Origin of the sequence: Erythrobacter sp. (assembly GCF_030066995.1) — a bacterium.
Classification (GTDB): Bacteria; Pseudomonadota; Alphaproteobacteria; order Sphingomonadales; family Sphingomonadaceae; genus Erythrobacter.
Genome location: NZ_JASJAP010000001.1, coordinates 1 through 55,713, shown reverse-complemented (window position 1 = coordinate 55,713; position 55,713 = coordinate 1). Strand labels below are relative to the sequence as shown.

The 55,713-nt window shown below is 63.9% G+C and carries 53 protein-coding genes, 2 tRNA genes and 1 pseudogene; 33 read left to right on the top strand and 23 right to left on the bottom strand.

What is annotated here, in order from left to right; translation table 11 throughout:
- Positions 1–103: 103 nt before the first annotated feature.
- Positions 104–1,162, bottom strand: coding sequence for an aminotransferase class V-fold PLP-dependent enzyme (locus tag QNI87_RS00275; RefSeq protein WP_300592381.1), 1,059 nt, complete (start codon positions 1,160–1,162; stop codon positions 104–106).
- A gap of 119 nt (positions 1,163–1,281) precedes the next feature.
- Between QNI87_RS00275 and QNI87_RS00270 the strand changes: the two genes are divergently transcribed.
- Positions 1,282–1,938, top strand: a complete 657-nt coding sequence (locus tag QNI87_RS00270; RefSeq protein ID WP_300592379.1) for an alpha/beta hydrolase — start codon at positions 1,282–1,284, stop codon at positions 1,936–1,938.
- A 507-nt stretch (positions 1,939–2,445) separates the two neighbouring features.
- Positions 2,446–3,138, top strand: a complete 693-nt coding sequence (locus tag QNI87_RS00265) for a TonB family protein (RefSeq protein WP_300592376.1) — start codon at positions 2,446–2,448, stop codon at positions 3,136–3,138.
- A gap of 40 nt (positions 3,139–3,178) precedes the next feature.
- Here the strand turns inward: QNI87_RS00265 and QNI87_RS00260 are convergent, their stop codons facing one another.
- Positions 3,179–3,469: a hypothetical protein gene (locus QNI87_RS00260; protein WP_366146154.1), complete on the bottom strand. Its 291-nt coding sequence runs from the start codon at positions 3,467–3,469 to the stop codon at positions 3,179–3,181.
- A gap of 145 nt (positions 3,470–3,614) precedes the next feature.
- On the opposite strand from QNI87_RS00260, the gene QNI87_RS00255 reads away from it, so the two are divergent.
- Positions 3,615–5,246, top strand: a complete 1,632-nt coding sequence (locus tag QNI87_RS00255; protein ID WP_300592373.1) for an FAD-dependent oxidoreductase — start codon at positions 3,615–3,617, stop codon at positions 5,244–5,246.
- A gap of 83 nt (positions 5,247–5,329) precedes the next feature.
- Positions 5,330–7,009: a hypothetical protein gene (locus QNI87_RS00250; RefSeq protein WP_300592370.1), complete on the top strand. Its 1,680-nt coding sequence runs from the start codon at positions 5,330–5,332 to the stop codon at positions 7,007–7,009.
- A 75-nt stretch (positions 7,010–7,084) separates the two neighbouring features.
- Here the strand turns inward: QNI87_RS00250 and QNI87_RS00245 are convergent, their stop codons facing one another.
- The 3 genes from QNI87_RS00245 to QNI87_RS00235 all read right to left on the bottom strand — a co-directional run bounded on the left by QNI87_RS00245 (position 7,085) and on the right by QNI87_RS00235 (position 9,629).
- The gene (locus QNI87_RS00245; protein WP_300592368.1) at positions 7,085–7,441 is read right to left on the bottom strand and encodes a hypothetical protein; all 357 of its coding nucleotides are present in this window, start codon (positions 7,439–7,441) and stop codon (positions 7,085–7,087) included.
- A gap of 122 nt (positions 7,442–7,563) precedes the next feature.
- A complete protein-coding gene (locus QNI87_RS00240) occupies positions 7,564–7,881 on the bottom strand; it encodes a hypothetical protein (RefSeq protein ID WP_300592365.1) in 318 nt (105 codons plus the stop codon).
- Positions 7,882–8,021: 140 nt separating this feature from the next.
- Positions 8,022–9,629, bottom strand: coding sequence for a phosphoenolpyruvate carboxykinase (locus QNI87_RS00235; RefSeq protein ID WP_300592362.1), 1,608 nt, complete (start codon positions 9,627–9,629; stop codon positions 8,022–8,024).
- A 250-nt stretch (positions 9,630–9,879) separates the two neighbouring features.
- Between QNI87_RS00235 and QNI87_RS00230 the strand changes: the two genes are divergently transcribed.
- From QNI87_RS00230 to QNI87_RS00200, 7 genes are all read left to right on the top strand, one after another.
- On the top strand, positions 9,880–10,746 hold the full coding sequence (locus QNI87_RS00230) for a response regulator transcription factor (RefSeq protein ID WP_300592359.1): 867 nt from the start codon (positions 9,880–9,882) through the stop codon (positions 10,744–10,746).
- 6 nt (positions 10,747–10,752) lie between these two features.
- Complete coding sequence (locus tag QNI87_RS00225) at positions 10,753–12,372, top strand: stimulus-sensing domain-containing protein (protein ID WP_300592356.1); 1,620 nt, start codon at positions 10,753–10,755, stop codon at positions 12,370–12,372.
- Positions 12,369–12,815 carry a serine kinase gene (locus tag QNI87_RS00220; protein ID WP_300592353.1) on the top strand — a complete coding sequence of 149 codons (447 nt, stop codon included), beginning with the start codon at positions 12,369–12,371 and terminating at the stop codon, positions 12,813–12,815. The genes QNI87_RS00225 and QNI87_RS00220 overlap by 4 nt, the downstream gene beginning before the upstream one ends.
- A 58-nt stretch (positions 12,816–12,873) precedes the next feature.
- Positions 12,874–13,800, top strand: coding sequence for an RNase adapter RapZ (gene rapZ / locus QNI87_RS00215; protein ID WP_300592350.1), 927 nt, complete (start codon positions 12,874–12,876; stop codon positions 13,798–13,800).
- A gap of 112 nt (positions 13,801–13,912) precedes the next feature.
- On the top strand, positions 13,913–14,344 hold the full coding sequence (locus QNI87_RS00210) for a PTS sugar transporter subunit IIA (protein WP_300592347.1): 432 nt from the start codon (positions 13,913–13,915) through the stop codon (positions 14,342–14,344).
- 23 nt (positions 14,345–14,367) lie between these two features.
- A complete protein-coding gene (locus QNI87_RS00205) occupies positions 14,368–14,646 on the top strand; it encodes an HPr family phosphocarrier protein (protein ID WP_300592344.1) in 279 nt (92 codons plus the stop codon).
- Between the two features lie 108 nt (positions 14,647–14,754).
- The gene (locus tag QNI87_RS00200; RefSeq protein WP_300592341.1) at positions 14,755–15,573 is read left to right on the top strand and encodes an RNA methyltransferase; all 819 of its coding nucleotides are present in this window, start codon (positions 14,755–14,757) and stop codon (positions 15,571–15,573) included.
- A 216-nt stretch (positions 15,574–15,789) separates the two neighbouring features.
- Here the strand turns inward: QNI87_RS00200 and rmuC are convergent, their stop codons facing one another.
- The 3 genes from rmuC to recR form a co-directional block, all read right to left on the bottom strand.
- A complete protein-coding gene (rmuC, locus tag QNI87_RS00195; RefSeq protein ID WP_300592338.1) occupies positions 15,790–17,301 on the bottom strand; it encodes a DNA recombination protein RmuC in 1,512 nt (503 codons plus the stop codon).
- 196 nt (positions 17,302–17,497) lie between these two features.
- Positions 17,498–18,061, bottom strand: a complete 564-nt coding sequence (def, locus tag QNI87_RS00190) for a peptide deformylase (protein WP_300592335.1) — start codon at positions 18,059–18,061, stop codon at positions 17,498–17,500.
- Between the two features lie 71 nt (positions 18,062–18,132).
- Positions 18,133–18,738, bottom strand: a complete 606-nt coding sequence (gene recR, locus QNI87_RS00185) for a recombination mediator RecR (RefSeq protein WP_300592332.1) — start codon at positions 18,736–18,738, stop codon at positions 18,133–18,135.
- 120 nt (positions 18,739–18,858) lie between these two features.
- Between recR and fmt the strand changes: the two genes are divergently transcribed.
- The 3 genes from fmt (at position 18,859) to QNI87_RS00170 (ending at position 21,761) form a co-directional block, all read left to right on the top strand.
- Positions 18,859–19,764: a methionyl-tRNA formyltransferase gene (fmt, locus tag QNI87_RS00180; RefSeq protein WP_300592329.1), complete on the top strand. Its 906-nt coding sequence runs from the start codon at positions 18,859–18,861 to the stop codon at positions 19,762–19,764.
- A complete protein-coding gene (truA, locus tag QNI87_RS00175; RefSeq protein WP_300592326.1) occupies positions 19,761–20,522 on the top strand; it encodes a tRNA pseudouridine(38-40) synthase TruA in 762 nt (253 codons plus the stop codon). The genes fmt and truA overlap by 4 nt, the downstream gene beginning before the upstream one ends.
- Before the next feature lie 126 nt (positions 20,523–20,648).
- Positions 20,649–21,761, top strand: a complete 1,113-nt coding sequence (locus QNI87_RS00170; RefSeq protein ID WP_300592323.1) for a zinc-binding dehydrogenase — start codon at positions 20,649–20,651, stop codon at positions 21,759–21,761.
- On the opposite strand, the gene QNI87_RS00165 is transcribed toward QNI87_RS00170, so the two are convergent.
- Positions 21,758–22,738, bottom strand: coding sequence for an asparaginase (locus QNI87_RS00165; protein WP_300592320.1), 981 nt, complete (start codon positions 22,736–22,738; stop codon positions 21,758–21,760). The genes QNI87_RS00170 and QNI87_RS00165 overlap by 4 nt on opposite strands.
- Positions 22,739–22,832: 94 nt before the next feature.
- On the opposite strand from QNI87_RS00165, the gene QNI87_RS00160 reads away from it, so the two are divergent.
- Positions 22,833–22,908, top strand: a tRNA-Val gene (locus QNI87_RS00160).
- A gap of 15 nt (positions 22,909–22,923) precedes the next feature.
- Here the strand turns inward: QNI87_RS00160 and QNI87_RS00155 are convergent.
- Together QNI87_RS00155 and QNI87_RS00150 are read right to left on the bottom strand one after the other, a co-directional pair.
- Positions 22,924–23,244, bottom strand: a complete 321-nt coding sequence (locus QNI87_RS00155; RefSeq protein ID WP_300592317.1) for a hypothetical protein — start codon at positions 23,242–23,244, stop codon at positions 22,924–22,926.
- Positions 23,245–23,298: 54 nt separating this feature from the next.
- The gene (locus tag QNI87_RS00150; protein WP_300592314.1) at positions 23,299–23,883 is read right to left on the bottom strand and encodes a TlpA disulfide reductase family protein; all 585 of its coding nucleotides are present in this window, start codon (positions 23,881–23,883) and stop codon (positions 23,299–23,301) included.
- 31 nt (positions 23,884–23,914) lie between these two features.
- Between QNI87_RS00150 and argH the strand changes: the two genes are divergently transcribed.
- The 4 genes from argH to QNI87_RS00130 are packed head-to-tail and all read left to right on the top strand — an operon-like array spanning position 23,915 to position 27,685.
- Positions 23,915–25,291: an argininosuccinate lyase gene (gene argH / locus QNI87_RS00145; RefSeq protein ID WP_300595261.1), complete on the top strand. Its 1,377-nt coding sequence runs from the start codon at positions 23,915–23,917 to the stop codon at positions 25,289–25,291.
- Positions 25,291–25,542: a hypothetical protein gene (locus QNI87_RS00140; protein ID WP_300592311.1), complete on the top strand. Its 252-nt coding sequence runs from the start codon at positions 25,291–25,293 to the stop codon at positions 25,540–25,542. The genes argH and QNI87_RS00140 overlap by 1 nt, the downstream gene beginning before the upstream one ends.
- 6 nt (positions 25,543–25,548) lie before the next feature.
- Positions 25,549–26,808 (top strand): diaminopimelate decarboxylase, encoded by a 1,260-nt coding sequence (gene lysA, locus QNI87_RS00135; RefSeq protein WP_300592308.1) that lies wholly within the window; start codon positions 25,549–25,551, stop codon positions 26,806–26,808.
- A 10-nt stretch (positions 26,809–26,818) separates the two neighbouring features.
- On the top strand, positions 26,819–27,685 hold the full coding sequence (locus tag QNI87_RS00130; RefSeq protein ID WP_300592306.1) for a bifunctional precorrin-2 dehydrogenase/sirohydrochlorin ferrochelatase: 867 nt from the start codon (positions 26,819–26,821) through the stop codon (positions 27,683–27,685).
- 7 nt (positions 27,686–27,692) lie between these two features.
- On the opposite strand, the gene QNI87_RS00125 is transcribed toward QNI87_RS00130, so the two are convergent.
- Complete coding sequence (locus tag QNI87_RS00125) at positions 27,693–28,670, bottom strand: MarR family transcriptional regulator (protein ID WP_300592304.1); 978 nt, start codon at positions 28,668–28,670, stop codon at positions 27,693–27,695.
- Between the two features lie 128 nt (positions 28,671–28,798).
- Here QNI87_RS00125 and QNI87_RS00120 point away from each other — a divergent pair, with 128 nt between their 5' ends.
- Together QNI87_RS00120 and QNI87_RS00115 are read left to right on the top strand one after the other, a co-directional pair.
- On the top strand, positions 28,799–29,374 hold the full coding sequence (locus tag QNI87_RS00120; RefSeq protein WP_300592301.1) for an RNA polymerase sigma factor: 576 nt from the start codon (positions 28,799–28,801) through the stop codon (positions 29,372–29,374).
- The gene (locus QNI87_RS00115) at positions 29,371–29,766 is read left to right on the top strand and encodes a DUF6768 family protein (RefSeq protein ID WP_300592298.1); all 396 of its coding nucleotides are present in this window, start codon (positions 29,371–29,373) and stop codon (positions 29,764–29,766) included. The genes QNI87_RS00120 and QNI87_RS00115 overlap by 4 nt, the downstream gene beginning before the upstream one ends.
- A gap of 16 nt (positions 29,767–29,782) precedes the next feature.
- On the opposite strand, the gene QNI87_RS00110 is transcribed toward QNI87_RS00115, so the two are convergent.
- Positions 29,783–30,352 (bottom strand): L,D-transpeptidase family protein, encoded by a 570-nt coding sequence (locus QNI87_RS00110; protein WP_300592296.1) that lies wholly within the window; start codon positions 30,350–30,352, stop codon positions 29,783–29,785.
- A gap of 62 nt (positions 30,353–30,414) precedes the next feature.
- Entirely contained in the window at positions 30,415–31,704 is a 1,290-nt protein-coding gene (locus QNI87_RS00105) for an adenylosuccinate synthase (RefSeq protein ID WP_300592294.1), read from the bottom strand.
- 413 nt (positions 31,705–32,117) lie between these two features.
- Here QNI87_RS00105 and QNI87_RS00100 point away from each other — a divergent pair, with 413 nt between their 5' ends.
- A complete protein-coding gene (locus QNI87_RS00100) occupies positions 32,118–33,176 on the top strand; it encodes an alpha/beta hydrolase (RefSeq protein WP_300592291.1) in 1,059 nt (352 codons plus the stop codon).
- Between the two features lie 71 nt (positions 33,177–33,247).
- On the opposite strand, the gene QNI87_RS00095 is transcribed toward QNI87_RS00100, so the two are convergent.
- Positions 33,248–34,234, bottom strand: coding sequence for a hypothetical protein (locus tag QNI87_RS00095; protein WP_300592288.1), 987 nt, complete (start codon positions 34,232–34,234; stop codon positions 33,248–33,250).
- Positions 34,235–34,258: 24 nt separating this feature from the next.
- Entirely contained in the window at positions 34,259–34,534 is a 276-nt protein-coding gene (locus QNI87_RS00090; protein ID WP_300592285.1) for a DUF6438 domain-containing protein, read from the bottom strand.
- Positions 34,535–34,720: 186 nt separating this feature from the next.
- On the opposite strand from QNI87_RS00090, the gene QNI87_RS00085 reads away from it, so the two are divergent.
- Positions 34,721–34,918, top strand: coding sequence for a hypothetical protein (locus QNI87_RS00085; RefSeq protein ID WP_300592282.1), 198 nt, complete (start codon positions 34,721–34,723; stop codon positions 34,916–34,918).
- 97 nt (positions 34,919–35,015) lie between these two features.
- Here QNI87_RS00085 and QNI87_RS00080 read toward each other — a convergent pair whose 3' ends face one another.
- The 3 genes from QNI87_RS00080 to QNI87_RS00070 form a co-directional block, all read right to left on the bottom strand.
- Complete coding sequence (locus tag QNI87_RS00080; protein WP_300592279.1) at positions 35,016–36,137, bottom strand: ATP phosphoribosyltransferase regulatory subunit; 1,122 nt, start codon at positions 36,135–36,137, stop codon at positions 35,016–35,018.
- A 98-nt stretch (positions 36,138–36,235) separates the two neighbouring features.
- Complete coding sequence (gene serA, locus QNI87_RS00075) at positions 36,236–37,831, bottom strand: phosphoglycerate dehydrogenase (protein WP_300592276.1); 1,596 nt, start codon at positions 37,829–37,831, stop codon at positions 36,236–36,238.
- A gap of 101 nt (positions 37,832–37,932) precedes the next feature.
- Complete coding sequence (locus QNI87_RS00070; RefSeq protein ID WP_300592274.1) at positions 37,933–39,111, bottom strand: phosphoserine transaminase; 1,179 nt, start codon at positions 39,109–39,111, stop codon at positions 37,933–37,935.
- 152 nt (positions 39,112–39,263) lie between these two features.
- Here QNI87_RS00070 and QNI87_RS00065 point away from each other — a divergent pair, with 152 nt between their 5' ends.
- The gene (locus QNI87_RS00065; protein ID WP_300592271.1) at positions 39,264–40,475 is read left to right on the top strand and encodes a glycosyltransferase family 1 protein; all 1,212 of its coding nucleotides are present in this window, start codon (positions 39,264–39,266) and stop codon (positions 40,473–40,475) included.
- Between the two features lie 12 nt (positions 40,476–40,487).
- On the opposite strand, the gene QNI87_RS00060 is transcribed toward QNI87_RS00065, so the two are convergent.
- Both QNI87_RS00060 and QNI87_RS00055 read right to left on the bottom strand, forming a co-directional pair.
- On the bottom strand, positions 40,488–40,952 hold the full coding sequence (locus QNI87_RS00060) for a hypothetical protein (protein ID WP_300592268.1): 465 nt from the start codon (positions 40,950–40,952) through the stop codon (positions 40,488–40,490).
- Between the two features lie 113 nt (positions 40,953–41,065).
- Positions 41,066–41,716 carry a PadR family transcriptional regulator gene (locus QNI87_RS00055; RefSeq protein WP_300592265.1) on the bottom strand — a complete coding sequence of 217 codons (651 nt, stop codon included), beginning with the start codon at positions 41,714–41,716 and terminating at the stop codon, positions 41,066–41,068.
- 131 nt (positions 41,717–41,847) lie between these two features.
- Between QNI87_RS00055 and QNI87_RS00050 the strand changes: the two genes are divergently transcribed.
- Both QNI87_RS00050 and QNI87_RS00045 read left to right on the top strand, forming a co-directional pair.
- Positions 41,848–43,188: a replication-associated recombination protein A gene (locus tag QNI87_RS00050; protein WP_300592262.1), complete on the top strand. Its 1,341-nt coding sequence runs from the start codon at positions 41,848–41,850 to the stop codon at positions 43,186–43,188.
- The gene (locus tag QNI87_RS00045) at positions 43,185–44,087 is read left to right on the top strand and encodes a hypothetical protein (RefSeq protein ID WP_300592259.1); all 903 of its coding nucleotides are present in this window, start codon (positions 43,185–43,187) and stop codon (positions 44,085–44,087) included. The genes QNI87_RS00050 and QNI87_RS00045 overlap by 4 nt, the downstream gene beginning before the upstream one ends.
- A gap of 14 nt (positions 44,088–44,101) precedes the next feature.
- Here QNI87_RS00045 and QNI87_RS00040 read toward each other — a convergent pair whose 3' ends face one another.
- Positions 44,102–44,512: a TM2 domain-containing protein gene (locus tag QNI87_RS00040; RefSeq protein WP_300592256.1), complete on the bottom strand. Its 411-nt coding sequence runs from the start codon at positions 44,510–44,512 to the stop codon at positions 44,102–44,104.
- Positions 44,513–44,718: 206 nt separating this feature from the next.
- Between QNI87_RS00040 and QNI87_RS00035 the strand changes: the two genes are divergently transcribed.
- The 6 genes and pseudogenes from QNI87_RS00035 (at position 44,719) to QNI87_RS00015 (ending at position 49,883) form a co-directional block, all read left to right on the top strand.
- Positions 44,719–44,794: transfer RNA gene (locus tag QNI87_RS00035), tRNA-Thr, on the top strand.
- A 165-nt stretch (positions 44,795–44,959) separates the two neighbouring features.
- A pseudogene (locus QNI87_RS15700) lies at positions 44,960–45,549 on the top strand (Arm DNA-binding domain-containing protein).
- A gap of 125 nt (positions 45,550–45,674) precedes the next feature.
- Positions 45,675–46,232, top strand: a complete 558-nt coding sequence (locus QNI87_RS00030; protein ID WP_300592253.1) for a TonB-dependent receptor — start codon at positions 45,675–45,677, stop codon at positions 46,230–46,232.
- 206 nt (positions 46,233–46,438) lie between these two features.
- Positions 46,439–47,770, top strand: coding sequence for a methyl-accepting chemotaxis protein (locus QNI87_RS00025; RefSeq protein WP_300592250.1), 1,332 nt, complete (start codon positions 46,439–46,441; stop codon positions 47,768–47,770).
- Positions 47,767–48,072, top strand: a complete 306-nt coding sequence (locus tag QNI87_RS00020) for a hypothetical protein (protein ID WP_300592248.1) — start codon at positions 47,767–47,769, stop codon at positions 48,070–48,072. Before QNI87_RS00025 ends, QNI87_RS00020 begins: the two co-directional genes overlap by 4 nt.
- Before the next feature lie 548 nt (positions 48,073–48,620).
- Positions 48,621–49,883, top strand: a complete 1,263-nt coding sequence (locus QNI87_RS00015) for a glutamate-5-semialdehyde dehydrogenase (protein WP_300592245.1) — start codon at positions 48,621–48,623, stop codon at positions 49,881–49,883.
- A gap of 54 nt (positions 49,884–49,937) precedes the next feature.
- On the opposite strand, the gene QNI87_RS00010 is transcribed toward QNI87_RS00015, so the two are convergent.
- Positions 49,938–53,246 carry a S41 family peptidase gene (locus QNI87_RS00010; protein ID WP_300592242.1) on the bottom strand — a complete coding sequence of 1,103 codons (3,309 nt, stop codon included), beginning with the start codon at positions 53,244–53,246 and terminating at the stop codon, positions 49,938–49,940.
- 246 nt (positions 53,247–53,492) lie between these two features.
- On the opposite strand from QNI87_RS00010, the gene QNI87_RS00005 reads away from it, so the two are divergent.
- Positions 53,493–55,496: a S9 family peptidase gene (locus QNI87_RS00005; RefSeq protein ID WP_300592239.1), complete on the top strand. Its 2,004-nt coding sequence runs from the start codon at positions 53,493–53,495 to the stop codon at positions 55,494–55,496.
- The last annotated feature ends 217 nt before the right edge of the window (positions 55,497–55,713 follow it).

Genomic DNA, 55,713 nt, shown 5'->3' with positions numbered 1-55,713 from the left:
CTAAAAAGCCCTCCCCCTCAAGGGGGAGGGTTGGGTGGGGGTGCTCGGCGCGAATGGCGGGCGCGGTGCACCCACCCCCAGCCCCTCCCTCTAGGGAGGGGAGTTAGACGAGCGACCCCCATGCCTCCGCAAAGCGCTCCAACTCCTCGGGCGTGGTCGACCAGCCCAGGCTCACCCGGATCGTGCGCGCGGCGACATCATCGGGCACGCCGAACGCATCGAGCACCCGGCTTTTCTTGAGCGTGCCAGAAGAGCACGCGCTGCCAGCGGAAACGGCAAAGCCCATGGCGTCGAGACGGATCAGTAGGGCTTGAGCGGATAGCGTGGGATGGACGAATGGAACAATGTAGCCGCATTCATAACCGGTTTCGAAATAGCTAGCGTATTCGATGCGCGCGCTCTCAAATTCGTGGCTCTTGGTCGATGGATTAGCGCCAGGCATCCAACACTCGAGCGCTGCGGCCATGCCCAAGGCGGCGGGCATATTCTCCGTACCCTGACGATAGCCGCGCTCATGCCCCCCGATGGGCTCAAGCATGGCGTAGTCACGCACTAGCAAGGCACCAATCCCAATCGGGCCGCCAAACTTGTGTGCGGATATCACGATCATGTCTGCGTTGGGTAGCTTGACCCTCCCAGCCGCCTGTGAGCAATCGGATACCAGCAGCCCACCTTTATTACGCACCAATTCATGTACGTCGCGGGTGTTCGTAAAGCCATGATCCTGAAAGAAGCAAAGGCCCGTCTCGGAGTTAACAGCCTGCAGCGCGACGACAGCGTTGCCATCGCGTTCTAGGCTGGTTTCAATATGGTCGAGGTCTGGACCGCACCTGATATCATCGAGCGGCACCACCTCCGCATCCGGCGCCGCCCTGAAAACCGCGTCGTGCTCCACCGCGCTCACGACGCGCCGCTTCGCCTTGGAGCGGTTGAGTGCGATCCACAGCGCTTCGCTCGCGCCGCTCGTAAAGATCAGCTCCCCGTCCCAGCCGAGCGCCGCCTTGATCCGCTCGCGCGCGTCCTCCAGCGCCGCCTTCGCCTTGCGGCCCTCGGCGTGCGGGCTCGACGGATTGGCCCAGATGCGAAACCCCTCCTCCATCGCCGCCTTGGCTTCGGGGCGCAGGGGGGAGGTGGCGGCGTGATCGAGATAAATGCGTTGCATGAGCGCTTATTGAGAACGATTCTTAAAAAATTGCGAAATGCGTAACCGCTCGTATATAGAGCGTGCGTTCGCGCGCACCAGCCGGTGTGTGGCGCCACTCATTCCAGCAAGGTTATTTCATGCCGTCAGTGATCTTTCCCGGCCCCGAAGGCCGTCTTGAAGGCCGTTTCTCTCCCCCGCCCCGCCCGCGCGCGCCGGTGGCGATGATCCTCCACCCGCACCCTGAAGGCGGGGGCACGATGAACGACCGGATCGTCCAGCGGCTCTACAAGACCTTCGTGGATCGCGGCTTTGCGACCTTGCGCTTCAACTTTCGCGGCGTGGGCCGCAGCCAGGGCAGCTTCGACAGCGGCGTGGGCGAACTGTCCGACGCGGCGAGCGCGCTCGACTGGGTGCAGTCGATCCATCCCGAAGCGCAGACCACATGGGTCGCGGGCTATTCCTTCGGCGCGCTGATCGGCATGCAATTGCTGATGCGCCGCCCCGAAGTGCGCGGTTTCATCTCGGTCGCGCCGCCGGCGAACATGTACGATTTTTCCTTCCTCGCGCCCTGCCCGGCGAGCGGTATCTTCGTGCAAGGCGCAGCGGACACGGTGGTGCAGCCCAGCGCGGTGCAGAAGCTGGTCGACAAGCTACGCACGCAAAAGCACATCACCATCCACCACGACGAAATCCCGCGCGCGAACCACTTCTTCGAAAACGAAATCGAAGACATGATGGCGAGCGTCGATAATTATCTGGATTTCCGCCTCTCGCCGGATTGTCCGATCAAATAGGAGTATTTGTGCTGCGCTCCCGCATCTGCGGGAGCGTCCTCGCTAGACGTCCTCCGGGGAATCTTCCCCTCCGGACCCGCTGCGGGCGGCCCTTGGCCTTGCGGTTTGCTGTCGCAAACCGTCTCCCGCGCCTGCCTATCAGAATAGCACCAGGTGTCTGTGAGCTATGCGGATAGGTAGCGCGCGATAACGAAATCTACGATTTCGCAAGCGCGACCGCGCGCCCCCTTCGACTGCCTGCCTGCGGCAGTCGCTCAGGATAAACTACGCTGCCCCGAAGCCGAAGATTCGGCATAGGGAACAGCACCGAGGGCGAAGCCGCGGATGCGGCTTCATGAAACACAAGAGAGTTTCAATCCGCACACCCGTTGCGTTGTGCGACGGGTCTCAAAGCGCAACTCGAAACTGTTTTGAAACAGACGGTTATGCCGGTAGCCTCGTTGGCGAGCGCTCTCCCCTTACCCTCTGAGCGCTCGCGTGACGAAACGACCAAAAGGAGCGCCCTTCATGAACTACGTCGCTCAATCCCGAAGCCCTAACGCGCCCGCGCTGCTGGGCGCGCTGGCGATCCCCGCCGGTGTCGGCGCCATGCTGATCGCGGGGCTCGCGGTGACTTATGTGTTGCCCGAGCCCGACAAGCCGCTCACCGGCGTGACGCTCGAACCGATCCCGATCGACCCGCCGCCGCCCCCTCCGGAGAAGCCGGACACCGCGCCCAAGACACCGCAGACGCCGACCGCAACGCGCGAGCCGACCGTGCCCGAACGGCCCGTGATTATCCTCGATGGCCCGACTATCGACCTTGCGCCGGTTTCCGGGCCCATCGGCAACCCCATAACGCTGCCCGGCAGTGCCGGGCCAATCGCGGGGCCGATCGCGGGACCACCCGTCGCCCCGAGCCTGCCCGATCCGATCGCAGCCACACCGCGCGGCAATCCGGGAAGCTGGATCACGGAGAGCGACTACCGGTCGCGCTGGATCCGCGAAGGGCGCAGCGGGGTTGCGAGCTTCACGCTGGAGATCGACGCGCGCGGGCGTGTCAGCGATTGCACGATCACCCGGTCCACGGGGCACGACGTGCTCGATGGCGCGACCTGCCGCCTGCTCACCCGCCGGGCGCGCTTCAATCCGGCGCGCGGTCCCGAGGGTGAGAAAATCGCCGGCACCTATTCAAGCTCGGTCGCCTGGGAGATACCCTAGGTCTGGCGCGCCCCCATTACCGGGCGCGCGTCCTCGGCGCTTATTCGCTGGCCTCTTCGCCCACCAGATCGACCGGCGCGTTGCCCTCAGCGTCGGGCAGCGTCCAGATCAGGACGTTGATAACCGCAATCGCTGCGAGGATGAGCATGAGCACCGGCTGCTTCGCCTCGCCCGTGCGCCGCCACAGCACAAACGCCCCGCCAACCAGCGCGAAGGCTGCCAGCATTACCAGCGAAAGCACCACATTCATCATCGCTCCCGCGCGCTCCTCACTGGACGTGTTGGCAAGACGGCTGCGGCTCTCGCGCGCCGCGGCGCTTCCTTGAAACATCGCAGGCAAAATCGCCAGCCCCCCAACATCCGACATCCGACATGGGCATGCCGCATTGAAGCCGTCCGCCAAATACCCCATGGTGCAAGCGCCCCGCTCCCCCCAAACCGGCGCGCGGGCCAGCACGTAAGGAGACCCGGCCACAATGGAACAGCTTGGCGAAGACCTTGAAACCATGCGGCGCGTGCCGCTTGCCGAGGCTCATGTCGACGCGATCTGCGCCATCGGGAACGAACGCGAATACGAAGCGGGCGAGGTTGTCGCGGAGATCGGCGATCCGATGGACACTTTCGTCTACGTCCTCGAAGGCGAGATCGAAGTGGTCAATCCCTACACCGACGAGCGTCTGCTCGACGCCTCGCTCGGTCCCACGCAGTTCATGGGCGAAATCGCGTTTCTCAACCGCGGTGCCAATTACATGCGCATGCGCGCCGCCATCGACACGCGCGTGATCGAAGCTCCGCGCGAAGCCATGCTCGACCTCATGAGCCGGGTGCCCGAATTGTCCGATCACGTCATCCGCGTGTTTGCCGCGCGGCGGCGCAAGCAGTTCGAGCTTTCCAACGGCGCGGTCAAATGCATCGGCGCGGACCGCGATCCGGCGGTGCAGCAGGTCGAGCGCTTTCTCTCGCGCAACCGCATTCCGTTTCAAAGCTACGACATGGACGCAAGGGACGCCGAGACGAACCGCGTGTGCGACCTGACCGGTCATCAGCCCTCGGTTATCCTCGGAACGGACGAGAAGCTGGAAGACCCCACGCCGCGCAAGGTTGCCCAGTATCTCAATCTCGACCTCGATATCTGCACCCGGACCGACTACGATCTGCTGATTGTCGGCGGCGGCCCGGCGGGTGTGGCGGCGGCTGTCTATGCGGGCTCGGAAGGCCTGAACGCGCTCGTCGTCGAGGACACCGCGATCGGCGGCCAGGCGGGCACGTCGAGCCGGATCGAGAACTACATGGGCTTTTACACCGGCATCAGCGGCGCGGACCTGACCTATCGCGGGCAGATCCAGGCGATGAAGTTCGGCACAAGGTTTGCGATGCCGCGCCGGGTCGAAGGCCTCGCCCGGCGTGAGGACGGATCGTTCTGCGCAACGCTCGAAGACGGGCAGGAGGTGTGCGCGCGCGCCATTCTGGTTTCAACCGGGGTTCAGTACCGCCGCCTGCCGCTCGACAAACTGCGCGAGCTCGAAGGCGCCGGCGTGTTCTATTCCGCGACCGAGATGGAAGCGCGCTTTTGCGGCAACACCGAAGTGGTGGTGATCGGCGGCGGCAACTCGGCCGGGCAGGCGGCCATGTTCCTCTCGCGCACGGCCAAACACGTGCATCTTGTCGTGCGCTCGGGCTCGCTGGCCGCCTCGATGTCGAGCTACCTCTCAAGCCGCCTCGAAGCCGATCCCAAGATCACCATTCACTACCACACGCAGGTCACCACGCTGCACGGCGAAGACTGGCTGAGCGGCGTCACCTTTACGACCCCCGAAGGCGAGAGCACGATCGACACCAGCGCGCTGTTCATCATGATCGGCGCTGCGCCCAACACCGATTGGCTTTCCGGGCTCGTCGAAACCGATGCGAAAGGCTTTGTCCTGACCGGCGAGGCGGTGGGGCGCGCGAGTCCGTTCGAGACCGGAACCGACGGGGTGTTTGCGGTGGGCGATGTGCGATCTGGCTCGGTCAAAAGGGTGGCCAGCGCTGTGGGCGAGGGCTCGGTGGTGGTCAGCCAGATCTGGAGCTATCTCGACAGCTTAAAAGAAGAGGCGGCGAACACCTAAACAGTCTAGCCAAAGGCGTCCTTCAGGCTATGCTGGGACCGTATGCAGGCCAGTTCCAACACTAAAAGTCTGGGCGCAATTGAATGCACCGATTGAAAAGCTTCGCGACCGCGCTGCGCCTTGTCTTTGGGCTGGTCTTTGGGCTGGTGACGCTTCATTTCATGACCGGCCCGGCTATCGCCGCCTGGTACGAAGCGTCTAGCGAACACTTTGTCATCTACGCCGATGACAGCCCAAAGGACTTGAAGCGCTACGCCGAAAATCTTGAGCGCTATCACAGCGCGATGGAGTATGTGACCGGCCACAAGACCGAAGAGATCACCCCGTCCAATCGCGTGGTGATTTTCGTGGCCGGCAGCCGCCGCGATATCCGCAAGCTTGCGGGCACGGGCGACCGGTACATTTCGGGCTTCTACATTCCGCGCGCCGCCGCCAGCCGCGCCTTTGTGCAGAATATCCGCAATTCGAACGGCTATCCGCACATCTCCACCATCGTCCTGCTTCACGAATACACGCACCATTTCATGATGTCGCAAGAGCGTTTCGCATTCCCGCTCTGGCTGAATGAAGGCGCGGCGGAGTTCTTTGCCGCGGCCACTTTCAAGCGGGATGGAACGGTGTTGATCGGTCGCCCCGCCCAACATCGCGGCGCCGAATTGCTTTACGCCAACGATGTCAGCCTTGAGGAGCTGTTTGACCAGGAACTCTACGAGAAAAACCGCGGGCGCGGCTATGACGCGTTCTACGGGCGCAGCTGGCTGCTCTATCACTATCTGACCTTCGAACCCGAGCGCGCCGGACAACTGGCGGACTACGGCCGTGCGATTGTGCGCGGGCAATCTTCGCTGGACGCGGCGCGCGATGTGTTTGGCGATCTGGGCCAGCTTGAACGTGAGCTCGCAGCCTATCAGAGGCAGCGACGCATGTTCACCTTTGCCCTCCCGCCGGAAAAGCTGAACGCCAGTCCGGTGTCGATGCGCAAGCTTCCCGAGGGCGAGGCCAAGATGATGCCGCTGCGCATGCGCTCGCAGCGGGGGGTTACTTCCGAGCAGGCGGTTGAACTGCTTGCCGAGGTGCGCGCGGTGGCGGCGCAATATCCGGACGATGCGGGCGTGCAGACCGCGCTGGCCGAAGCGGAATACGATGCGGGCAATGACGCGCAAGCGATCGCGGCGGCGGACCGGGCGATTGCGCTCGATCCAACACGCGCCAACGCCTATGTTCAGAAAGGCTTCGCGCTGTTCCGCATGGCGCGCGAGGCCGAGGATGAAGAGCAGGACGCCGCCTATGACCGGGCGATGAAGCCGTTTGCCAGGCTCAACCGGGTCGAGGTGAACCACCCGCTGCCGCTGCTCTACTACTATCGCAGCTTTACCGAGCGCGGGCTGGATCCCCCGGAAAAGGCGCGTCTGGCGCTTGAGCGGGCGGCGCAATTGGCGCCGTTCGACCAGTCGCTGTGGTTCGAGGTGGCGATGCTGCAACTGCGTGAAGGCAAGATTGCGCTCGCCCGCAACTCGCTCCAACCGATCGCCTACAACCCGCATGGCGGCGCGATGAAAGTGCGCGCGCAGAACCTGGTCGAGCAGCTTGCCGAGCTTCCCGAGGGCGCGGCGCTTTCCTCTCAGACCCTGGCCATGATCGCAGGGAGCAGCGATCTTCGCGCCACGCTTGTCAATGACAGCGACGAGGAGGACCCCAGCGACCCCGAGGACGGCGCGGCGGCGCCGGTCGAAGGGGACATGGACCAGGACGAGGCGGACTAGAGCGCCGCGTCAGCCCTGTAATTCCGGGCCCTGCGATTGCGGGCCCTGCGATTTCGGGGCCCTGCAATCGCGCCTCTACTTCTTGCCGAAAAAGCTTGAGGCCATGTCGGCGATATCGTCCAGCGCGCTGCCGTCGCCATCCTGATCGAGCAGCCCCATGAACGAGGACGGATCGCTCTTGATCGCGTTGGCGAATTCCATCAGCGAGCCCTCGCCGCCGATATGCTCGACAATCTGGCTGAGCACGCCGGTCTCAAGGCCGGTCTTTGCCGAGGCGAGCTCCACGGTGTCGCCGTCCATCTGGTGAGTCTGGCCAAGAACCGCGATCGCCCTTTCGGCAAGGCCGGGGTCGATCCCGACCTGCTCGGCGAGATTCGCCACGTCATCCGGCGCGCCGCCGATGTTTTTCAGTATCGAATTCAACATGCTCATGGGTCAGCCTCCCTTTGCTTGGCACACAGCATAGCCCGGAGCGATGACAGATCAAAGGCCCCGCTGCCACGACCGCAAGCGAAGCTTTTGACGGTGGCCTCGCCCGATGGCGCGGCGACGCGTCAGCCCATGCCGGGTATGAGGTCCTTGAAGAAATTGCCCCGGCCAAGCTCGCCCAGCCCAACCGACAGACCATCGACGATGGCGCGCAGGGCCTCTTCACCGCCAAGCGGCGAAACCAGAGTGCCTAGCGCGTCCGCGCCAAGACCGGTCTTCGCCGCGGCCAGCTGGATCGTGTCGCCCTGGCCAACGCTCGCCCGAGCGAGCACCATCAGCGCCTTTTCCACCGCAGCGGGATCAAGACCGGCCTGCCGGGCGAGGCTCGCAACGCTGTCTGGACCGCCAGCGATCGATTTCAGGCTGCTATCGAGAATGCTCATGTGTCTTGTACCTTCGTTGAACAGGGGAAAGGCCCGGCAAAGCGCCGGGCCTGGGGTCACGAGGTACGCGAAAGAGCGCGAAAAAGAGGCGGCGCGCTCTTAAAAAAGCGCGATATTCCTTCCTGTTACGCGCCTGAGGGTCAGGCCGCGGCCGGAGCGGCCTTGCGCACGCCTTCATCGACATGCGCTTCGAACTCGGCGAAGTTGTCGATGAACAGCTGAACCAGCTTCTGCGCGGCGGCGTCGTACGCTTCCTTGTCGGCCCAGGTGCTGCGCGGATCGAGGATCGTCTGATCGATCCCCTTCGCGATCAGAGCCGGCACCGAAACGGGCACGTCAAAGCCGAAATTGTCATCGCGCCGGAACTCGGCGGCGTCCAGTTCGCCATCGAGCGCGGCGTTGAGCAGCGCGCGGGTCGCCTTGATCGGCATACGGCTGCCCACGCCGTACTGGCCGCCGGTCCAGCCGGTGTTGATCAGCCAGCACTGCACCCCGCCCCGCGCGATGCGTTCCTTCAGAAGATTGCCGTAAACGCTGGGGTGACGCGGCATGAAGGGCGCGCCAAAACAGGTCGAGAAGGTCGCCTCCGGCTCGGTCACGCCGATCTCGGTGCCCGCCACCTTGGCGGTGTAGCCCGACAGGAAGTGGTACATCGCCTGTTCGGGCGTGAGCCGCGCGATCGGAGGCAGCACGCCGAACGCGTCGGCTGTCAGCATCACGACATTGCTCGGCACCGGCCCCAGATTCTTCTCCGAGGTGTTCGGGATGAAGTCGATCGGATAGGCGCCGCGCGTGTTCTCCGCGAGCGAGTTGTCGTCGAAGTCCAGCTCGCGCGTCACCGGGTCCATCACGACGTTTTCCAGCACGGTGCCAAAGCGTTTGGTGGTCGCGTAGATCTCCGGCTCGGCCTCCTCGGACAGGCGGATCATCTTCGCATAGCAGCCGCCCTCGAAGTTGAAGACCGCCTCGTCAGACCAGCCGTGCTCGTCATCGCCTATCAGCGTGCGGCTCGCGTCCGCGCTCAGCGTCGTCTTGCCGGTCCCCGACAGGCCGAAGAACACGCTCGTCTTGCCGTCCGCGCTGATATTGGCCGAACAGTGCATCGGCATCACGCCATCTGCGGGAAGCAGGTAGTTGAGGATGCCGAACACGCTCTTCTTCATTTCGCCGGCGTATTTGGTGCCGCCGATCAGGATCAGCTTTTCGGTGAAGTTGACCGCGATCACCGTTTCCGAATTCGTGCCATGACGCGCCGGATCGGCCTTGAAGCTGGGCAGATCGATGATCGTGTATTCGGGCGCGAAATCGGCCAGTTCCTGCTGCGTGGGGCGGACCAGAAGGGTGCGAATGAAAAGGTTGTGCCAGGCAAGCTCGTTGATGACGCGCACGTTCACGCGATGCTCGCTCTGAGAGCCGCCGAACAGGTCCGCCACATAGAGCGTGTCCTTTTCTGAAACAGCCTTCAGAAAGTCCGCCTTGAGCGCCGCAAAGTGCTCTGGCGACATCCCGACATTGACCTTGCCCCACCACACCGTGTCTTCGGTCGTGGCGTCGCGCACGATGAATTTGTCCTTCGCGCTGCGGCCGGTCTTTGCGCCGGTCTGCACCACCAGGGCTCCGTCTTTCGACAGCGCGCCCTCGCCCGCCGCCAGAGACGCCTCGACAAGCGCAGCCGTGCCGCAGTTCGGGCGAATTTCAGCCGAGGTTTGAATACCTTGCGAGCCAAGCGAATGAGCGAGCGGGATCAAGGGAATATCCTTTCAAGATCGTCGGATAAAAGCGCGTCGAGGCTTCGAGACGCGATCGCCTTCTTGCGCTTGTGATCGGGCCGAAGATCCCGAAAAGCGCAAGCGAGTCGTCGCACTCGCTGTCCCCATAACCATGGGCATAGGCAAGCGCCCAAGCCGCGTCAAACGCGCCGCGCGCGGCGCGCGCCGCGCGTCGATTGTCTTGTCCAGATGATCGGGCTAGACCTGTCCCACTGGAGGACAAAACGCCATGGTCAGCGTCAACGCGCCAACGCAATCCGAAACGCAAACCTCGCCCCTAGCGGGCGTCGGTGCAGGCGCCTGTACAGGCGCGGGGAGCGAGGCATCGGACACGCTTCCAGGGGCGCAAGGCGCAAACCGGTCTCGGCTTGCCGGGCGCGAGGAGGCCGGCGAAATCGCTCTGGTCGACGATGATCGCAACATCCTCACCACCGTCTCAATCGCGCTCCAGGCCGAAGGGTTCGTGACGCGGCTCTATTCCGATGGAGAGACCGCTTTGAAGGCTCTCCTGGAGAACCCGCCGGACCTGGCCGTGTTCGATATCAAAATGCCGAAGATGGACGGCATGGAGCTGCTCAGCCGGGTCCGCGAAACGTCCTCGTTTCCGGTCATTTTCCTGACCAGCAAGGACGATGAAAGCGACGAAGAGGCGGGGCTGGAACTGGGCGCGGACGATTACATCGCCAAACCGTTCAGCCAGCGCCTGCTGATCGCGCGCATCCGGGCGATCCTGCGCCGCGCCGAGCCGGGCCGTGAGCACGATGGCGACGCAGGCGCGAGCGAACCGGCCCATGCGAGCCTTTCGCGCGGGCGTTTGTTCATGGACCCCGCGCGCCATTACGTCACCTGGAACGACAAGCCCGTCAGTCTGACCGTGACCGAGTTTCTGATCCTCGAAGCGCTCGCCGCGCGCCCCGGCGTGATCAAGAGCCGCAACCAGTTGATGGACGCCGCTTACCCGGACGATGTGTTTGTCGATGATCGAACCGTCGACAGCCACATCAAGCGCATGCGCCGCAAGTTTCGCGTCGTCGACGACAGCTTCGCCGCCATCGATACGCTGTATGGCGCGGGCTACAGCTTCAACGACACGTGACGGGCCATGAACGCACCGTCGGACCCGACCCGCGCGCGCGCGCCCTCAGCGCTTTACACCGACCTTTCGGGGCGTGAGGACACACCGGTCGCGCGCGGCGGGGAGCGGCTGAGCACCACCGGGCGCTTTGCCCTCACCGCGCGGATCCTGATCGTCAACATCCTGCCGCTCGCGCTTCTGGGCGGCGGCCTGTTCTACCTCGACGGATACCGCACGCAGCTCATCAACGAACGCTTCAAGCTTGCCCGGATCGAGGCGCAGATCACCGCCGAAGCGCTCGCCGGTGCCACTCGCGAGCGGCAGGACGCGCTGCTGGTCCAGATCGGCAAGGAACAGCGCATGCGGCTGCGCATGTTCGATGAGAACGGCGCGCTGGTGGCGGACAGCTTTGCGCTCGACGAACCGGCCTTCACCTTCGAAAACATCGAGGACGATGACTGGGAACAGCAATTGGCGCGCTGGCTCGACACGGCGGTGGACGCGATCGTCAGCGCCGAGCCGGTGCCCGATTATGTCGAGCCCGAAGCGCAGCAGGCCGACGCATGGCCCGAGCTCGCGCGCGCGCGCGAAGAGGGGTTGAGCCAGATTGGCCTTTACGACTGGCGCGACGGCTCGCCCGTCATCGCGGCGGCGGCGCCGGTGGGCCTGAACGGCGCGACGCTGCTGACCGTGCGCAACGCGGTCGACATCACCGAGAGCGTGCGCTCGGCCCGCTCGACCCTGGGGATTGCGGTGCTGGTGGTGCTGGCGGCTTCCGCGCTGCTCTCGCTGTTTCTGGCGCGCACGATCGTGACCCCGCTGCGCGAGCTGGCCCGCGCGGCGGTGCGGGTGCGACAGGGCCGCGAGCGCGAAGTGGAAGTGCCGCGTCTGCCGCAGCGCTCGGACGAGATCGGCCTGCTGGCGCGCGCGGTCTCCGACATGACGGGGGCCTTGCGCCAGCGCATCGACGCGGTCGACAGCTTCGCTGCCGATGTCGCGCACGAGATCAAGAACCCGCTCGCAAGCTTGCGCAGCGCGATCGAATCGCTGCCACGGGTCAAAGATCCCGCCCTTCGCCACGAACTCACCGAAATCGCCACCCACGACGTGCGCCGGATCGACCGGCTGGTGAGCGAGATCTCGGACGCAAGCCGGATCGACGCGGAGATGAGCCGCGCGACCCTGGAGCGGATCGATCTCGCCGATCTGGTGCGCGCGATCATCGGCAGCCGCGAACACCGCGCGGAAAATCAGAACCATCTGATCGAGCTTCACACCCGCGGCTTTGCCGCCCACGTCATGGGCGTGGGCGCGCGGCTGGAGCGGGTGGTGGAAAACCTGCTGGACAACGCGGTGTCCTTTTCTCCCTCGGACGCTCCGATCGAGGTGCAGATCGACAACGATGGCGAATGCGTGACGCTGACTGTCTCGGATCACGGGCCCGGCATTCCCGAGGACGCGCGCGAAAAGGTGTTCCAGCGGTTCCACTCGGTGCGCCCCGACAGCGAGGATTTCGGCAACCATTCTGGGCTGGGCCTGGCGATCGCGCGCGCGATTGCCGAAGCGCATGACGGGACGCTGAGCGCAAAGGCCCGGCCCGACGGGCAACCGGGCGCAAGTCTGCGCCTGCGGCTCCCCAGCGCGTGACGAGCGCCAGCTGCATCGTTCAGGGCAGCGCGGTTTCGCTCGAGGGCCGCGCGCTGCTGATCGAAGGCGCGCCGGGCTCCGGCAAATCGAGCCTCGCGCTGGCGCTGATCGAAAGCGGAGCCAAGCTGATCGGCGATGATGGCGTGACGCTGACGCGCGAGGAGATCGACGCGGCGGCGCGCCTCGTCGCCTCTGCGCCGCCCAACATTGCCGGGCTGATCGAAGCGCGCGGCGTGGGCCTCGCGCGCCTGCCCGTCGCCGAGCCCGCGCCGCTCGCGCTGATCCTTGCGCTCGGCGAAGCAAGCGAGCGCCTGCCCGAACGCGCCGAAAGCCGCGAGATCCTGGGCTGCCTCGTCCCCGTCCTCGCGTTTGAGCCCGGCGCGATTGCCCCGGCCATGCGGGCGCGCCTCGCGCTCCGGATCCATGGCCTCCCCTCAATCTGAACCCGCGCGAAAAAAGCCCCTTTTTCTCCGCGCGCGTTTGCGTCAGAAGGCGGGGCCGATGCCAAGCGCCAACCCTTCGACACCCTCGGGCGAACCGCAGCGCGTGCTGCTGGTCACCGGGCTTTCGGGCGCGGGCAAGTCGACCGTTCTGGCGGTGCTGGAGGACCTGGGCTGGGAGACGATCGACAACTTCCCCATCCGTTTGCTGCCCGCGATGCTTGCGCCGGGCGCGCAGCGCGGGGTCGCCCCGCTCGCCATCGGCTTTGATTCGCGCACGCGCGGCTTTGTCCCGACCGAGATCATCGCGCTGGCCAAGGAGCTGTCCGAGCGCCCCGATATCGCGGTGACCTTCATGTTCATCGATTGCGCGGGCGGCGAGCTTGAGCGGCGCTATAACGAGACCCGCCGCCGCCATCCCATGGCCCGGGGGCGCCCGGTGCAGGAAGGCATTGCCGCGCAGCGCGAATGGCTCGAGCCGCTGCGCCGCTGGTCGGACCGGGTGATCGACACCACCGCCCTCACCTCGAACGAACTCCAGAACCATATCCGCGAGCTGTTCGCCGCCACCGACGAAGCGGCGATGACGCTGACGCTGTCGAGCTTTGGCTTTGCTCGCGGCACGCCGCCGCTTGCCGATATGGTGTTCGACATGCGCTTTCTCGACAACCCGCACTGGATCGAGGAGCTGCGCGAGCTGACCGGTCAGGACGCGGCGGTGGGCGAGCATATCGAGCGCGATCCGGCCTTCCACACCACGTTCCAGCAGATCTTCGACCTGCTCACCACGCTCCTCCCGCGCTACGCCGCGCAAGGCAAAGCCTATGTCCACATCGCCTTCGGGTGTACCGGAGGGAGACACCGCTCGGTCTTCACCGTCGAACGCATGGCGCGGGACTTGCGCAAGGCCGGATTTTCGCCCACTGTCCGCCACCGCAATCTCGGGTCGCGCGCGACCGATGAAATCGAGCGTTCGCCGGGATTGTGACGCAAGAGCTTTGTTGGGGAAGCTCGGTAAGCGGGGCATCGATCGCGATGGCAACACGAGGAAATGCGTTTAGGCCGAGCGCCCAAACGAGGAAACGGACCCACCCTTTCACATGATTGGACTTATCCTGGTCACTCACGGCCGCCTGGCCGAGCAGTTCGTAGACGCGATGGAACACGTCGTGGGAAAGCAGGACGCGATCGCCACCGTGTGCATTGGCCCCAGTGACGACATGGAGCAGCGCCGCTCCGAAATCGCGAGAGCGATAGAGGAGGTCGAGGCCGAGAAGGGGGTGATCATCCTTACCGACCTGTTCGGGGGCACGCCCTCCAACCTCGCCATATCGCTGCTCGAAGCGGGGCGCGTGGAGGTTATTGCGGGGATCAACCTGCCGATGCTCATCCGGCTTGCCGGAGCGCGCCAGACCATGAGCGTGACCCAAGCGGTCGAAGCCGCGCAGGAAGCGGGCCGCAATTATATCACCGTCGCCAGCGAACTGCTGGGCCAGGACAACGAAGCCGCCGCATCGACGGCCAAGGCCTGACCAGAAGCGGGGGCAGAACGAGCGTGAGCGAACATCGGCAATCGGTGACCATCGTCAACAAGCGCGGCCTGCACGCGCGAGCGAGCGCGAAGTTCGTGGGCGCGGTGTCCGCGCTCGACGGCGATGTGAAAGTCGCGGTCGCCAAGGATGCGGCGAAGGCGGCGGGGGGCTCCATCCTCGGCCTGATGATGCTCGGCGCGGCCAAGGGCGACACCGTGGACGTGATCGTCGAGGGCGAAGGCGCGGACAGCGTGCTCGCCAATCTGGTGGCGCTGATCGCAGACGGTTTCGGTGAGGAATAGGCCCAAGGGGCCAGTTACAGGGCCTGTTACAGGGCCGGTTACGGGATCAGTCACGGGGCCAGTTACAGGGCCAGCCACCGGGTCAGCCACGGGACCAGCAACATAGCCATGCGCAAGCACATCACCGGTTTCTCCAACCCCACGGTCAAGTACCTGCGAAGCTTGCGCGACAAGAAGCACCGCAAGCGCGCCGGGCAATTCCTCGTCGAGGGGCTGCGGTTGCTCGAAGACGCGCGCGCCTCGGGCCCGGTTCCGCGCCAGCTGGTGATGGCGCAAGGGCGCGATAGCCACGCGTTGATCGATCAATTGGAAAGCGCGGTTGAGAGTGCGGGCGGCGAGGTTATCACCACAACGCCCGACATTCTCTCCAAGATCACCGGGAAATCCAACGCGCAAAGCGTGGTGGGCGTGTTCGACGAGTTCGAGACGGGGCTGGAGCGGCTCGATCGCGAGGCGGCGGCAATCTGGCTGGTGGCGCAGGATCTGCGCGATCCGGGCAATCTTGGCACCATGCTGCGCACCGGTGATGCGGTGGGCGCAGGCGGTCTGATCCTGATCGACGATTGCGCCGACCCGTTCAGCGCCGAAGCCGTGCGCGCCAGCATGGGCGCGGTGTTCACACAGGGCCTTGCGCAGGCGCGCTGGGAGGACTTCGTGCGATGGCTGCGCGCTGGCCCCGGCCAATTGGTCGCGGCGAGCTTGCGCGAAGCGGTCCCCTATCGCGGCGCGGCCTATGAGGCGCCGTGTTTCATTCTCGTGGGCAACGAATCCCAGGGCCTGCCAGAGGCCTATGAGGCCGAATGCGATCTGCGTGTGACCATGCCGATGCGCGGGCGTGCCGACAGCCTCAACGCCGCCGTAGCGGGCGCGGTGCTGGCGTATGAGGTGCTGGCGGGGGTGGACCAGGTGAGCGGCGGGGCGCGGTGATGTTCGGGTGGGCGTAGGCCCAAATGAAGCAGAGGCAGCGCGGGCATGAAAATTGCAGCGCGTCTCGACGTTCAGCTGGCGCAGGGGTGAGATGGTGAGATCGTAGCTCCCTCTTTTTCGGTCGTCATCCCGGCCCCCGAGCCGGGATCTGGGCTTTCTTGAGCCTGCACGCAGACGTAAGCTGGACCCCGGATCAAGTCCGGGGTGACGCGTTGCCTACTCCGCCGCGTCCTTGCCCGGCGCCTCCTCGTTATCGCCCACGTCGTTATCGCCAGTGTCGTACTCGCCCGCGTCGTTATCGCCCAGCAGCGGGAACTCGGCCTCAACCTCCGCGGCGTCGGCGGCGTTGTAGTTGGGGGTGCTTTCGACCAGCGGAACCTCTTCGATCTCGCGCTTGCCGACCTCGACGCCCTTCTCGGCCAGCCGTTTGCCGGACGAAAGCACGTTGCGCTCAAAGCTGCCGACGAACTTGTTGTAATTCCTGACCGCGCTGTCGAGCCCGCCACCCACGCGCTTCAAGTGCTCGGCGGCGACGCGTAGGCGGTCGTAGAGCTCTGCGCCCATGCGCCCGATGTCCTGCGCCTCTTTCGCGAGCCCGTCCTGCCGCCACACCTGCGCGACCGTGCGCGCGATGGCGACGAGGTTGGTGGGCGTTGCCAGCAGCACGCGGCGCTCGAAGGCGAAATCCCACAGCTGCGGATCGTGTTCGAGCGCGGCAGCGACAAAGTGCTCGCCCGGCACGAACATCACCACGTAATCGGGCGCTTCCTCGAATTGCGACTGGTAACTCTTGGCGCTCAATTGCTGGACGTGGCCGCGCATCGAGCGCACGTGATCGGCGAGCGCCGCCTCGCGCGCCTCGTCGGCGTCGGCTTCGAATGCGGACTGATAGGCGTTCAAGGACACCTTGGCATCGATCACCAGCACCTTGCCGCCGGGAATGCGCACGATCGCGTCTGGGCGCAAGCGCCCCTCCTCGGTTTCGATTGAGGCTTCGAGCTCGAAATCGGTGTGCTGCGCGAGCCCAACCTGTTCGAGCAGGTTCTTAAGCTGCTGTTCGCCCCAGCGCCCGCGCGCCTTGGGCGCGTTGGTCAGGGAATTGCCTAGCCTCTGGGCTTCGCGCCGGACCTCTTCCTGACCCTTGCGCATCGATTCGATCAGGCCGTTCAATTGCCCGAACGCGTCCTTGCGCTGGTTCTCAAGGCTTTCGACCTGGCGTTCGTACTTTTCAAGCCGCTCGCCCACCGGCGAAAGCAGCGCCTTGATTTTGGCCTCGCCCGTCGCCTCGCTCTCCTTGAAGCGCGCCTCGGCCCGTTTGAGGAACTCGTCCTGATTGGCTTTCAAGACTTCGGCGCCGGTCGCCTTGAACTCGCTCAGCATCGCCTCGCGCGCCTCGATCAGCGCCGTCTTCTGTTCCTCGAACGCCCTGGCGCGCTCGCTCGCGGTCGCCTCGACCTCGGCCAGCCGCTCGGACAAAGCGGCGCGTTTGGTGCGGGTTTCTTCAAGCTCTCTGGCGAGAGCGTCGCTGCGGCTCGCGCGTTCGTTCGCCGCCGAAAGCTCCATGCGCGCCTCGCCCAGACTCGCCTCGGACACGCGCGCCCGCTCCTCCGCCTCGCTCAACCGACCGCGCAACTCCGCCACCGGGCGCGAAGCCGCAACCCAAGCGCCCACGCCCCCGATAACAAGGCCGATCACGAGCGCGGCAAGCGAGAGAATCACCGGGTCCATCGCCTCAGTCTATGCGGAACGTATCAAGAACACCAGCCCCATTTTCCTACTTGTCCGCAGGATGCTAGCCTTGTCTTCGGGCGCGTTTATCCAAAATCGCTGTCGCCGCACGGTGCGAAAACGCCGCAAACCCACGCAAATACGTGGTCCTTCGCATGCACTTCATGAACGAAACCCCCCGCGACTCGGAGGCGAATCAGGCGGCCTGGCGCAGCTTCTTGATCTTCTTGAGCGCCATCTGCCGCTTGAGGCGGGAAAGATGGTCGATGAAGACGATGCCTTCGAGATGATCCATCTCGTGCTGCAGGCAGGTCGCCATCAGGCCCTCGACGCGTTCCTCATGGGTCGCGCCGTCCAGATCCTGGTATCGCACGGTGCAGGTCGCCGGGCGATCTATGTCGGCGGTGATCTCGGGCACGGAGAGGCAGCCTTCCTCATAGGTGGAAAACTCGTCAGCCGGATCGAGGATCACCGGGTTCACGAACACGCGCGGGTCGTTCTTGATCGGCTGACGCTCGGTTCCGTCCTCGTCCTTGACGGGGTCGGCGTCTTCGTCGGGCTGTTGCAGGTCCATCACCAGCAGACGCTTGGGCACGCCGACCTGAATGGCGGCGAGGCCGATGCCGGGGGCGGCGTACATCGTCTCGAACATGTCCTCGACGAGGGTTTTGAGATCAGCGTTGAACTCGTCCGGTTCGACGGGGGTGGAGACGGTCTTGAGCCGGGGGTCCGGCACTTCGAGGATTTCGCGGATAGCCATGAGTTGGAAATAAGAACATGTGGGCGAAAGCTCAAGTGAGTCCCCGCCTGCACGGGGGACTCGCAATTCGGTTACCCCATCGGCCTTCTCGCCCGCAGCGCCTGCGCCAGCGTGCCTTCATCAAGGTAGTCGAGCTCACCGCCCACCGGCAGGCCGTGCGCAAGCTGAGTGATGCGCACGCCGTAGGGCTCGAGGCGCTCGGCGAGGTAATGCGCCGTCGTCTGCCCTTCGAGCGTTGCGTTCATGGCGAGGACGACCTCATCGATACCGCCCCCTTCTTCCTTGGCCCCGACGCGGTCGAGCAGCTTGGCGATGTTGAGATCCTCCGGGCCCACGCCATCAAGCGCAGACAGCCGCCCACCCAGCACATGATAGCGCCCCCGAAAAAGCTTGGCGCGGTCGAGCGCCCAGACATCGGCGACGTCCTCCACCACGCATAAAGCACGCGGATCGCGGCGCGGATCGGCGCAGATCTGGCAGGGATCGGTGGTGTCGACATTGCCGCAGATCGAACACTCGACCAGCGTCTCGGAGACGATCGCGAGCGATTCCAGCAATGCGGGCAGCGCGCTCTCGCGGTTCTTGACCAGCCACAGCACCGCACGCCGCGCCGAGCGAGGGCCCAGACCCGGCAAACGCGCCAGAGCGGCGGAAAGCTGATCGATTTCTTTCGACATAAATTCCCTTCGCCCCGAGCTTGTCGAAGGGCTGCACTTCTTCTTATGGGCTGCGCTAGAAGAAAAGACAGTGTTTCGACAAGCTCAGCACGAGCGGTTTGTTTTGCCAGGGGCCGAGATTTGCGCGTAGTTTTCATGGGAACGCCCGATTTCGCGGTGCCGGCGCTGGTTGCGCTGCGCGAGGCTGGGCATGAGATCGCCGCGGTGTACACCCAGCCGCCGCGCCCGGCAGGTCGAGGCAAGAAGCTGCGCCCCTCCCCGGTTCAGGCTGCGGCACAGGCGATGGGTATCGAAGTGCGCACGCCCAGGTCTTTGCGAAAGCCCGAGGCGCAGGAGGCGTTTGCCGCTCTCAAGGCCGATGTGGCGGTGGTGGCGGCCTATGGCCTGATCCTGCCGCAGGCCGTGCTCGACGCGCCCCGGCACGGCTGCATCAACATCCACGCCTCCATCCTGCCGCGCTGGCGCGGGGCGGCGCCGATCCACCGCGCGGTGATGGCGGGCGATGAAGAGACGGGTGTGACGATCATGCAGATGGAGGCCGGGCTCGACACCGGTCCCATGCGCCATGCCGTGACCACGCCGATTGGGAGCAAGACCACCGGCGAGCTGTTCGACGAGCTGGAGGATTTGGGAGCGGCGGCGATCGTTCGGGTGCTCGATGATCTCGACGCCTACCCACCTCTCGCGCAGGACGACGGATTGGCCACGCACGCCCCGAAGATCGACAAGGCCGAGGCGCGGATCGACTGGAAGCGACCGGCGGCCGAGCTGGTGCGGCATGTGGCCGGGCTCTCCCCGTTTCCCGGCGCGTGGTTCGAACTGGACGGCGAGCGAGTGAAGCTGTTGCTGGCCGAAACGGTCGAGGGGGCGGGTCAGCCTGGCGAAGTCCTCGATCAGGACTTCACCATTGCCTGCGGCCAAGCGGCGCTGCGCCCGATCACACTCCAGCGCGCGGGCAAGCCAGCGATGGACCGCCGGTCATTCTTGCGCGGTCGGCCTGTCGAGGCGGGAGGCCTCCTGTCTTGACCCGCTACGCGCTCACCATCGAATTCGACGGCACGCCGTTTCAAGGGCTCCAGCGTCAAAAGAACGGACCGAGTGTCCAACAGTCGATCGAAGAGGCGATCGCACGGGTCACGGGCGAAGAGGCGGTGCTGCACAGCGCCGGGCGCACCGATACCGGCGTCCATGCGCTTGCCATGCGCAGCCATGTCGATCTGGCAAAGGACATGGACCCGTTCCGCCTTTCCGAGGCGCTCAACGCGCATTTGCGCCCGGACCCGATTGCGATCACCGCCTGCGAGGTGGTGAGCGAGGATTGGCACGCGCGCTTTTCGTGCATCGGGCGGTCCTATGTCTACCGCATCCTGAACCGCCGCGCGCCGCTGACGCTGGCCAAGAACCGCGTGTGGCATGTCGCGCCCGAGCTCGACGCAGCCGCCATGCACCGCGCCGCACAGGCGCTGGTGGGGCGCCATGACTTCACCACCTTCCGCTCGGTCCAGTGTCAGGCGAAAGACCCCGTCAAGACGCTCGACCGCCTCGATGTCGAAGCGTGCGACACCGAGCTGGGCCGCGAAATCCGCGTGCACGCCGAGGCGCGCAGTTTCCTTCACCATCAGGTGCGCTCGATGGTGGGCTGTCTCAAACTGGTGGGCCAAGGCTCCTGGCCAGAGGCCCGCATCGGACAAGCGCTCGCGGCGCGCGATCGGTCCCATTTAGGGCTGAACGCCCCGCCGCAAGGGCTTTACTTCGTCGCGGCCGAATATCCCGACGCCGATTGACCTTATGTCGCCCTAGCCATCGCGTCATTGCGAGCGTAGCGAAGCAATCCAGAGCCCAACGCGACGCGCACTGGATTGCCGCGTCGCCTTCGGCTCCTCGCAATGACGATCTTGAGAGGAACCACAATGACCACCACCGGAAAACAGCTGTTTACGACCCTCAACGCCGACGGCAAGCTGACGCTTGAGATCAGCGAGGAGAGCTTTCCCGAGCCGACCGGCAATCAGGTGCTGGTCAAAATGGAAGCGGCGCCGATCAATCCTTCCGACCTCGCAATCCTCACCAGCGCGGCCGATTTCGAGACCGCGGACTATTCGCCGGGCAAAGTGGTCGCCACCATGCCGGAGCCCTTCTTGACCGGGCAGAAGAACCGCCACGGGCAGCGCCTGCCCGCCGGAAACGAGGGCGCGGGCACCGTGGTTGCGACCGGCGATAGCGACATGGCCAAGGCGCTTATGGGCCAACGCGTCGCGTGTGTTCCGGGCAACGCCTACAGCCAGTACGCGATTGCCGATGCGATGATGTGCCTGCCGCTGGGCGATCACTCCGCCGAAGCCGGCGCGTCGAGCTTCGTGAACCCGATGACCGCGCTGGGCTTCGTCGAAACCGCGCGGATGGAAGGGCACGAGGCCATCGTCCACCTCGCCGCCGCCTCGAACCTTGGCCAGATGCTCAACAAGATATGCCAGGAAGACGGTATCAAGCTGGTCAATATCGTGCGCAAGCAGGAACATGTCGACCTGCTCAAATCGCAAGGCGCGACCTGTGTCGTCAATTCCTCGGACGAGGATTACATGGCGCAGCTGCGCGCCGCGATTTCCGAAACCGGAGCGTTTCTGGGCTTCGACCCGATCGGCGGCGGGCGCAACACCGACCTCGTGCTCAAGGCGATGGAACAGGTCGCCGCGAGCCGGATGACCGAATATTCGCGCTACGGCTCCGACCAGGACAAGAAGATGTACATATACGGTCGTCTCGATCTCAGCGAGACGATCCTCACTCCATCTTACGGACTGCAATGGTGCGTCCAGGGCTGGTTGCTCACGCCCTTCCTCGCGAAGGCCGGGATGGAGACCGCGGTGAAGATGCGCACCCGCGTGCAGCAGAACCTGACGACCACCTTCGCCTCAAGCTACAAGACCAAGGTCGATCTGGAAGGCATGCTCACCAAAGACGCGATCCTCGACTATCGCCAGATGAAGACGGGCGAGAAATACCTCGTCACGCCCTGGGGCTAACGCTCATCGTACGCTTTCTGGATCGCGGCCGGGTCGGTGATCCCGCTCGCGATCAGAAGCTGGAGAAGAATGCGCGCCTTGGGCGGGCCAAGCGCGCGAGCGGCAACAAAGCCGTTTTCTTCGTCCTCCGGCTCGCGATCGACCAGCCCCTCATCAAGGCGGCTTGAGCGCACGATCGCACGCCCCTCGGCGGCCAGTAGCCTGAGCGCCTGACGCACCGGATCGGGCATGTTGCCCTCGCCCAGCCCGGCCACCACGATCCCCCGCGTATCGGGTGTGACGAGCCGCCCGACATAGTCCGGGGTCATCCCGGCGTGCACATACAGGATCGGCACGTCGGGCAGATCGGGCCGAAAGGCGAAACGCGCCGGTTCGGCGACACGCCAGGGCGCGCCAAACCATTCAAGCGCGCTGGGTGTCACCAGAGCTATCGACGCGCGCGGGAAGCCCTCGAACGCGTCCACCCCGCGCGTGCGCGCCTTGCGAATGTCGCGCGCGGCGATGACGCGGTCGCCCATCACCACCAGCACGCCGCGCCCCGCCGCCTCGTCCGAACGCAAGACTTGCAGGGCGTTGGCGAAGTTTCTGAGACCGTCATAGCCCACCGCATCCGCCGGCCGCATCGCTCCGACCAGGATGACGGGTTTGGCGGTGGGCAATGTCAGGTCGAGGAGGAAGGCGGTCTCCTCGACGGTGTCGGTGCCGTGCGTGATGATGACCCCGTCGCATTGCGCGTCGTCCAACGCGGCGCTCGTCTCGCGGTGCAGGGCGGCCCAGATGGCGGGGGTTATGTCCTCTGAACCGATATTCGCTATCTGCGTCCCGGAAAGCTGCGCGGAGGGCCCGAGCGCGCGCACCCGGTCGAGCAATTCCTCGATGCCCAGTTGTCCCGGCTTGTAATCGTGGCGGATCGCATCGCCTGCCGCTCCGGCAATCGTGCCGCCTGTTGCCAGAACACGGATTCGCGGTGCGTTCATGGTGCGCCTGTAGCCGCGCGGCGACGCGCGCGCCACATCAGCGATTGATTTTAAGAGTTTTGCCGCTAGATAGCGCGCTTCCGGCATAGGCCGAGGGCGATTAGCTCAGTTGGTAGAGCATCTCGTTTACACCGAGAGGGTCGGCAGTTCGAGCCTGTCATCGCCCACCATTTTCGGCCAAAATTCTAAGCGAGCGCGGGAATCTTTGTCGAGGCGCGTTTCGGTTCGCTCTCTTTGCGCGTGTCAACCTTGCGAAAACGGTACGCGGAAAAGCCGGTCATGGGATGCGGCAGCGTTAACCCCGCGAGCTTAAGGATCCCGGAAGGAACGAAGGCGAGCGTCTTGCGGCCCGTGGCATAGCTCGTCTGGTTGGTGCTGTAGGTGATCGCGGCGATCGTGTAGACCTGCCCTTCGCGCAGGAGATGGTGCACCGGAACCAGAGGTCCGACCAGCCCTCTCTTGGGCTTGGCGTCCACGCAAACCACTTTGTCACCCACCTCGAACATCGGCGCCTCTCCTGCTTCCGGGATACAGGTAGACACGGCGAAGTTAAAGCTCGGTTAGTCAGACGCTTTAATCGCTTTGCGGATTTGCGCGATCGCCTCTTCGCTGTCCCACTCGTAATCGCCCGCGACGCGGAAGAGCTCGGTGCCGCTTGCATCGTAGAGGATGGTGGTGGGCAGCAAACCGCCATCGGCCAGTTGCACGCCAAGCTCGGTCTCGGTGTCCATCCAGGGCTCCAGGTTCTCAAAGCCCTCTGCCTCGAAAAAGGCCACCACTTTCTCGGCGCCCTGAATATCCTGGCTCACGGTCAGCACGCGAACCTCGCCCTCAAGCTCGGCTGCCAGATTATCGAGCAATGGCATTTCGACCTTGCACGGGGCGCACCAGGTTGCCCAAAGGTTGAGCAGAACCGGCTCGTCGATGTCCGCCAGCGCGAGCGTGGCGCCGTCCGGGTCCACCACCGTGATCGCCGGGATCGTATCGCCCGCCTTCACCCGGACGATCCGCCCCGGCAAGGGCGGCGGCGTTGGCGCCTCGGTGCCTGCCGCGCTTGCGTCTGGTTGCGCCTCTTCGGCAGGAGCCCTATCGCACGCAGCAAGCGAGAGCGCGGCGAGAAGAAGAACGGGCGAAAAGCGGATCATGGCCAACTCCAAGGATACAGCCTCCAACCAGATGTGGGGCGGGCGGTTCGCCGGTGGACCTAGCGCGATCATGCGCGAAATCAACGCCTCCATTCCCTTCGACAAGGCGCTCTGGCGTCAGGATATCCTCGCCAGCGAAGCGCATGTCGCGATGCTGAGCGCGCAGGGTATCGTGAGCGACCAGGACGCGGAAGCGATAAAGCGGGGCCTTGCCCGGATCGCCGCCGAATACGAAGCGGACGGCGTGCCCGAAGACTGGGATCTGGAAGACATCCACATGACAACCGAGAGCCGGCTGACGGAGCTTATCGGGCCCGCTGCGGGGCGTTTGCACACCGCGCGCAGCCGCAACGACCAGGTGGCGACCGACTTTCGGCTGTGGGTGCGCGGCGCGATCGATGCGATGGATGCCGGGCTCGCCGACCTTCAGCGCGCTCTGGTCACCCGCGCCGAGGAACACGCCGCCTCGATCATGCCGGGCTTCACCCATTTGCAGACCGCGCAGCCGGTCACGCTCGGCCACCATCTGTTGGCCTATTACGAGATGTTCGCGCGCGACCGTTCCCGCCTTATCGACGCGCGCGCGCGCTTGAACGAATGCCCGCTGGGGTCGGCGGCTCTGGCCGGGACCGGCTTTCCGATCGATCGCGAGATGACCGCAAAGGCGCTGGACTTTAACCGGCCGAGCGCCAATTCACTGGACGCGGTGTCCGACCGCGACTTTGCGCTGGACTACCTCCACGCCGCCAGCGTGTGCGCCATCCATCTTTCGCGCCTTGCCGAAGAGCTTATCATCTGGGCGAGCCAGCCCTTTGGGTTCGTGCGCATGCCCGATAGCCTCTCAACCGGTTCTTCGATCATGCCGCAGAAGAAGAACCCGGACGCCGCCGAACTGGTGCGCGGGCACGCGGGCCGGGTCATCGGCTGCGCCACCGCGCTCAGCATCACCATGAAAGGGCTACCGCTCGCCTATTCGAAGGACATGCAGGACGACAAACCGCCCGTCTTCGAAGCCGCCGGACTGATGGAGCTCAGCATCGCGGCCATGACCGGCATGATCGCCGATGCAGTTTTCGACGTGGGCCGAATGCGCGAGGCGGCCGAGCTTGGCTACGCGACCGCCACCGACCTTGCCGATTGGCTGGTGCGCGAGGCCGACATTCCGTTCCGCGAGGCGCACCACATCACCGGGGCGGCGGTCAGGCTGGCAGAGGAACGGGGGCTTGCGCTCGACGCTGTGCCTTTGGAAGACCTTAAAGCCATCGACGCGCGGATCGATGCGCGGGTATTCGAGGCGCTGAGCGTCGACGCTTCGGTTGCCGCGCGCGCTTCCTATGGCGGAACCGCTCCGGAACAGGTACGTAGTCAGGTGGCACGCGCAAAGGCGGCGCTGGGAATGGAGGCGTAATGCGAACTCTGGTGGCTTTGACCGTTCTTGTTGCCCTTTCGGCCTGCGGAGCCAAGGCGGCGCTGACCCCTGCGGAAGGGGCCAGCCTGCCCGTCGCTCCCTATGGCGCGCCGGACGGCGAGGAAAACGCCCCCACGGCTGAACAATTGCTCGAACTCGACGCGCTCGCCGCGCCAGAGCGCAGCGTCGAGCTGCGCCGCCGCTCCGAAGAGCGTGAGGACGACCCCTTCGATCTTCCCCCGGATAACTAAACCCTTATGGATCATTTTGAATATCGAGACGGCGTCATGCACGCCGAAGACGTTCCCCTGCCCCGCATCGCGGACGACGTGGGCACACCCGTCTATGTCTATTCGCGCGCCACACTGGAACGCCACGCACAGGTCTTTCGCGAAGGACTGGCCGGCGTTCCCGACAAGCTGATCGCCTTTGCCGTCAAGGCGAACCCCAACCTCGCCGTTCTAAGAGTGCTCGCAAACCAGGGATATGGCGCAGACTGCGTCTCGATCGGCGAAGTGCGCCGGGCGCTGGCTGCGGGCGTCGCGCCAGACAAGATCGTGTTCTCGGGCGTTGGCAAAACTCATGCCGAGCTCATCGCAGGGCTTGAGGCGGGGATCGGCCAGTTCAACATCGAGAGCGAGGAAGAGGGGCTCGAACTCGCCCGGATCGCCGCCGACATGGGGCTAACAGCGCAATGCGCGTTGCGGATCAACCCCGATGTCGATGCGGGCACCCACGACAAGATTTCGACCGGCAAGGCCGACAACAAATTTGGCGTTCCCATCGATCAGGCGGGGCAGATCTTCGGCAAGCTCGCCAGCCAGAGCGGAGTGAACCTGCGCGGCGTGGCGGTGCATATCGGCTCGCAGCTTGGCGAGCTGACCCCGCTTGAACGCGCCTTCGAAAAGTTGGACGATCTGGTCAACAGCCTGCGCGGTGCGGGCCATGCGATCACGCATGTCGATCTGGGCGGGGGGCTCGGCGTGCCATACCGCGCCGGCGAGAACCCGCCGAGCCCCGCCGCATACGGAGCCATGGTCGCGCGCGTGACGAAGGATTGGGGCGTCACACTCATCTTCGAACCCGGTCGGGTCATTGCGGGCAACGCCGGCGTGCTGCTCACCCGCGTCGTGCGCGTCAAGCGCGGGATCAAGGATCCCTTTGTCATTGTCGATGCGGCGATGAACGATCTGGCGCGCCCGGCGCTCTACGGCGCCTATCACGATTTTGTCGCGGTGGCCCCGCGCGGCGCGGACATGACCGCGAACATTGTCGGTCCGATCTGCGAGACCGGTGACACCTTTGCGATGGGCCGCCTGACCGACCGTCTCGAAGCGGGCGATCTGGCCGTCTTCCGCACCGCAGGCGCCTATGGCGCAACGATGGCCTCAAGCTACAATTCGCGCGGTTTCGTTCCCGAAGTGCTGGTTGACGGCGACAAATACGCGATTGTGGCCGACCGGATCGAGGCGGGCGCGATCATGGACGCCGAACGCGTGCCCGAATGGCTCACCTGATCCGCTAGCCATGGCTGAGATCGCGAGCCTTCCGCTGTTCCACCAGATCGCCGGGCAGAAAGTGCTGGTGCTGGGCGAAGGCGAGGCTGCCGAGCCCAAGCGGCGACTGGTGGAGCGAGCCGGCGGCGTCGTGATCGACGATCAGGCGCAGGCCATTGACGAAGGGGTGCGTCTGGCTTTCGTCGCGTTCGAGGACGCCAGGGCGTGCGAGGTTGCGGCGATCAACCTGCGCTGCGCGGGCATGCTGGTGAATGTGGTCGATCGTCCCGATCTGTGCGACTTTACGACACCCAGCGTGCTTGACCGCGACCCGCTGCTGATCGCGGTCGGAACCGGCGGGGCTTCGGCAGGGCTTGCCAAACATGTGCGGCTGAGGCTGGAGCGGGTTCTGCCGCAAACACTCGGCAAGCTGGCGAGCGCGCTCAAGGCCGCGCGGCCCGTTCTTCGGGAGCGTTTGCCCGATGGAACCGAGCGACGCCGCGCGATTGACGCAGCTTTAAGGGAAGGCGGCGCGCTCGATCCGCTGGACGGCGATTCGCACGCACGGGTTGAGGATTGGTCGAAGGGTAATCTCAGCGTCGGCGAAACGGCGACGTTTGTCTTCGATCTTGCAAGCGGGGATCCCGATGACCTTACCGTGCGTCAGGCGCGTTTGCTGGGCGAGGCCGACGCCGTTTGCGCTCAAGGATCGGTCTCCGCCCAGATCCTCGCGCGCGCGCGCGCCGACGCTATCCGGCTTGTGTGCGAAGACGCAAAATGCCCCTTGCGAAGCCTCGAGGCCGATGCGAGCGCTCCTTCGCCAGAACCCTGTCCGAAAGCGAAGAGGCTTGGTGAAGGCGGCCTAACGGTGGTGCTGCGCCCCCCGCCAGCGCTTTAATCCCAGCTCAGGCCGCGCGAGCGAGCGGTGTGTCCACCATCTGGAAATACCGCGCCATGGCGTTGCGGCTCTCCTCGCTCAGCTCAATGAACGCGCGGCGCCGGTCGGTCTCGTCCGCCACCCGCTCGAAAATGCCGCATTCCACCATCTGCTTGAGCCAACGCAGCGCAGTGGTCGCCGGGACACCCGCCGCGATGCACAGCGAGGTAACCGAAACCTTCGCCTCTTCCGCATGCGCGGCGGTCAGATCGAGCAACATATCCCAGGCCGGATCGGCGAAAAGCTCCCCATCGAAGAACCGCGCGCGCGCCTGTCGACCGGCGATCATCTGACGCACCAGCTTGGGATCGGGAAGCGCCGGACTAGCGGCCGTGTTTGCCGGTCTCGCAAAGGTTAGCGGCTCTGCGCTCGCGGGTCGGAAATCGCGTTTGAAGTCGCTCAGTTTTTCCGCGCCATTTGTGTCGAGCCCAGAGATCCGGTCGAGCTCGCGCGCGATGGTATCGACCTGCTCGGCCAGGCGCAGCAGGGTGGAGCGATCCCGCTCATTTATCTCTTGCAGGCGGCGGTTAGGCACACCCGGCATGACGCGCCCCACCGCGATCAAGAGCTCCGCTCTGGTCGGATCAACCAGGATCTGGGGCGATGAACGATCAAAGATCGAGAAAATCGCATCCAGCGCGCTCAACGAAGTCAAAACAACCAGATCGGCGCCCGATGCGGCAATGCGATCGTTCAATCGCACCAGAGACCCCACTTCGTTGGAAGGCAGGCCAAGACACTCGACAACAACCACATCACCAAGCGAAGCGACCGGGCCATCAACGAGCGCGCTCAGATCGCCTCCATCGTGCGTGCGGCAGCCAACGGCGCGAAGATCCTCCAGAGTTTCTTCCCGCCAGAAACCCTCGCCCCCATAGACAGAAACGCGCGTGGGAACTGGCTTGTCCGCCATCGCTGTCCCGTATTCAAAGTCCGCTTGCGTCATCGACTCGCCTCCATCAAGTATGGAACGTGAATAGAACAAAAAGGGATTAAGTCAAGAATAGAGCAATCTTTGGTCGATTTCCGATGAACAGTTGAACCTTTTGGACGGCAAGCCAGACTCTCTCGTCAATGACCCGCTATCGCGCCCCTCTCCCACCTCGACCCGACGCGGTTCTTGATGAACTGCTCGTGATTATGGCGAGTGAAGGCGATGCGCGCGCGTTCGAGCGGCTGCACCAACGCTGGCATTTGCGCCTGGCACGCGCGGCGCGGCGCTATACCGGCTCGGCCGAGAGCGCGCGCGATCTCTCGCAGGACTGCTGGCTCGCAATCTGGAAGGGGCTGGGAAGACTGCGCGATCCCGCTCGCTTTCGCGCCTATGCGTTCGGGGTTCTGCATCGGCGCGGAGCCGACCACCTGCGGCGCGCCATCAAGGAAAGCGCCCACCGCGCCCCGGTCGAGGACGCGCCGGAGGGGCGCGAGCCGGCGCGTCAGGACGAGCAGCGCTCGCTCAAGCAAGCCTTTGAAAGCCTGCCGCCCGATCAGCGCCTCGCTGCCCATCTGCACTTTGTCGAAGGGCTTACTCTCAGCGAGATAGCCGAGGCGCAGTCCATCCCCACAGGCACCGCCAAAAGCCGCCTGTTCCACGCGCGCCGCAAATTGAAAGCGGCGCTAACCGATACGCCAGAAGGAGACGACGCATGACCGACACCCCTGACACCCGCATCCGCCATGCGCTCAGCGAAGGAGCGCTGAGCGAGGATGACCGCGCCTTTCTCGACAGCCTGGAGGCCGAACGCGGGATGTTTCAGCAGATCGGCGACACCTGGAGAGGGCCGATGGGCGGCTGGGCCAAGCTGATCTTCGGTTTCTCGGTGGCGATGGGCCTGCTGTTCGTGTTCGTCATCTGGCAGGTGATCAACACGCGCGAGCCGATCGCGCACACGCTCTGGGCGATCTCGGGCGTTGCTCTGCTGGTGATCCTGGGATTTGCCAAGGAATGGCTGTTTGCGCGCATGAACATGCTCACCGTGCTGCGCGAGATCAAACGACTTCAGCTCGAAGTGGCGATGCTGAGAGAAGAGCGAGGCGAGTGATTGCGCTTGGCTTCGCCTAGGGGCGGATATCGATCACCGTCCCATCGGGCACCAATTGCCACAGCTCTTCGATCTCGGCGTTGGAGAGCGCGATGCACCCATCGGTCCAGTCTCCGGGCAGGCGCCCGACGGGAAGCTGGTTGGGCTGGCCATGGATGAAGATGTCGCCGCCGGGAGACCGCCCGTACCGCGCGGCGTAGGCGCGGTCGGCGGCGTTGGGGTAGGAGATGCGCAGGGACAGGTGGTAGCGACTTTGCGGATTGCGCCAGTCGATCGTGTAGCGCCCCTCCGGCGTGCGCTCGTCGCCCTCGAAGCGCTTATGGCCTGCGGGCCGATCACCGAACTGAATATCCCGGTAAGCGCGAATCGGCTGTCCGGCGCGATAGGCGATGAGCAGCCGATCCGATTTGTCGACCAGCAGATAGTCCGCGACGAGCCGGCCTTGGGTCGCGGGAATGGAACGAGCGGCAACCGCCCCATCGGAGCGGGCGGGGACGCCTTCACCCGACGCGCTCACAACCGCCTCTGGCGGGCCCGAACAGGCGGCCACGGCAAGGCCGAGAAAAAGAAGACCATTCCATCTCATGTCGGTGCTGCATACCCCAAAGCGCCTTTGCCGGCCATTGCCGAGTGCCCCAGAGCTTGTGCCTAGTCCACAAACGGATCGCGCATCAGGATCGTGTCATCGCGCTCCGGACTGGTGGAAACCAGCGCCACCGGACACTCGATCAGCTCCTGCACGCGCTGGATGTACTTGATCGCGTTTGCGGGCAGATCGGCGAAGGAGCGCGCGCCCGCGGTGCTCTGCGACCAGCCCTCCATCTCTTCGTAGATCGGCTCGACCGCGGCCTGTTCCGCGGCATGGCTGGGCAAGTAGTCGTAGACATTGCCCTTGAGCCGGTAGCCGGTGCAGATCCTGACCGCGTCCAACCCGTCGAGAACGTCGATCTTGGTGAGCGCGATGCCGGTGACGCCCGAGACCGCGCAGGTCTGGCGCACCAGCACTGCGTCGAACCAGCCCACGCGCCGCTGGCGTCCGGTGACGGTGCCGAATTCGTGACCGCGCTCGCCGAGCCGCTGGCCCACCTCGTCGTCGAGCTCGGTCGGGAACGGGCCGCTGCCGACGCGCGTCGTGTACGCCTTGACGATCCCGAGCACGAAACCGGTTGAGCCCGGTCCCAGCCCGCTGCCGCTCGCCGCCGTACCGCTTACCGTGTTCGAACTGGTGACGAAGGGATAGGTGCCGTGATCGACATCGAGCAGCACGCCTTGAGCGCCTTCGAACAGGATCTTCGCGCCCGCCTTGCGCACCTTCTTCAGGCGCTTCCACACCGGCTGGGCAAAGCGCAGAACGAAGTCGGCGACATCGCGCAAGTCAGCAAGCAGAGCCTCGCGATCGACCGGAGGCTGATCGAACCCGGCGCGCAGCGCGTCATGGTGCGCGCACAGACGATCGAGCTGCGCATCGAGCGCGTCGAGATGCGCCAGATCGCACACCCGAATGGCGCGCCGTCCGACCTTGTCTTCGTAGGCCGGGCCGATGCCGCGCCCGGTCGTCCCGATCTTGCCCTTGCCCGCGGCGGTTTCGCGCAGGCCATCCAGATCGCGGTGCATCGGCAGGATCAGCGGGCAATTGTCCGCAATCGCGAGGTTGTCGGCGGTGACCGTCACCCCCTGCCCCTCAAGCTTGGCAACCTCCTCGCGCAAGGCCCACGGATCGAGCACGACGCCGTTGCCGATGATCGAGAGCGTGCCTGACACGATACCCGAAGGGAGCAGGCTGAGCTTGTAGGTGGCGTTGCCGACGACCAGCGTATGCCCGGCGTTGTGGCCGCCCTGAAAGCGCACCACCGCGTCCGCGCGGCTGGCGAGCCAATCGACGATCTTGCCCTTGCCCTCATCGCCCCATTGAGCGCCGATCACGGTGACGTTGGCCATGCTTTCCTTTTCACATCCGCTGGACTTCGCGGCTGGGCGCTAGGCCTTTGCGCTGGCGAGAGCAAGCGAGGCGCAAATGTCACGCCGAAAAATTTTCAGGCTCAAGCGAAAAGCGCACAAAATCCGCCCTCCTCCCGGCGAGTTAGTTGATAAAGTGCATCCCTGGGGTCACGCAAACGCGTTGTCGACAAAAGCGCGCATGCATGGCCCCTCGCGGCTTAGCTTGACAGGTCTTGCTCCTGTAGGAAAGCCGCGCACCTCTGTTCCCGATCTTCGGACCCGTCCCCTAATTCCCGACCCCAGCCCCCTTGCCTTGCGAGCGCCAACATCGCCTCATTTTACCGCTTGGCACGCGCCCGCTTTCGCTCAAGAGTATCGCCCGGCTGAAAAGGAGCGTTCAAAAGGAGCTTTGCATGACCCCCATGGCCCGCACCCTCGCCGCTGGCGCCACGCTTGCCGCGGCGCTCATCCTTGTCTCGACGCCGATCCTCGCGCAGCGCCAAGGTCAGGGCGATGGCAACCGCCCCTCGCGCCAATGCGCCCGCGAAATCGCGAAACTGTGCGGGCGCGACCGCTCGCAAATCCAGGCCTGCCTGCGCGAGAAAGCCAGCGAGCTCTCCAGCGAGTGCCAGAGCGAGATGCGCGCGCGCATGCAGCAGCGCCGGCAGCAAGCCTCTCCCCATACGGGCGCGTTCCAGCGCGCGGTGCGCCCCACGCGCACGGTCTCATTCGGCGAGCACCAGCGCCAGCAGGTCGACGTCTACGAGCCCGAGGGCGCGGTCGAGCCGCTGCCGCTCGTCCTGTTCGTCCATGGCGGCGGCTGGCGCATGGGCAGCCACGAGCGCGTGCAAACGAAGCCCGCGCATTTCGGCGCGCAGGAGGTCTACTTCGCCTCCACCGGCTATCGCTTGCTGCCCGATTACCCGGTCGAGGATCAGGCGAGCGATGTCGGCGCGGCGGTGCAGGCGCTGGTCGGGCAAGCGGGCGCGCTGGGCTTCGATGCAGAGCGCATCGTCCTGATGGGCCACAGCGCGGGCGCGCATCTGGCAGCGCTGGTGGCGACCGACCCGCAATATGCGGGCGAGGCGTTCGGCGCGATCAAGGGCGTGATCCTGCTGGACGGCGCGGGCTACGACATCGCGCAGAACATCGAGGACGCCGAGTTCCAGACGCGGCGCATCTACGAGGACGCCTTCGGCTTTGACGAAGCGCGGCGCAAGGCGCTGTCCCCGATCGCCCATGTCGGCGGCCCCGACGCGCCCAACTGGCTCGCGCTCTATGTGGCCGAGCGCGCCAGCGCGAAATGGCAGGCCGAATGGCTTGTGAACGCTCTCACACAGGCGGACCGCTCGGCCAGGGCGGTGGCAATAACCGGCACCGACCACGGCCGCATGAACCGCGAGATCGGTGTGGTGGCCGGGAAAGCGCAGACCGAGGCGATCGACGCGTTTTTGGCGGAGGTGTTTGAGTAATCAAGGCAAAAGCGGTGTCGAGCGGAACGAGAGTCTAGCTTCGGCTTGCGACCCTAGTTGCAGACTTTTTGCTATTCAAAGCCGTTTGCGTCCAACCACCTTTCAACCTGAGGCATGGGACGGCGCTTCATCTGTTCTCTCAGAGTTCGGCCATCGTAATAGCGTCCGACAGGCGGTGCGCCTTCCATCAGATGCCGCAAGACTATTTCGTCGGACCATGAAGACAGCGCCGGGCTGTTTCCCTTTTTGTCAATCACGTCAGCGGTCGCCCCATAAGAGTATAGCAGGTCGAGAAGGGGTAGATACTCGACATCGAAGATTGCGGTTTCGCCGTTGATGTCCCGCTTGTTCGGATCTGCGCCGAGATCCAAAATTGCCTTCGCGGTCTCGACCAACCCCTGATCGTCTCGATTACAGAGATAGACGCTGGATAGGGCTGCCAAAGCCGATTGCCCATCTTCGCCGATAGCGTCGATAGCTAGCTCTTGGGCTGCAAATGCCCGAACCAATAAAGCGCTACAACCAGCGGCATTGTCTGAGAATATTGCTTCAAGGCGGCGCTTATCAGATCGCTCAACCCACTTGTTTCTCGCTAGGTGTGTAAAGAGATCCGCTCGCCCTCTGATAATTGCGGCGTCCAAGAGCTCCTTACCCAAAATCACCTTGTCATCGCCCCACGGATGCTCGGTCATAGCTTCTAAGTCTGCGCCACGCTCAATCAGGTCCAATATTGTGCGGTCGTCGGCGTCACCGAGAGCACCCTCAAGCACAAGAAGGCGGGCGCGACTAGAGGTGAAGTCGAAGTTGGTCGTATCCAGCCATTCTACCAGGCCTTCTGCTCCATCAACCCAACGTGCCGATCCTGCAGTCTGATCCACCGCCTCCTGAAGATGGGTTACCACTTCGGGCATCCCCACCTCTTCGCCAACATAGTCAACAACGGTTTTTGAGGCCGTACCTGTGTCGATTGTCAGAATGTATGCTGGGTTATCTGTTATCTGAGCGCGATACTCATCATTCAGGCTGAAAAACTGTGCTGCACGAAACTTCTCGACCAACTCAGCGACAGCACTTGGGTCAATCTAGTCGGTGTGAACGCCTGAGAACAAGATCCCGTCGTTATGGGAGAATGAACGGTGCACTTCAAACTCGCCTGGGAAGTTCTCTCCCCTAGTGCGAAATTCTATATTGCCCTGCCCATCTACCGTAACCGTGTAGTCTGGGCAGCTACCAAAACACGCTGTCCGCTGAAGGGTTATCTTGACTTCGTCTTTGATTACCGCCGGGAATGGCTCGGCAGCCGCAGTGCAGCCAACAAAGATGGTCAGCGGAATGATCGAAAAAACGAGCTTCAGCATCAGACTTCCTCTTGGCGTCAGGCTAAAAGATGGCGAAATGGCTGCCAAGCGGAATGTCCGCTCACCACCCCCACAACGGACCGTTCAGTCCTAGTCACGCTTTGCACACGCCGTCATTCGACCAGATCGGCCAAATCGGAACGCTGCGCGGTCTGTCTTTGTACGGGAGGTATAAAGGAGCCCATCATGAGTGTTTTTGCTATTTTAATGTTCACCACCCTTACCATTGCTCTGGCCGTCGGGATTTATCAGGCTGCGAAGGTTGACAACAAGCTGCCCGACGACACGTCGCATCTAAAACCAGAACGCACGCTCCAGCGGATGGACCAGGCGCAGGCCGACACCGATATTCGTGGAACCAAGAGCAACCCCATCGAAGCGTAAGCGCTGCGCGAGACGCGCGCTAGCGCGCGAAAAAGGGCTGCGACATATCAGGTGTTGCGGCCCTTTTTGTGCGCGCCCTTGGGTCAAGCGCTCCCGATCAGGTAAGGTCTGTCGGTTCCCCGTCCTGCAGAATGTGCGTGCAGCCCAGCGCCCTGGCGTGTTCGTCCCCATCCTCATTGGCGCTCAGTGCCGCGCAGGTGCGCCAGCCTTCGGCGCGCAGGGCGGCGGCGCGCTCGGGGTCGTGGCCCAGCGGCAGGTAGAGCTTGCGCTCGGCTTCGGGCTCCGCGCCAGCGTCGGCAATGCGGTCGATATAGAGCGTGAAGCCGGTCGCCGCTTCCTCGGTGCCCGCAATCGTGTAGGTGCCCCCGCGCCCCGCCGCTCCGCGCACGCCGGAGGCGTAGAGGGTGAAGCCGAACCAGGTTTGATACTCGAACCCGTGCCGCTCTGTCGGGTCGAGCGTGATGCGCACCTCGTCCGGGACGCGCGCGGCGATCGCCTCCAGCCCGTCAAGCCGGGTGGCGAGCGCGCCGCCGGCGTCCAGATCGCGCAATTTGCTCAAGGCCTCGGCAAACGGCCCGGCGGCGTAGAGCAGCGGGAGATAGGCCTCGCCGCCCACCGCGCGCAGGCCCCCTGCATCCTTGGTGTCGAGCTCGCGCCGAATGGCTTCGATGGTGTCCGGATCGCGCGTCAGCCCTTGAGCGGCAAGCGTGTCGACCAGATCGGGGAGCGTGAAATCGACCGAAAGCCCGGTGAGCCCCGCCGCCTGGCACGCCTCGATCGCGACCGCGACGATCTCGCGCGCCGCCGCGACCGTGTCCGCGCCGATCAGCTCGGCGCCCAGTTGCAAGCGCTCGCGCGCGGGGTCAAGCTGACCCGCCGCAATCAGCGCGGTGTCGCCGCAATAGGCCAGGCGAAGCGGGCGCGCGGCCTCCTTAAGGCTCGTCGCGGCGATGCGGCCGATCTGCGGGGTGATGTCCGATCGCAAGGCGAGCGTGCGCAGGCTCGCCGGATCAACGAACCGGAACATGGTCTGCGTCTCGACCCCCTCCATGCGCGCGGCGAGCGAGGCTTCGAATTCGAGCAGCGGCGGGCGCACGCGGTCGTAGCCGTGCGCTTCGACCGCGTCGAGCGCGGCACGCATGGCAAGCGTGATCGCGCGGGCCGAGGCGGGCAGGCGGTCTTCAAGACCGACGGGGAGGAGGTCGGTGGGGTTGGTCATGGCACTGTTTCGTCATCCCAGCGCAGGCCGGGATCCAGTCCCGAACCTGTGCATCTGGACCCCGGCCTTCGCCGGGGTGACGGCCAAATGCAAGACCCTTAGAACACCAGGCCCTTGGCGAGGTTCACACCTTCGACCTTTTCGATCTCGGCGACGACTTCGGGGCTAAGCGCGTCGTCGAGGCTGAGCAGCAGCACCGCCTCGCCCCCTGCGTCGCGGCGGCCCAGGTTAAAGGTGCCGATATTGATGCCGTGATCGCCGAGCAAGGTGCCGATCCGGCCGATAAAGCCCGGCTTGTCGTCGTTGACGACGTAGAGCATGTGGCCCTCAAGCTCGGCTTCGATGCCGATGCCGAAGATCTCGACCAGACGCGGCCCGCCGCTGCCAAACAGCGTACCGGCAACCGAGCGCGGCCCGGTGTCGGTCTCCACCGTTACGCGGATCAGCGTGTTGAACGCGCCTTCGCGTTCGTGCCGGATTTCGGAGACCTCAAGCCCGCGTTCCTTGGCGAGGTAGGGCGCGTTGACCATGTTCACCGTGTCCGAATAGCGGCGCATGAAGCCCGCCAGCACCGCTCCGGTGATCGGGTTGCCGTTCAGCTCCGCTGCCGCGCCTTCGCGCTCGACGCTGATCTTGGTGAGGTTGCCGCGCGCAAGCTGGCCAACAAGGCTGCCGAGCTTCTCCGCCAGCGCCATGTAGGGCTTTAGCTTGGGCGCTTCCTCAGCGCTCAGGGAGGGCATGTTGAGCGCGTTTGTGACGCCGCCATTCACCAGGTAATCGCTCATCTGCTCGGCGACCTGCAGCGCGACGTTGACCTGCGCTTCGGTCGTGCTGGCGCCCAGATGCGGCGTGCAGATGAAGCCCGGCGTGCCGAACAGCGGGTTTTCCTTCGCGGGTTCCTCGACGAACACATCGAGCGCCGCGCCCGCGACCTGGCCGCTTTCCAGGCAATCCTTGAGCGCCGCCTCGTCGATCAGCCCGCCGCGCGCGCAATTGACGACGCGGATGCCGGGCTTGGCGTTCTCCAGCCGCTCTCGGCTCAGGATATTGCGCGTCTCGTCGGTCAGCGGGGTGTGGAGCGAGACGAAATCCGCGCGCGCAAGAAGCGAGTCGAGATCGACCTTCTCCACTCCGATTTCCACGGCGCGCTCGGGTGTCAGGAACGGATCGTAGGCGATCACCTTCATTTTCAGACCCAGCGCGCGGGCCGCGACGATCGAGCCGATATTGCCCGCGCCGATCAGGCCCAGCGTCTTGCCGGTGACCTCGACGCCCATGAAGTCCTTCTTGGGCCATTCGCCATTCTGCGTGCGGGTGTTGGCCGCCGGTATCTGCCGCGCGAGCGCCATGATCATCGCGATCGCGTGTTCGGCGGTGGTGATCGAATTGCCGAACGGCGTGTTCATCACGACGACACCCTTCCCGCTTGCGTAGGGAATATCGACGTTATCGACCCCGATCCCGGCGCGCCCGATCACTTTCAGGTTGGTCGCTGCATCAAGGATCGCCGGGGTCACCTTGGTCGAGGATCGGATGGCGAGCCCGTGATATTCGCCGATACGCGCGGCGAGCTCTTCCGGGCTCTCGCCGGTGATCACATCGACATCGCAGCCGCGCTCCTCGAAAATGCGCGCGGCGTTGGGGTCCATCTTGTCGGAGATGAGGACTTTGGGTTTCACTGGGGGGGTGGTCATTGGGAATTCCTTGGTGCGCTCCTGCGAACGCAGGAGCCCAGGTTCACTGGAAATTTGCACGGAAATGGGCTCCTGCGTTCGCAGGAGCTCACGAGTACTGATCAGCCGTTCTTGACCGTTGAGTAGGCCCACTCGATCCAGGGCAAGAGGCGCTCGATATCTTCGGTCTCGAGCGTCCCGCCGCACCAGATGCGCAAGGAAGGCGGCGCGTCGCGATAGCCGTTGAAATCGTAGCCCACATTGCGCTCTTCGAGCATCTTGACGATCTTCTTCGGCACCGCGGCCTGATCTTCCGGCGAGAGGCTTTCATACCAGTCGCCCTGGAACATCATGCACACGCCCGTATTGGTGCGCTTGGCCGGATCGGCGACCATGTTCCGCAGCCAGGGCGTTGCCTCGATCCAGTCCTTGACGATCTTCGAGTTTGCGTCCGCACGCTCGATCATGGCTTTCAGTCCGCCGATTGACTTTGCCCATTCCAGCGCGGCGATGTAATCCTCGGTTGCCAGCAGCGAAGGCGTGTTGATGGTCGCGCCTTCGAAGATACCCGCGTTGATCTTGTCGCCTTTTTTCAGGCGGAAGAGTTTAGGCAGCGGCCAGGGTGGATCGTAGCTCTCGATCCGCTCGACAGCCTTGGGGCTGAGGATCAGCATGCCGTGCTGCGCTTCGGAACCCATCACCTTCTGCCAGCTGTAAGTGGTGGCATCGAGCTTGGGCCAGTCCATCTCCTGCGCGAAAATGGCGCTGGTCGCGTCGTTGATCGTGACCCCTTCGCGGCCCGGCTCAAGCCAGTCGGTGTCCGGGATCATCGCGCCGGACGTGGTGCCGTTCCAGGTGAAGACGACATCGTTGCGCTGGGGAATGGTGGTGAGGTCGGGGATCTCGCCATAGTCCGCCGAGAGGACTTGCAGATTGGGCAGCTTCAGCTGCTTGACCGCGTCCTGGATCCACACATTGCCAAAGCTCTCCCACGCGGCAACCGTTGCCGGGCGCGCGGGATCGAGCATGGTCCACATCGCCGCCTCAATTGCGCCTGTGTCGCTCGCGGGCATGATGCCGACGAGGTAATCGTCGGGCACGCCGAGCAATTCGCGGCTCAGATCGATCGCGTGTTTCAGCCGCCCCTTGGCGTGCGCAGAACGGTGCGAACGGCCAAGCGAAGCGGTCTTCAGCTTGTCGAGCGACCAGCCGGGAAACTTGACGGTGGGTCCGGAAGAAAATTGGGGGCGCTCAGGTTTGAGCGATGGCTCATGCATGAGCCCACGTGTGTAATCAGTCATGTATTCTCTCCTTGCAGAGAGCACGCGCGGCGTTGGGACCGCGTGGCCCACGGGGGGCATTAGTGCCCTGGGCCAAAGTGTCAATCAGGATTGGCGCGGGAACGGTGGAATGTGCTATCCCCACGTCAACCCCCGAAATTCAATCAGGCTTCATGCATTTTTCCGATCTTCGCATCGCTCTATTCAGCGGCAACTACAATTACACCAGAGACGGGGCGAACCAGGCGCTCAATCGGCTGGTGGGCTCGCTGTTGGGCAAAGGCGCAGGCGTGCGGGTCTACTCGCCCAAAGTGGCCGATCCCGCGTTCGAACCGACCGGTGATCTGATCGGCACGCCCTCGATCGGCATGCCGCTGGGGCGCGGAGAATACCGCATACCCACCGGCCTTGGCGCCAGAGCGCGCAAGGATCTTGCCCGGTTTGCGCCGAATGTCGTCCACCTCTCCTCGCCCGATCCCATGGGCCATGCGGCCTTGCGCTGGGCACAGGATCACGACATTCCGGTGCTCGCCAGCGTTCACACCCGCTTTGAAACCTATCCGCGCTATTACAACATGGCGTTTCTAGAACCCCTCATCGTGCGCGTGCTTAAACGGTTCTATAACCGCTGCGACGCTCTCGTCGCCCCCTCGCAGAGCATGATCGACGAGCTGCTGGCGATGGAGATGCACGATGTGATCGGCCTGTGGTCACGCGGGGTCGATCGCGGCGTGTTTGCGGGCGCGAAGCGCGATCTGAGCTGGCGGCGCTCGCTGGGATTGTCCGACGACGATGTCGCGATCGTGTTTCTCGGGCGGCTGGTGATGGAAAAGGGCCTCGACGTCTTTGCCGAAACCATCGTGCAGCTCAGAAAGCGCCAGGTTCCGCACAAGGTGCTGGTGATCGGTGACGGCCCCGCGCGCGGCTGGTTCGAAGAGGCGCTGCCCGGCGGCATATTCGCGGGCTTCAAGACGGGCGAGGCGCTGGGCGCGGCGCTGGCGAGCGGGGACGTGTTCTTCAACCCTTCAATCACCGAGACCTTCGGCAATGTGACGCTGGAGGCGATGGCCTCCGGTCTGCCGGTCGTGGCGGCGGGCGCAACCGGAGCCGCAAGCCTGGTCGTCGACGGAAAGACCGGCCAGCTGGTCCCGCCTGGCAAGACAACGGGGGAGACCGCGTCGCGCTTTGCCGAGGCAATCGCGCCCTATTGCACCAACGACGCGCTGCGCGCCGGGCACGGCGCGGCGGGCGAGAAACGCAGCCTTGAATACAGTTGGGAGGCGATCAACCAGTCGGTCGCCGACATGTATATCGAGCTGGTCGAAGACCGCCGCGCGCTGCAGGAAGCCGAAGCGCGCGCAAAGGCGAAATCGAAGGCGGCCTGACGGCGCGCCCAGCTAGCGCAGGACGCCCGCCCTTGTCATGGCCAGCGCGTAATAGGCCATCGCCAGAACCGACAGCCAGATGAGCGCGGTGAAGACCAGCTGGAAGGTCGAGGCGAGCTCGGGCGGGATATCGGATATGAACGCGTATACAGTCGATCCCAAAAGCCCTACCACAGACAGCGCGAGCGCGTGAAACGCGTATCGGCTGCGAAGGAGCAGGAGCAGCGAACCGGCCACCGCGCCCCACACCCCAAGCGCCCAGCAGATATTGGCCCAGAGCGGGTAGCTGCCGAAATAATCGAGGATGACCTCAACCGGCACACCGGCTGTTTCTGCGGCCATGCCGAGATAGTCCATGTTAACAAGCTTGGTCTGGACGTAGTCGTTCGCCCCGCCTGCAAACCAGATCAGGCTGATCACTCCGAGCGCCCAGAGATGCCAAGGCGTCTTGGGGCGCGCCTCGCTTTGTAATTCCATTTTTCCCCTCCCACAGCGCGACCCGGTGTTCGGGGAAGGATAGTCACAGATGGCGCACCCCGGCAAGCCGGACGCGGGCGCCCGGCTTGCCGCTTGGGGTTAGAAGCGAGCCTTCAAAGTCGCTCGATCCGCTTGGCGACCTCGTCGATGATGTCGACGATCTCGTCTATCGTCGCCTTGTCGAGCTTGCCGGCGTTGGCGCGATTCTTGAGCACGCTGCCCAGATTGCCCATGGCGCGGAACAGGTCGGGTGACTTCTCCTTGACCTTCTCCGCGCGCGCGCCGTGCTCGCCCAGCCGGTCCATCAGCGCCTCGACTTCCTCGTCGCGGTCCTTCAATTCGGCCTTGCCCGCTTTGGTCGCCTTGAACGGCTTCTTGCCGCTGGTCTCGCCATCTTCGTCGTCGGCCTTGGGCTTGGTCTGCTTGATCAGGCCCTCTTCCTCGAGCATTTGCAGCGTTGGATAGACCGCGCCGGGGCTCGGCGCGTAGGCGCCGCCGGTCATGTCCTCGATCGCGCGGATCAGTTCGTAGCCGTGGCGCGGTTCCTCGTTGATGAGCGCGAGGAGCGCCAGGCGCAGCTCGCCCTGGCCAAACATGCGTCCGCGCCGTTTGCGCGCTGGGACACCGTCCTTCCAGTCGCGGCGGGAGCGCTTTGGACGACGGCGGGTATCCTCTTCCCACTCATTCGCGGCCTGCGCGGCCATCATCGCAATCATCGGGCCAAGGCTGCTCCAGCCGCTGCCGCGGTATTTTCTCCAGGTCATCGGGGTTCCTTTCGGGTTATGCGCTTTCGATAGTTCGGATGAGCCTAAAGATATATCGTCAGCCTATCGTTTCAAGCGTCCCAACGTTTTGGCGGTGCATTTTTCCATCAACCGCCTATCATCCTCCACGAATGGCTGACCTGTTTGGAGAGGACGCGCCGGCCGCGAACGAGCGCCGCAATGACAAACCGCGCGCTGACGCCCCGCTTGCGGATCGCCTGCGCCCGCGTTCCCTGCCCGAAGTGATCGGGCAGGAACACCTCACCGGCCCCGAAGGCGCCATCGGGCGAATGGTCGCGGCGGGCAAGCTCTCCAGCATGATCCTGTGGGGCCCGCCCGGCACGGGCAAGACCAGCATCGCCCGACTACTGGCGGCGTCCGTCGGAATGCGCTTCACCTCGATCAGCGCGGTCTTCTCCGGCGTCGCCGACCTCAAGAAAGCCTTTGCCGAGGCCGACGCCATGGCCGATGCGGGCAAGAAGACCCTGCTGTTCGTGGACGAGATCCACCGCTTCAACCGAGCGCAGCAGGATGGGTTTCTGCCCTTTGTCGAGCGCGGCACGATCACTCTGGTGGGCGCAACGACCGAGAATCCGAGCTTTGCCCTCAACGCAGCGCTTCTGAGCCGCGCGCAGGTTCTGATCCTCGATCGGCTTGATCACACCGCGCTCGCCGCCTTGCTCGATCGCGCCGAGGCGCTCGAAGGCCCCCTGCCGCTCACCGACACCGCCCGCGAGGCCCTGATCGCGAGCGCCGACGGCGATGGCCGTTTCCTGCTGGGTCAGGCCGAGACGCTCTACAACGCGCAGCTTTCCGAACCGCTCGACAGCCAGGAACTGGGCGCGTTCCTCCAGCGGCGCGTCGCTGTCTACGACAAGGATCGCGACGGGCACTACAACCTGATCAGCGCGCTGCATAAAAGCCTGCGCGGGTCGGACCCGCAGGCCGCGCTCTATTACCTCGCGCGCATGCTGACCGCCGGCGAAGAGCCGCTCTACGTCCTGCGTCGCCTGGTGCGTTTTGCGAGCGAGGATATCGGGCTTGCCGACCCCAACGCGCTCACCCAATGCCTTGCGGCCAAGGACGCCTACGAGTTTCTCGGCAGCCCCGAAGGCGAACTCGCCATCGTGCAGGCCTGCCTCTACCTCGCCACCGCGCCCAAATCGAACGCCGCCTACGCCGCGCAAAAATCGGCCTTCAAAGCTGCGAAGGAAACCGGCAGCCTGCGCCCGCCCGCCAATATCCTGAACGCGCCAACGCAGCTGATGAAGGACATCGGCTACGGGGCGGGATACGCCTACGACCACGAGGATGCAGACGGCTTCTCGGGCGCCAATTACTGGCCCGAAGGAATGGATCCGCAAAGCTTTTACACGCCGGTCGAGCGCGGCTTCGAGCGCGAAGTAAAGCGGCGTCTCGACCACTGGGACCGCCTGAGGCGGGAGCGCGGGGGCCAGGAGCGCTCTTCATGAAACCGCCCAAGTTCGATCACTTTCTCGCGCTCGACTGGTCGGGCGCGAAGGGCGAGCGGCATCGGGGCATTGCGATGGCCATAGCAGAAGCCGATGGCGGGCCTCCGGTGCTCGTCGAGCCGCCGCCGCGCGGCTGGTCGCGGCTCGAAGTGAAGGAGGTGCTCGCAGATCTGCCGCCCAAAACACTGGTGGGAGCGGATCTCGGGATCAGCCTGCCCTACCAGGACGCGGGCGCTTTCTTTCCGGGCTGGGACGAAACCCCGCGCAGCGCCAAGAAGTTGTGGGCGATGATCGATGAAATCTGCGCCGACGACCCCTATCTGGGCGCGCACAGCTTCATCGAACACGCCATCGCCGCGCGCTATTTCCGCCATGGGAAGAACCGCGAAGGCGACCGCTTTCTCCTGCCCGGCTCCATCACCAGAGAGGGTCGCTTCCGCGTCGCCGAGGGCGCCCAGCGCGCGCAGAAATGCCGTCCGGTGAGCAATTTCAACCTCGTTGGGGCCGCTCAGGTGGGCAAGAGCTCGCTGACCGGCATGCGGATGCTTCACCAGCTGCGCGGAAAGCTCAACGTGTGGCCGATGGACCCGGTGCCCGATCGCTGGACGCCGCAAAAAGGCAGCGTCCTTGTCGAGATCTACACCGGGCTTGCCAGCCGGGAGACCGCCGATCTGGGCGCGCGCACCAAACTCTTGACCCACGAGGATCTCAACGCGGCCCTGTCCGTCCTCGATTGCCCGCCGATCGACGCGGTGGGCGAGATCGACGATCATTCCTCCGACGCGCTGCTGACGGCAGCGTGGCTGCGCAAGGTCGCCGATGAGGAGCGGCGCTGGAACCCGCGCTTTCTGACCGCCGAGATCGCCTGGACCGAAGGCTGGACCTTCGGCGCGCTGTAGCGAAATCAGGAGTTTTAGCGATACAGAAACGAGCGGTCGCGAGGCTCTTTGCGATAGCCCGCCGCGCGCAGATCTTCGAGCATCCGCTGGCGCTTGGGATCGGCCAGAAGCCCGTCATCGCGCGTATCCCGCCCTTCTGTCGCCACTCCCGGTCCATCGCCGCGATTGAGCGCATGGAGCAGTTCCAGGTTCTTTTCGTTGATCAGGCCGGGGATCAGGACAATGTCGAGCAGCAACCAGAAAAGCATAACGGGCAGGCCGATGATCGACAGCGACAGCAGCAGCTGGATGATACCCGTCTTGGTCTCGCCTGCGTAAAAGCGGTGGACGCCAAACCACCCGAAAAAGAACCACAAGAGATAGGCGATTGCCTTGGACTTTCGGTTGGCTTCGAAAAACGCGTCTTTGAATCGATCGTCGTGCACTTAGACCCCCTTTGAGTTTCTAAGATGTATCTTAGGGCTCGCTTGGGCAAGGGTCTTTCATAAGGTGATCGACAAAGAGCCAAAAACGCTCGGCGAACACAGAAAGTGCAAGGGCCATCTGGACTTCGGGGCCGGTTTGAGGCTACCGAGCCTCGCCTTGCGATCGTCTGATCGCCACAGGCGCACACGCCAAAGGCACGCAAAGGGCCGGCTTAGCTCAGTTGGTAGAGCACCTGATTTGTAATCAGGGGGCCGCGGGTTCGAATCCTGCAGCCGGCACCACATGGTAATTCAGGTCGGTTCACCGGGTCACCGAAAGTCCCATGAAACTGCGATAGTCCAAGGCCCTTACGTTCACACCAGTTCAGTTCCGGCCACTGACAATCGGATAGTTTGGGGACCAAATACAGGGGCCAGTCCGAAGAGGGGTGAAGAAAAGGCCCCAAAATTCCGCTGACCGATCTTCAGATACGCAATGCCAAACCAAAAGCGAAACCCTACAAGCTAGGCGACAGCCAAGGCTTGTTTCTCCTGGTACAGCCGACCGGTGGTAGACTTTGGCGTTTGAAGTATCGGGTCGCTGAGAAAGAGAAAAAGCTCTCTCTGGGCCGGTACCCGATGTCAGCTTGTCAGATGCAAGGAAGGGCCGCGACGACGCCCGCGACCTCATCGCACAAGGCGAAGATCCCTCACTTGAGAAGCAACGAAAGAAAGCGCGGGCGAAGCTGAGCGCAGAGCACACCTTCGACAGCATCGCTGCCGAGTATATCGAGCAAAAGTCAAATGACGGCGCTCAGCCATGGGCCAGATCGACCCGGATGAAAGCTGGATGGCTTCGATCAGAACTTAATCCGAGCATCGGTCGGATACCGGTAGCGGTGATTGAGCCCGCAGATATCCTCGCAGCCGTCAAAAGACAGGAGGCGGCGGGCCGAAGGCGTATTGCGAACGTGTTTAACAGCCCGAAGATCAACTCGACAAATTATCTCGTTATTGGGTCTCCAACTAGACCTTCTCAAACCGTAACGACCAACTGAAAGAACGCTGAAAGGTCTGACTGGACTGAAAAAAGCGGTCTCATAGCGATTACGCCCGACGCCTAAGCTACAAAGGACCCGCAGTCTTCTGGATAGGTCCAAACCGAAACTGAGATCTTTGCGCGGTGACGGTCTTTGTGACCGGCTTCTGGGCCTCGACCGAGGAACGCAACATTCAGCTTGGTGGCGATGACCAGGGCAATTCCGTGCTCTTGCCGATTAACCGGCTGTATGGCGCTACCGGGATCGAATTCGAGGGGAATTACAGCAATGGTCCCTTCTCCATCACCGTGGGCGCAACGTACACGGATGCGACGATCGACGACGATACGCTCAATCCCGATGTCATCGGCAACACGCCGCGCCATATCCCCGATCTCACATTCTTCGCCCGACCGGCTGTAGACTTCGACCGCATCTCCCTTGGTGCGGTTGTGAACGGCACGACCGAGAGCTTTACGCAGGATACCAATATCCTGGTCCAGCCCGGATATACTCTCGTCAGTCCTTTCGTGAGCTACCGACCGGCGGACAATGTCACAGTTGGACTCAATGTGTTTAACGTCTTCGACGAGCTTGCGGTTGTGCAGCTTCAGGCGGCGGCCATTCCGGCGAGCGGCTTTACCAACGCTCAGGTCATGAACGGGCGCACGGTCACGGCCTCGATCGGTTTCTCGTTCTGATGGCCTAAACGACGCTGCCTCGACAAATCCTCAGTGGCTTTGCGAAGAGCAAGCGTTGTCCGCGCTGCAACACCAATTGGGAACAGTAAATCATGCTTGACCAACTCCGAATTCCGCGACGCTTGGGGGTCTCGTTCGCCATACTCATTGGCGCGGCTGCGGTTGTCATGATTTTCTGTGCAGTGAGCTTGTCGATGATTTCGAGTGTGACTTCACGCAACAGCGAGAGCCAAGGAATTCTGGCTGATGTGCTCACACTCGAAACCTCGCTCCTTCGCCAGAACAGCCAGCTTCGCGGGTTCCTGGTTACCGGCGATGAGCTGTATCTGAAATCCTACTATGAGGGGCGCGACGATTACGACCGTGTGTCGCCCCTCTTGGAAGAACGCTTGAATGACCCGGCGTTACAAGCGCTTGTCCGAGAATCGCGTGAAGAGACCATCAAATGGCGGCGTGATTGGGGCGACAAATATGTCGGCATTGTGAAGGCCGACGCGCGCACGCGCGCTCAGGAAGACATTCGGCAAGCGGGCAGAAAGGTCCTCGTGAGCGCGGCCGTACTCCCGCTTCGGGAGGTTCGCGACACGATCCAGAACGCCGTTGAGGAGCGAACCGCCCGGCAGGAAACGGTTGTTCTGGTGGGATGGCTCGCTTTGGGTATCGGAGCGGCGGCGATTATCGGCCTTGCGCTGTTCCTGGCGCGTTCGCTGACGCGCTCGATTGCGCAGCCGGTGGCTCGCATGACCGACACGATGACCGTCTTGGCGCAGGGCAACACTTCGGTGGATATAAAGGGGGCTGATCGCAAAGACGAGCTTGGCGAAATGGCGCAAGCGATGCTCGTTTTCCGCAACGCGGCCCAGGAACGCGAGAAGTCCGTTGCCGAGCGAGAGCAAGCTATGACGAAAATTGGCCAAAGTCTGGCGGCGGTCGCCAACGCCGATCTGACCGTCCGTCTGGCCGATATGCCCGATAGCTTCCGCGATGTGACAGACGATTTCAACGAAGCCATGCAGCGCCTTTGTCAAGTGATGATGGGCGTCCAGAGCAGCGTCCAGTCCATTGATCTTGCCTCAGGAGAAATCCAGCAGGCGACCAATGATCTGGCGAGCCGAAGTGAAGCGCAGGTGTCCCATCTGCAATCGTCCTCGGAGGCGATGAAACGTCTGACCTCACAGGTCGAGGAATACGCCGATATTGCATCGCAAGTCAGCTCTGCAATGGTGGAAGCCCGCGGCGAAGCGGAGAGCGGTGGGGCCGTGGTGGCAAAAGCCATTGAGGCTATGGATGAGGCCCAAGCCGCGAGCGCCGAGATCTCGAAAATCAACGAAATGATCGACGCTATTGCATTCCAGACCAACCTGCTCGCGCTTAACGCTGGCGTTGAAGCGGCCAGGGCCGGAGAAACCGGAAAGGGCTTCTCCGTGGTGGCATCAGAGGTACGGGCGCTTGCGCAGCGCGCGGCCGAGTCCGCAAGCGCGATCAAGGAGCGCGTCGATTCGGTCACCAAGCATGTCCGCTGGGCGTTCAACTCGTGAACGAGACCGGAGGCGCGCTGGAAACGATCATCGGTCGTGTCAGCGAGGTGACCGACTCGGTGTCCTCCATCGCGACCGGCGCGACAGAGCAATCGCTGGCGTTGCGCAAGGTAGGCGATGGCATAAACGCCATGGACGGGATGACCCAGCAAAACGCGGCCATGGTCGAGGAGACCAACGCCGCAACAACAAACCTGCGGAGTGAGGCGAGGCACCTTGCAACATCATTCGCCGAATTCAAGATTGACGCAAAAGAGCCGGTTGAATCCGATGAATTCGATTTGCGCTTGGCCGTTGGTTAGGCTCTCTGCTTGGCTTGGCTTGGCTTGGCAGGGCAGACGGCAACGGCTCCCTCATAATGCCGCCCGAGAGGATCTTTGCTGCGCGACCGCTTGACCAAAAGCCATCGGCGCAGCGGCCAATCGAGCGGCGTGAATGTCAGCTTTCTTGAGCCGGGTCATCGAGCATCAGCGTCCTTCATGGGGGCGCAGAGTTGACGTGAACTCCCAAAAGCGTCGGGCCACACAATTCAATCAGTCCGCTGAGAATTGAGTTAGCACTCGTGAGACGCCAAAGGGAGCGCGCGCTCTTGGCCCACCCTTCAAGGCCGGTCAGTGGCCGAGCTTTGGCAAGCTTGCTACGGGCCCGCGCGACATGAACGCCGCCACTCTCCAGACGCTCGCCCTCTGCTTTCTCTCCATGATCGGCATCGCTCTTTTCGCCTGGCGCAAGTCGACCGCCGAATCGGTGCGGCTTGCTCCCGCCGAGTGAGGCGCAAGGCGAGTTCGGATTGCGCTGGACGCGTTTGTGTCGCACACTGGCTCTCAAAAGCTAACGGCAAGAAACACCCATGACCGACCAGAACCTCGACCCGCGTATCCATATCGCGCAGCTTGGCGCAATGGCGAAAGCCGCAGCGCACGCTCTGCGTTCGGCTACGACCGAGCAGAAGAACACCGCTCTTGCAAAAGCGGCCGAGGCGCTGCGCGCGGCGAGCGGAACGCTGGTCGAAGCCAACGCGCGCGATGTCGATAGCGTGCGCGGGTCGAAACCAGCGAGCTTCATCGACCGGCTTATGCTCGACGAAGGGCGCGTCGAGGCCATGGCGCAGGCGCTCGAACAGATCGCCGCGCTGCCCGATCCCGTGGGCCGCACGCTTGCGACCTTTGAGCGGCCCAACGGGCTTACGATCGAACGTGTGGCGGTGCCCATCGGGGTCATCGGCATGATCTACGAATCGCGCCCCAATGTCGGCTCGGACGCGAGCGCGCTGTGCGTCAAATCGGGCAACGCGGTGATCCTGCGCGGTGGGTCGGAAAGCCGCCACTCCACCCGTGTGATCGTCGAGTGCCTGCAGGCCGGACTGGACGCGGCCGGGCTACCGCGCGAGGCGGTGCAGAGCGTCCAGACAACCGCGCGCGAGGCCGTGGCCGAGATGCTGGGCGCGGTCGATCACATCGACCTTGTCATCCCCCGCGGAGGCCGGGGCCTCACCGAACTGGTGCGCGATACCGCGAAGGTCCCGACGCTGCTGCACCTCGATGGCAATTGTCACACCTACATCCACGCCGAGGCCGATCTGGAAAAAGCGATCCCCATTGTCCGCAACGCCAAGCTGCGTCGCACCGGGATTTGCGGAGCGACCGAGAGCCTGGTGATCGACGATGCGATTGCCGAGCGCGCCATCCCCGGTATTGCCGACGCCATGCCCGATTGCGAGCTGCGCGGCGACGCGCGCGCCGTGGCGATCGACCCGCGCGTCAAACCGGCGAGCGAGGACGACTTCGACACCGAGTTTCTCGACGCCATCGCTTCGATCAAGGTGGTCGCGAACGCGGACGAGGCTCTGGCTTTCGTGGCCGAGCATTCCTCGGGCCATACCGACGCGATCCTGACCGAAAACTCCGATGTCGCCCGGCGCTTTTTGACTCAGATCGACAGCGCGGTGGTGATGCACAACACCTCCACCCAGTTCTCCGATGGCGGCGAGTTCGGCATGGGCGCCGAGATCGGGATCGCCACCGGCAAGATGCACGCGCGCGGGCCGGTCGGGCTGGAACAGCTGACCACATTCAAATATTTGGTGCTGGGAAGCGGTCAGGTGCGGCCCTAGGGCTTCGGTCAAACCGGGCGGCGCGCAAGGGCACCGCCCGGCTCTTTCCAAAGGTTACTTGCCGATTTCCGTGGGATAGGGCGGCGCTGGCTTCACCGGGCTCTGAGCCCCCTCCAGCTGTTGCAGCACCGTGGCAATCGCGGCTTCGAGCTGCGTGTCCTGCCCGCGATCGAGCGCAATCGGATCGAGCTCCACCCGGATATCGGGCGCAACCCCTTCGTTCTCGATCGTAAAACGGCCATCGGTGTCGAAGAAGCGGAAGAACGGCACGGTCAGCGTGCCGCCGTCCATCAGGCCGGGATTGGCGCTGATCCCGATCAGGCCGCCCCAGGTGCGCGTACCGATCAGAGTGCCCAGCCCGCTCTCGCGGAAGGCGTAGGGCATCCAGTCCCCGCCCGACCCTGCGTCCTGATCGATCAGCATCACCTTGGGACCGTAAATGCCGCCGCCGGGCGTTGCCCAATCCAGCCCTTCGCGATCCTTCCAGCCCGCCAGCCATTTGCGGCTCAACACATCGATAATGTAGTTCGCTGCCTGGCCCCCGCCATTGGACCGCTCATCAAGGATCAGCGCTTCCTTGTCGGTCTGCGCGAAGTACATGCGGTTGAACAGCGTGTACCCGGCTCCGGCTGTGTTGGGCATGTAGACATAGGCAACCCGGCCACCAGTCGCCTCATCGACCCGCTTGCGGTTGTCCTCGATCCATGACCATAGGCGCAGCAGGCTCTCGCCATCGGTGGGAACCACTGTCGAAGTGCGCCGCTCAGCGCCCGGCGTCGCCGCAACAGTCAAAGCGATCTGCGTCCCCCGCGAGCCTGAGAGCGCGGCGTAGATATTGTCGCTGCCGGTCAGCTCAACGCCGTTGACCGCGATGATGTAGTCACCCTCCTTTGCGTCAACACCGGGCGCGGCGAGCGGGGCCGAAAGGGTCGGATTCCATTCCTCGCCGGTGTAGATTCTCTTGATCCGGTAACGACCGTCCTCGATCGCGAGATCGGCGCCCAACAGGCCGGGAGCAGCGGAGCTGTTGTCGTAGACGTCCCCGCCTCCGACATAGTTATGGCCCACGCCCATTTCGCCCGTCATTTCCACGAGCAATTCGTTCAAGTCCTCGCGCCGGCCTAGATGCGGCAGCAGCGGTTCGAACTTGGCGCGCACACCCTCCCAATCAAGCCCGTGCAGGTTCGGATCGTAGAAATACGCCTTCTCCATGCGCCAGACATCGCCGAAGATCTGCTTCCATTCCTCCAACGGGTCGACATACATCCGCACGCCCGACATGTTGATCGGTTTGGGCTCGACCTTCTCGCCCGCGTCGGCGGTCAGCAGGTTGCCCTCATGCGAAAGCAGCAGCAGCTTGTCGCCATCCGCGTCGGTCGAGACATTGAGGATACCCTGGCCCACCGGCTTGGCCTCGCGCTCTTCGAAATCGAAGCGCAACAGGCGCGAGCGCGCGCCCCCTGTTCCCGGCCCGGTCGCCGCGCCCGGCTGCGGCCGTTCGACCACGAACAGCGCACCGTCCTTCGCCGTCGCAAGGCTGCCATACCCCGCCTCGGCCATCGGCAGCGCAACGATCCGGCGTTCCAGTCCGCTGGGATCAACCTTGACGCTCTCTTTCCCGCCGTCGGTATTATCGCCGTTCTTGCCATTGCCTTTCTCGCCGTTCTCGGCTTCGCTCTTGTCTTCGTCGTCTTCCTCATTAGCGAGGATCGGCGCGAGCGGGGACTTGCCATCGGCTTCCAGAACCGCCGCATAAAGCGCCGAGCGGTAGGGCCGGTCTTGGGTGGTCATATCGAGACCGGCGTAAAAGGAGCCCGCATTGGTGGACGCGGTGAAGAACAGCAGCTTGCCGTCCTTGGCGAAGGTAGGCAGGCCCACATCGGCATAGCCGCGCGAGACCGGATAGGTCTGGCGCGTCTCCAGATCGTAGAGGTTGAGCGCGGCGTTGTTGTTGCCCCCCCGCGTCGTGAACGCCATCCAGCGGCCCTTGGGCGAGATCACCGCATCAAAACTGCCATTGCGACGCGGGCTGGTGGCGATCCGCCAGCTGGTGCCCGTTTCCACGTCCATCGCGTTCAGCGTCAGCGTGTTGCTGGAATAGACGATGTGCTTGCCCGCATTGCCCCATTCGATGAGCTCGTAGAAGTCCTCGCCCAGCGCGATCGTGCGCGCCGGCTCGATCCCGCTCTGATCCTCGATCACCAGCGACTGCCCCGCGCCATCGTCGGTGATGTAGGCAAGCTGCGTCCCGTCGGTTGACCAGATCGCCGAATAATTGCGCGTAGAGGGGCTCTGCGAGATGTTGCGCACCGTTCCCTTGTCGGTGGGCACGGTGAAGACTTCGCCGCGCGCGGTCACCGCCACCCGCTTGGCCGACGGGGAAAGCGCCGCATAGGTCATCTGACCGCTGACATTGCGCCACCCGGCGCGCCGGGCGGGCAAATCTGCGACCAGAGAGATCGAGAGCGGCGTCGTGCTACCGCTCGCCACATCGAGGCTGTGGAGCGTGCCGCCCGCTTCGTACACGATCCGCCCGTTCTTGGCGGTCATGTTGCGGATGTCCCAATCCGCTTCTTGCGTGATCTGCGAGACTTCGCCGCTCGCCGGATCGTAGCGGAAGATGTTTGAGCGCGTGTTCCAGCGATCCGAGAGGAAATAGAGCTGGCCGTCCATCCAGACAGGATCGAACTCGGTGGTGCGATCACCCGGAATCTCTGTCTTGGTTCCCGCCTCGAAATCAATCAGTTGAAGCGAAGGCGACAGCCCGCCGCGATAGCCGCGCCAGCCGTTGACCCCGCCGGTGAGCACCGCGTTGCCCGAACGCGAGGGCACGTTCGCAAAGACGCGCCCGGCCTCGTCATACGCGCCGCCATTGACCACCGCTTCGGACACCTTCTTGGGCAATTCGCCGTCGAGGCCCACGTGAAAAAGCTGACCCGAGCGGCCCGAGCGGCGTTCGCGCGTGCTGACCATGGCGATCGTTTCCCCGTCTGGAAGCCAGTCGATCGCCTCATCGGAGCCGGGGTACCATGTCAGGCGCTGAGGCTCTCCGCCCCGCACGTCGATAACGAACACGTCATCGTTGCCATCGTAATTGGCGGTGTAGGCGATCCTGGTGCCATCGGGCGAAAAGATCGGGTCGCGCTCATCGGCCGGATGCGAGGTCAGGCGCACAGGATTGCTGCCATCGGGCGCGGCGATCCAGATGTCGCCGGCATAGGCAAAGGCGAGCGCGCTGTCCGACAGGGCCGGATCGCGCAGCAGCTTTGTCTCCTCGGGGGTTTGCGTCCCTTGCGCGGCGAGCATCGGTGCGGCAAGCGCGCTCGTCGCAAGCAAAACGGCTGCCTTCCAGGCGTTTTTCATTGTCTTCCCCTTGGCTGAATTTTGAAACTTCCGAGTTGACCCATGCGCTGTTCCAGTGTGTTGATCGTCAAGGCCCTTCTCTTAGCCAGATTCGCGCGCGCAAGGCGAGTGTTTTGGCGGGTTTCTCGACAAGCGCACGGCCCGAGATTGCACGCTCGTCGTTAGTTACTATGGTCGCGCAGGGCTTTCCCTTCCAAAAAGTCGAGGTGCTTTATGATCCGTTCCGTCCTCTGCGCATGCGCCGCTGTGAGCGCTCTCTTTGCCGCAAGCGCCCACGCGCAATCCGCCGATGAAAGCTTCGGAGGAGCCAAGGGCGCCGACCTCTCGATCGACGCGATGGAGCCCGATGGGTCAGACATCACGATTGGGCGCGCAGGAGAGTACCCCGCTGATATTGCACGCTTTCTTCTGGCGACGGGCGCGGGAACAGCGAACCTTTCGCCCGATGGAGAGACCATCGCGTTTGCGTGGGACGTGACGGGTCAACCCGAATTGTGGGTGATGCCGGCAACCGGCGATCAGCCCAAACAGATAACCTTCAAAACCGGGGTGCGCGCGCCGATTTGGACGCCGGACGGCTCCCGGCTGTTCTTCTCCGCCGACCGCGACGGAAACGAGCAACCCGGTTATTTCGCCCTATCCGCAGACGGCACCACCGAGACCGAAGTGCTTCCCGCCAAGCGCGGGGATTTCCGCAGCTTTGGCGATTTCGCCAAGGATGGCAGCTTCGTCTACGCTTCCACCGCGCGCGGGGCCGGTGTGTTCGACATCTATCGCGGCACGCTCGACGGCAAGAGCGAGCTGATCCTTGAAAGCGAATACGGGCTCTACGCGCGTTCCATCTCGCCCGATGGGAGATACGCGCTGATTACCGAAAGCGTGGGCGCGGCGGCGAACAACCTCTACCTCATGGATCTGGCGAGCAAAGAATTGACCACGATCAGCAAACCGCCGGTCGAGGACTATGCCAGCCACACGCTGGGCGGCTTTGAGTGGCTTCCCAATTCGAAGGGTTTCTATTTCTCGACCAATCTCTATCGCGAATTCGGAACGCTGGCGTTTTACGACATGGAAAGCGGAAGCTTTGAGCGCGTTTTTGAAAGCGAGCACGATATCGGCAACCTACAGCTTTGTGGACCGGGCGACGGCGGCTCGTATCTCTTCTGGAAGGAGAACGACAACGGCTTCGACACGCTAAAGGGCTGGCACACGATCGAGAAGCGTCCGCTTGCCATGCCCGGCCTGCCCGAAGGCAAGTACGCGCTCGATTGCGAGGGCACCGAAAATCCCAAGCTGATGGTGCGGGTCAATGGCTGGCAGACACCGGGCGAAATCTGGATGATCGATGTCACCAGCGGTCAGGCGGACAAGGTGTTCGCCGCCAACCTTGCCGGGCTTGATCCCGAACGCCTGGTCCGCCCACAAGTGGTGCGCATGCCCGCGCGCGACGGGGTTGAGCTTCAAGGGCTGCTCTACCTTCCTCCGGGCGCGGGCACTGGCGAAGACGCGCCGCCGGTGATCTTCGATGTGCATGGCGGTCCATCGGGCCAGTCGCAGGCGAATTTCGAACCCGTGACCCAGTATCACGTCGCGCGCGGGGTGGCTGTCTTCCAGCCCAATGTGCGCGGCAGCACGGGGCTTGGGCGCACTTACGGCATGCTCGATGACCGCGAAAAGCGGCTCGATTCGGTCACCGATCTGGTCGACATGCTGGACTATCTGGGCGCGCAGGGCCTGGTTGACCCCGAAAACGCCGCGGTGCTCGGCGGCTCTTACGGCGGATACATGGTCAACGCGGTGCTGGCCGAATACCCCGATATCTTCAAAGCGGGCGTCTCGTTGTTCGGCGTGGCCGACTGGATCACCGGGCTGGAGGTCGCCTCGCCCGCGCTCAAGGCGGCAGACCGGATCGAGTTCGGGGACATCACCGATCCCGAATGGCGCGAGTTCTACCGCGTCAACTCGCCAATCCGCAAAGCCGACCAGATCAAGGTGCCTGTGCTCTATTCGCACGGCGTCAAGGACCCGCGGATCGACATCTATGAGACCGAGGTGATGGTGAAGACGCTGCGCTCGAACGGCGTGCCCGCCCCCTTCATCCGCATGCCCGACGAAGGCCATGGCTGGCGCAAGCTCGCGAACCAGTTGTTCTACTACCGCAAGCAGGCCGAATTTATCGAGCAGCAGCTGGGAGTGGCCGAAGCGGAACAAAAGTCTGATTTAGAACACAAAACGGGCCGGTCTTTTTGAGAGGCCGGTCCGTTTGTGTTTGGAGTGTTGCGGGTGCGGGTGTTGTGGCCCGCGCGCGCGTTGTTTGGCGCTGGTGTCAGCGCTGGCGTTGGCGCTTGGTTTAGAAGGCGATGCGCACGCTGGCTCTTGCGGAGTGGCCGCTATAGCCGTCGTTGAAGTCGCCCAGATAGCCAAGGTCGATCGCAAAGCCCTGGCTGACCGCCACCGAGACCCCCGC

Coding starts and splice junctions, on each gene's coding strand:
- QNI87_RS00225 (WP_300592356.1), top strand. CDS start 10,753: ATGAACGCACCGTCGGACCCGACCCGCGCGCGCGCGCCCTCAGCGCTT.
- QNI87_RS00275 (WP_300592381.1), bottom strand. CDS start 1,162: ATGCAACGCATTTATCTCGATCACGCCGCCACCTCCCCCCTGCGCCCC.
- QNI87_RS00245 (WP_300592368.1), bottom strand. CDS start 7,441: ATGAGCATGTTGAATTCGATACTGAAAAACATCGGCGGCGCGCCGGAT.
- QNI87_RS00155 (WP_300592317.1), bottom strand. CDS start 23,244: ATGTTCGAGGTGGGTGACAAAGTGGTTTGCGTGGACGCCAAGCCCAAG.
- lysA (WP_300592308.1), top strand. CDS start 25,549: ATGGATCATTTTGAATATCGAGACGGCGTCATGCACGCCGAAGACGTT.
- serA (WP_300592276.1), bottom strand. CDS start 37,831: ATGACCACCCCCCCAGTGAAACCCAAAGTCCTCATCTCCGACAAGATG.
- QNI87_RS00200 (WP_300592341.1), top strand. CDS start 14,755: ATGCGCAAGCACATCACCGGTTTCTCCAACCCCACGGTCAAGTACCTG.
- QNI87_RS00060 (WP_300592268.1), bottom strand. CDS start 40,952: ATGGAATTACAAAGCGAGGCGCGCCCCAAGACGCCTTGGCATCTCTGG.
- QNI87_RS00240 (WP_300592365.1), bottom strand. CDS start 7,881: ATGAGCATTCTCGATAGCAGCCTGAAATCGATCGCTGGCGGTCCAGAC.
- QNI87_RS00050 (WP_300592262.1), top strand. CDS start 41,848: ATGGCTGACCTGTTTGGAGAGGACGCGCCGGCCGCGAACGAGCGCCGC.
- QNI87_RS00010 (WP_300592242.1), bottom strand. CDS start 53,246: ATGAAAAACGCCTGGAAGGCAGCCGTTTTGCTTGCGACGAGCGCGCTT.
- QNI87_RS00055 (WP_300592265.1), bottom strand. CDS start 41,716: ATGACCTGGAGAAAATACCGCGGCAGCGGCTGGAGCAGCCTTGGCCCG.
- QNI87_RS00250 (WP_300592370.1), top strand. CDS start 5,330: ATGCACCGATTGAAAAGCTTCGCGACCGCGCTGCGCCTTGTCTTTGGG.
- QNI87_RS00045 (WP_300592259.1), top strand. CDS start 43,185: ATGAAACCGCCCAAGTTCGATCACTTTCTCGCGCTCGACTGGTCGGGC.
- QNI87_RS00100 (WP_300592291.1), top strand. CDS start 32,118: ATGACCCCCATGGCCCGCACCCTCGCCGCTGGCGCCACGCTTGCCGCG.
- QNI87_RS00070 (WP_300592274.1), bottom strand. CDS start 39,111: ATGACTGATTACACACGTGGGCTCATGCATGAGCCATCGCTCAAACCT.
- QNI87_RS00230 (WP_300592359.1), top strand. CDS start 9,880: ATGGTCAGCGTCAACGCGCCAACGCAATCCGAAACGCAAACCTCGCCC.
- QNI87_RS00165 (WP_300592320.1), bottom strand. CDS start 22,738: ATGAACGCACCGCGAATCCGTGTTCTGGCAACAGGCGGCACGATTGCC.
- QNI87_RS00270 (WP_300592379.1), top strand. CDS start 1,282: ATGCCGTCAGTGATCTTTCCCGGCCCCGAAGGCCGTCTTGAAGGCCGT.
- QNI87_RS00065 (WP_300592271.1), top strand. CDS start 39,264: ATGCATTTTTCCGATCTTCGCATCGCTCTATTCAGCGGCAACTACAAT.
- QNI87_RS00080 (WP_300592279.1), bottom strand. CDS start 36,137: ATGACCAACCCCACCGACCTCCTCCCCGTCGGTCTTGAAGACCGCCTG.
- QNI87_RS00015 (WP_300592245.1), top strand. CDS start 48,621: ATGACCGACCAGAACCTCGACCCGCGTATCCATATCGCGCAGCTTGGC.
- recR (WP_300592332.1), bottom strand. CDS start 18,738: ATGTCGAAAGAAATCGATCAGCTTTCCGCCGCTCTGGCGCGTTTGCCG.
- QNI87_RS00265 (WP_300592376.1), top strand. CDS start 2,446: ATGAACTACGTCGCTCAATCCCGAAGCCCTAACGCGCCCGCGCTGCTG.
- QNI87_RS00255 (WP_300592373.1), top strand. CDS start 3,615: ATGGAACAGCTTGGCGAAGACCTTGAAACCATGCGGCGCGTGCCGCTT.
- QNI87_RS00115 (WP_300592298.1), top strand. CDS start 29,371: ATGACCGACACCCCTGACACCCGCATCCGCCATGCGCTCAGCGAAGGA.
- rmuC (WP_300592338.1), bottom strand. CDS start 17,301: ATGGACCCGGTGATTCTCTCGCTTGCCGCGCTCGTGATCGGCCTTGTT.
- QNI87_RS00260 (WP_366146154.1), bottom strand. CDS start 3,469: ATGTTTCAAGGAAGCGCCGCGGCGCGCGAGAGCCGCAGCCGTCTTGCC.
- QNI87_RS00105 (WP_300592294.1), bottom strand. CDS start 31,704: ATGGCCAACGTCACCGTGATCGGCGCTCAATGGGGCGATGAGGGCAAG.
- QNI87_RS00210 (WP_300592347.1), top strand. CDS start 13,913: ATGATTGGACTTATCCTGGTCACTCACGGCCGCCTGGCCGAGCAGTTC.
- QNI87_RS00110 (WP_300592296.1), bottom strand. CDS start 30,352: ATGAGATGGAATGGTCTTCTTTTTCTCGGCCTTGCCGTGGCCGCCTGT.
- QNI87_RS00140 (WP_300592311.1), top strand. CDS start 25,291: ATGCGAACTCTGGTGGCTTTGACCGTTCTTGTTGCCCTTTCGGCCTGC.
- rapZ (WP_300592350.1), top strand. CDS start 12,874: ATGCCAAGCGCCAACCCTTCGACACCCTCGGGCGAACCGCAGCGCGTG.
- QNI87_RS00085 (WP_300592282.1), top strand. CDS start 34,721: ATGAGTGTTTTTGCTATTTTAATGTTCACCACCCTTACCATTGCTCTG.
- QNI87_RS00120 (WP_300592301.1), top strand. CDS start 28,799: ATGACCCGCTATCGCGCCCCTCTCCCACCTCGACCCGACGCGGTTCTT.
- QNI87_RS00170 (WP_300592323.1), top strand. CDS start 20,649: ATGACCACCACCGGAAAACAGCTGTTTACGACCCTCAACGCCGACGGC.
- QNI87_RS00125 (WP_300592304.1), bottom strand. CDS start 28,670: ATGACGCAAGCGGACTTTGAATACGGGACAGCGATGGCGGACAAGCCA.
- QNI87_RS00150 (WP_300592314.1), bottom strand. CDS start 23,883: ATGATCCGCTTTTCGCCCGTTCTTCTTCTCGCCGCGCTCTCGCTTGCT.
- argH (WP_300595261.1), top strand. CDS start 23,915: ATGTGGGGCGGGCGGTTCGCCGGTGGACCTAGCGCGATCATGCGCGAA.
- QNI87_RS00090 (WP_300592285.1), bottom strand. CDS start 34,534: ATGCTGAAGCTCGTTTTTTCGATCATTCCGCTGACCATCTTTGTTGGC.
- QNI87_RS00130 (WP_300592306.1), top strand. CDS start 26,819: ATGGCTGAGATCGCGAGCCTTCCGCTGTTCCACCAGATCGCCGGGCAG.
- def (WP_300592335.1), bottom strand. CDS start 18,061: ATGGCTATCCGCGAAATCCTCGAAGTGCCGGACCCCCGGCTCAAGACC.